This window comes from Rhizobium sp. CB3060 (assembly GCF_025200735.1).
In the GTDB taxonomy this organism is placed as follows: domain Bacteria; phylum Pseudomonadota; class Alphaproteobacteria; order Rhizobiales; family Rhizobiaceae; genus Rhizobium.
In genome coordinates this window covers 288,196-345,866 of sequence record NZ_CP104160.1, presented here as the reverse complement: position 1 = coordinate 345,866, position 57,671 = coordinate 288,196, and the positions used below count along the sequence as shown (strand labels likewise).

55 protein-coding genes and 3 pseudogenes (3 of these 58 cut by a window edge) are annotated in these 57,671 nt (G+C 57.2%); 36 read left to right on the top strand and 22 right to left on the bottom strand.

Going from position 1 to position 57,671, the window contains the following annotated elements; all coding sequences use genetic code 11:
* A protein-coding gene (locus N2601_RS31220) for a non-ribosomal peptide synthetase (protein ID WP_260305364.1) crosses the window boundary here: on the bottom strand, positions 1-2,602 show its 5' end (the start). The gene continues 3,863 nt to the left of window position 1, outside the view; 2,602 of the gene's 6,465 nt are visible here — the first part of the coding sequence; its start codon is at positions 2,600-2,602; its stop codon lies off the left edge, out of view.
* A gap of 212 nt (positions 2,603-2,814) precedes the next feature.
* Here N2601_RS31220 and N2601_RS31215 point away from each other — a divergent pair, with 212 nt between their 5' ends.
* From N2601_RS31215 to N2601_RS31195, 5 genes and pseudogenes are all read left to right on the top strand, one after another.
* Positions 2,815-3,237, top strand: a complete 423-nt coding sequence (locus N2601_RS31215) for a hypothetical protein (RefSeq protein ID WP_260305363.1) — start codon at positions 2,815-2,817, stop codon at positions 3,235-3,237.
* A 207-nt stretch (positions 3,238-3,444) separates the two neighbouring features.
* Positions 3,445-4,137, top strand: a complete 693-nt coding sequence (locus N2601_RS31210) for an NAD(P)-binding domain-containing protein (protein WP_260305362.1) — start codon at positions 3,445-3,447, stop codon at positions 4,135-4,137.
* Between the two features lie 486 nt (positions 4,138-4,623).
* Positions 4,624-5,659: pseudogene (locus N2601_RS31205) on the top strand (IS110 family transposase).
* An 849-nt stretch (positions 5,660-6,508) separates the two neighbouring features.
* Complete coding sequence (locus N2601_RS31200) at positions 6,509-6,856, top strand: helix-turn-helix domain-containing protein (RefSeq protein WP_260305361.1); 348 nt, start codon at positions 6,509-6,511, stop codon at positions 6,854-6,856.
* Complete coding sequence (locus tag N2601_RS31195; protein ID WP_260305360.1) at positions 6,856-8,145, top strand: type II toxin-antitoxin system HipA family toxin; 1,290 nt, start codon at positions 6,856-6,858, stop codon at positions 8,143-8,145. The genes N2601_RS31200 and N2601_RS31195 overlap by 1 nt, the downstream gene beginning before the upstream one ends.
* Positions 8,146-8,315: 170 nt before the next feature.
* On the opposite strand, the gene N2601_RS31190 is transcribed toward N2601_RS31195, so the two are convergent.
* The 3 genes from N2601_RS31190 to N2601_RS31180 all read right to left on the bottom strand — a co-directional run bounded on the left by N2601_RS31190 (position 8,316) and on the right by N2601_RS31180 (position 13,050).
* A complete protein-coding gene (locus N2601_RS31190; RefSeq protein WP_445945076.1) occupies positions 8,316-9,278 on the bottom strand; it encodes an IS30 family transposase in 963 nt (320 codons plus the stop codon).
* A 259-nt stretch (positions 9,279-9,537) separates the two neighbouring features.
* Positions 9,538-10,776: an MFS transporter gene (locus N2601_RS31185; RefSeq protein ID WP_260305359.1), complete on the bottom strand. Its 1,239-nt coding sequence runs from the start codon at positions 10,774-10,776 to the stop codon at positions 9,538-9,540.
* 936 nt (positions 10,777-11,712) lie between these two features.
* On the bottom strand, positions 11,713-13,050 hold the full coding sequence (locus N2601_RS31180) for an ISNCY-like element ISRtr6 family transposase (protein ID WP_260305358.1): 1,338 nt from the start codon (positions 13,048-13,050) through the stop codon (positions 11,713-11,715).
* A 176-nt stretch (positions 13,051-13,226) separates the two neighbouring features.
* Between N2601_RS31180 and N2601_RS31175 the strand changes: the two genes are divergently transcribed.
* Both N2601_RS31175 and N2601_RS31170 read left to right on the top strand, forming a co-directional pair.
* Positions 13,227-13,493: a hypothetical protein gene (locus N2601_RS31175; RefSeq protein WP_260305357.1), complete on the top strand. Its 267-nt coding sequence runs from the start codon at positions 13,227-13,229 to the stop codon at positions 13,491-13,493.
* A gap of 454 nt (positions 13,494-13,947) precedes the next feature.
* Complete coding sequence (locus N2601_RS31170) at positions 13,948-14,289, top strand: hypothetical protein (protein WP_260305356.1); 342 nt, start codon at positions 13,948-13,950, stop codon at positions 14,287-14,289.
* A 144-nt stretch (positions 14,290-14,433) separates the two neighbouring features.
* On the opposite strand, the gene N2601_RS31165 is transcribed toward N2601_RS31170, so the two are convergent.
* The 3 genes from N2601_RS31165 to N2601_RS31155 form a co-directional block, all read right to left on the bottom strand.
* On the bottom strand, positions 14,434-14,685 hold the full coding sequence (locus N2601_RS31165) for a hypothetical protein (protein ID WP_260305355.1): 252 nt from the start codon (positions 14,683-14,685) through the stop codon (positions 14,434-14,436).
* 89 nt (positions 14,686-14,774) lie between these two features.
* Entirely contained in the window at positions 14,775-15,209 is a 435-nt protein-coding gene (locus tag N2601_RS31160) for a hypothetical protein (RefSeq protein ID WP_260305354.1), read from the bottom strand.
* An 80-nt stretch (positions 15,210-15,289) separates the two neighbouring features.
* Positions 15,290-15,835, bottom strand: coding sequence for a hypothetical protein (locus N2601_RS31155; protein WP_260305353.1), 546 nt, complete (start codon positions 15,833-15,835; stop codon positions 15,290-15,292).
* A 718-nt stretch (positions 15,836-16,553) separates the two neighbouring features.
* Between N2601_RS31155 and N2601_RS31150 the strand changes: the two genes are divergently transcribed.
* From N2601_RS31150 to N2601_RS31120, 7 genes are all read left to right on the top strand, one after another.
* The gene (locus N2601_RS31150; protein WP_260305352.1) at positions 16,554-17,987 is read left to right on the top strand and encodes a hypothetical protein; all 1,434 of its coding nucleotides are present in this window, start codon (positions 16,554-16,556) and stop codon (positions 17,985-17,987) included.
* Between the two features lie 177 nt (positions 17,988-18,164).
* Positions 18,165-18,320 (top strand): hypothetical protein, encoded by a 156-nt coding sequence (locus N2601_RS31145; protein ID WP_260305351.1) that lies wholly within the window; start codon positions 18,165-18,167, stop codon positions 18,318-18,320.
* A 7-nt stretch (positions 18,321-18,327) separates the two neighbouring features.
* The gene (gene dgt, locus N2601_RS31140; RefSeq protein ID WP_260305350.1) at positions 18,328-19,695 is read left to right on the top strand and encodes a dGTP triphosphohydrolase; all 1,368 of its coding nucleotides are present in this window, start codon (positions 18,328-18,330) and stop codon (positions 19,693-19,695) included.
* 61 nt (positions 19,696-19,756) lie between these two features.
* Positions 19,757-20,482: an 8-oxoguanine DNA glycosylase gene (locus N2601_RS31135; protein ID WP_260305828.1), complete on the top strand. Its 726-nt coding sequence runs from the start codon at positions 19,757-19,759 to the stop codon at positions 20,480-20,482.
* Positions 20,483-20,536: 54 nt separating this feature from the next.
* On the top strand, positions 20,537-20,944 hold the full coding sequence (locus N2601_RS31130; RefSeq protein ID WP_260305348.1) for a hypothetical protein: 408 nt from the start codon (positions 20,537-20,539) through the stop codon (positions 20,942-20,944).
* Entirely contained in the window at positions 20,941-22,128 is a 1,188-nt protein-coding gene (locus N2601_RS31125) for a PfkB family carbohydrate kinase (protein WP_260305347.1), read from the top strand. Before N2601_RS31130 ends, N2601_RS31125 begins: the two co-directional genes overlap by 4 nt.
* Positions 22,125-22,712 (top strand): 7-cyano-7-deazaguanine synthase, encoded by a 588-nt coding sequence (locus N2601_RS31120; RefSeq protein ID WP_260305346.1) that lies wholly within the window; start codon positions 22,125-22,127, stop codon positions 22,710-22,712. Before N2601_RS31125 ends, N2601_RS31120 begins: the two co-directional genes overlap by 4 nt.
* Before the next feature lie 27 nt (positions 22,713-22,739).
* Here the strand turns inward: N2601_RS31120 and N2601_RS31115 are convergent, their stop codons facing one another.
* Positions 22,740-22,985, bottom strand: coding sequence for a hypothetical protein (locus N2601_RS31115; protein ID WP_260305345.1), 246 nt, complete (start codon positions 22,983-22,985; stop codon positions 22,740-22,742).
* Between the two features lie 292 nt (positions 22,986-23,277).
* Entirely contained in the window at positions 23,278-23,484 is a 207-nt protein-coding gene (locus tag N2601_RS31110) for a ribbon-helix-helix protein, CopG family (protein WP_260305344.1), read from the bottom strand.
* Between the two features lie 136 nt (positions 23,485-23,620).
* On the opposite strand from N2601_RS31110, the gene N2601_RS31105 reads away from it, so the two are divergent.
* From N2601_RS31105 to N2601_RS31095, 3 genes are read left to right on the top strand one after another with little or no spacing between them, the layout of a single operon-like run.
* Positions 23,621-24,283, top strand: coding sequence for a multiubiquitin domain-containing protein (locus tag N2601_RS31105; RefSeq protein WP_260305342.1), 663 nt, complete (start codon positions 23,621-23,623; stop codon positions 24,281-24,283).
* A complete protein-coding gene (locus tag N2601_RS31100; RefSeq protein WP_260305340.1) occupies positions 24,258-25,436 on the top strand; it encodes a ThiF family adenylyltransferase in 1,179 nt (392 codons plus the stop codon). Before N2601_RS31105 ends, N2601_RS31100 begins: the two co-directional genes overlap by 26 nt.
* Complete coding sequence (locus N2601_RS31095) at positions 25,433-25,918, top strand: DUF6527 family protein (RefSeq protein ID WP_260305339.1); 486 nt, start codon at positions 25,433-25,435, stop codon at positions 25,916-25,918. The genes N2601_RS31100 and N2601_RS31095 overlap by 4 nt, the downstream gene beginning before the upstream one ends.
* A 173-nt stretch (positions 25,919-26,091) precedes the next feature.
* Here N2601_RS31095 and N2601_RS31090 read toward each other — a convergent pair whose 3' ends face one another.
* The gene (locus tag N2601_RS31090; protein ID WP_260305338.1) at positions 26,092-26,379 is read right to left on the bottom strand and encodes a hypothetical protein; all 288 of its coding nucleotides are present in this window, start codon (positions 26,377-26,379) and stop codon (positions 26,092-26,094) included.
* Positions 26,380-26,429: 50 nt separating this feature from the next.
* On the opposite strand from N2601_RS31090, the gene N2601_RS31085 reads away from it, so the two are divergent.
* Genes N2601_RS31085 through N2601_RS31075 form a run of 3 tightly spaced genes read left to right on the top strand, consistent with a single transcriptional unit; the run spans position 26,430 to position 28,603 of the window.
* Entirely contained in the window at positions 26,430-27,200 is a 771-nt protein-coding gene (locus N2601_RS31085; RefSeq protein WP_260305337.1) for a TIGR04255 family protein, read from the top strand.
* Complete coding sequence (locus N2601_RS31080; RefSeq protein ID WP_260305335.1) at positions 27,097-27,963, top strand: hypothetical protein; 867 nt, start codon at positions 27,097-27,099, stop codon at positions 27,961-27,963. The genes N2601_RS31085 and N2601_RS31080 overlap by 104 nt, the downstream gene beginning before the upstream one ends.
* Positions 27,947-28,603, top strand: coding sequence for a hypothetical protein (locus tag N2601_RS31075; protein WP_260305334.1), 657 nt, complete (start codon positions 27,947-27,949; stop codon positions 28,601-28,603). Before N2601_RS31080 ends, N2601_RS31075 begins: the two co-directional genes overlap by 17 nt.
* 670 nt (positions 28,604-29,273) lie before the next feature.
* Here N2601_RS31075 and N2601_RS31070 read toward each other — a convergent pair.
* Both N2601_RS31070 and N2601_RS31065 read right to left on the bottom strand, forming a co-directional pair.
* On the bottom strand, positions 29,274-30,308 hold the full coding sequence (locus N2601_RS31070; RefSeq protein ID WP_260305333.1) for an IS110 family transposase: 1,035 nt from the start codon (positions 30,306-30,308) through the stop codon (positions 29,274-29,276).
* 87 nt (positions 30,309-30,395) lie between these two features.
* A pseudogene (locus N2601_RS31065) lies at positions 30,396-31,034 on the bottom strand (DDE-type integrase/transposase/recombinase); the annotation flags it as partial.
* 219 nt (positions 31,035-31,253) lie between these two features.
* On the opposite strand from N2601_RS31065, the gene N2601_RS31060 reads away from it, so the two are divergent.
* Positions 31,254-31,991, top strand: coding sequence for a hypothetical protein (locus tag N2601_RS31060; RefSeq protein WP_104823072.1), 738 nt, complete (start codon positions 31,254-31,256; stop codon positions 31,989-31,991).
* 6 nt (positions 31,992-31,997) lie between these two features.
* On the opposite strand, the gene N2601_RS31055 is transcribed toward N2601_RS31060, so the two are convergent.
* Positions 31,998-33,419: an ISNCY family transposase gene (locus tag N2601_RS31055; protein ID WP_260305330.1), complete on the bottom strand. Its 1,422-nt coding sequence runs from the start codon at positions 33,417-33,419 to the stop codon at positions 31,998-32,000.
* A 752-nt stretch (positions 33,420-34,171) separates the two neighbouring features.
* Between N2601_RS31055 and N2601_RS31050 the strand changes: the two genes are divergently transcribed.
* On the top strand, positions 34,172-34,360 hold the full coding sequence (locus N2601_RS31050) for a hypothetical protein (RefSeq protein WP_260305329.1): 189 nt from the start codon (positions 34,172-34,174) through the stop codon (positions 34,358-34,360).
* The gene (locus N2601_RS31045; RefSeq protein WP_260305327.1) at positions 34,357-34,569 is read left to right on the top strand and encodes a hypothetical protein; all 213 of its coding nucleotides are present in this window, start codon (positions 34,357-34,359) and stop codon (positions 34,567-34,569) included. Before N2601_RS31050 ends, N2601_RS31045 begins: the two co-directional genes overlap by 4 nt.
* 26 nt (positions 34,570-34,595) lie before the next feature.
* On the opposite strand, the gene N2601_RS31040 is transcribed toward N2601_RS31045, so the two are convergent.
* From N2601_RS31040 to N2601_RS31005, 8 genes are all read right to left on the bottom strand, one after another.
* Positions 34,596-36,335, bottom strand: coding sequence for an ATP-binding protein (locus N2601_RS31040; RefSeq protein WP_260305326.1), 1,740 nt, complete (start codon positions 36,333-36,335; stop codon positions 34,596-34,598).
* 7 nt (positions 36,336-36,342) lie between these two features.
* The gene (locus N2601_RS31035; RefSeq protein WP_260305324.1) at positions 36,343-37,599 is read right to left on the bottom strand and encodes a DUF4297 family anti-phage-associated protein; all 1,257 of its coding nucleotides are present in this window, start codon (positions 37,597-37,599) and stop codon (positions 36,343-36,345) included.
* A gap of 140 nt (positions 37,600-37,739) precedes the next feature.
* Positions 37,740-39,185, bottom strand: coding sequence for a Glu/Leu/Phe/Val family dehydrogenase (locus N2601_RS31030; RefSeq protein WP_445945054.1), 1,446 nt, complete (start codon positions 39,183-39,185; stop codon positions 37,740-37,742).
* 41 nt (positions 39,186-39,226) lie between these two features.
* On the bottom strand, positions 39,227-39,724 hold the full coding sequence (locus N2601_RS31025) for a UPF0262 family protein (protein ID WP_260305323.1): 498 nt from the start codon (positions 39,722-39,724) through the stop codon (positions 39,227-39,229).
* Between the two features lie 11 nt (positions 39,725-39,735).
* Positions 39,736-40,917: an acetyl-CoA C-acetyltransferase gene (locus N2601_RS31020; protein ID WP_260305321.1), complete on the bottom strand. Its 1,182-nt coding sequence runs from the start codon at positions 40,915-40,917 to the stop codon at positions 39,736-39,738.
* A 72-nt stretch (positions 40,918-40,989) separates the two neighbouring features.
* Entirely contained in the window at positions 40,990-41,619 is a 630-nt protein-coding gene (locus N2601_RS31015; RefSeq protein WP_260305319.1) for a 3-oxoacid CoA-transferase subunit B, read from the bottom strand.
* Between the two features lie 16 nt (positions 41,620-41,635).
* The gene (locus N2601_RS31010; RefSeq protein ID WP_445945075.1) at positions 41,636-42,307 is read right to left on the bottom strand and encodes a CoA transferase subunit A; all 672 of its coding nucleotides are present in this window, start codon (positions 42,305-42,307) and stop codon (positions 41,636-41,638) included.
* A gap of 215 nt (positions 42,308-42,522) precedes the next feature.
* Complete coding sequence (locus N2601_RS31005) at positions 42,523-43,851, bottom strand: aspartate aminotransferase family protein (protein ID WP_260305317.1); 1,329 nt, start codon at positions 43,849-43,851, stop codon at positions 42,523-42,525.
* 131 nt (positions 43,852-43,982) lie between these two features.
* Between N2601_RS31005 and N2601_RS31000 the strand changes: the two genes are divergently transcribed.
* On the top strand, positions 43,983-44,402 hold the full coding sequence (locus N2601_RS31000; protein WP_260305315.1) for an acyl-CoA thioesterase: 420 nt from the start codon (positions 43,983-43,985) through the stop codon (positions 44,400-44,402).
* Positions 44,403-44,752: 350 nt separating this feature from the next.
* Here the strand turns inward: N2601_RS31000 and N2601_RS30995 are convergent, their stop codons facing one another.
* A complete protein-coding gene (locus tag N2601_RS30995) occupies positions 44,753-45,658 on the bottom strand; it encodes a 3-keto-5-aminohexanoate cleavage protein (protein ID WP_260305313.1) in 906 nt (301 codons plus the stop codon).
* A 263-nt stretch (positions 45,659-45,921) separates the two neighbouring features.
* Between N2601_RS30995 and N2601_RS30990 the strand changes: the two genes are divergently transcribed.
* Complete coding sequence (locus N2601_RS30990) at positions 45,922-47,415, top strand: M81 family metallopeptidase (RefSeq protein ID WP_260305311.1); 1,494 nt, start codon at positions 45,922-45,924, stop codon at positions 47,413-47,415.
* 556 nt (positions 47,416-47,971) lie between these two features.
* Complete coding sequence (locus N2601_RS30985; protein ID WP_260305310.1) at positions 47,972-49,576, top strand: ABC transporter substrate-binding protein; 1,605 nt, start codon at positions 47,972-47,974, stop codon at positions 49,574-49,576.
* A 3-nt stretch (positions 49,577-49,579) separates the two neighbouring features.
* A complete protein-coding gene (locus N2601_RS30980; protein WP_260305309.1) occupies positions 49,580-50,521 on the top strand; it encodes an ABC transporter permease in 942 nt (313 codons plus the stop codon).
* Between the two features lie 4 nt (positions 50,522-50,525).
* A complete protein-coding gene (locus tag N2601_RS30975; protein WP_260305308.1) occupies positions 50,526-51,407 on the top strand; it encodes an ABC transporter permease in 882 nt (293 codons plus the stop codon).
* 1 nt (position 51,408) lies between these two features.
* Complete coding sequence (locus N2601_RS30970; protein WP_260305307.1) at positions 51,409-52,416, top strand: ABC transporter ATP-binding protein; 1,008 nt, start codon at positions 51,409-51,411, stop codon at positions 52,414-52,416.
* Positions 52,413-53,477, top strand: a complete 1,065-nt coding sequence (locus N2601_RS30965; protein ID WP_260305306.1) for an ABC transporter ATP-binding protein — start codon at positions 52,413-52,415, stop codon at positions 53,475-53,477. Before N2601_RS30970 ends, N2601_RS30965 begins: the two co-directional genes overlap by 4 nt.
* A 377-nt stretch (positions 53,478-53,854) precedes the next feature.
* Positions 53,855-54,037: pseudogene (locus N2601_RS34340) on the top strand (GntR family transcriptional regulator); the annotation flags it as partial.
* A 126-nt stretch (positions 54,038-54,163) separates the two neighbouring features.
* Complete coding sequence (locus N2601_RS34335; protein WP_445945074.1) at positions 54,164-54,640, top strand: GntR family transcriptional regulator; 477 nt, start codon at positions 54,164-54,166, stop codon at positions 54,638-54,640.
* 817 nt (positions 54,641-55,457) lie between these two features.
* On the top strand, positions 55,458-56,270 hold the full coding sequence (locus N2601_RS30955; RefSeq protein WP_260305823.1) for an ABC transporter substrate-binding protein: 813 nt from the start codon (positions 55,458-55,460) through the stop codon (positions 56,268-56,270).
* 75 nt (positions 56,271-56,345) lie between these two features.
* Positions 56,346-57,011, top strand: a complete 666-nt coding sequence (locus N2601_RS30950; RefSeq protein ID WP_260305305.1) for an amino acid ABC transporter permease — start codon at positions 56,346-56,348, stop codon at positions 57,009-57,011.
* Between the two features lie 10 nt (positions 57,012-57,021).
* Positions 57,022-57,671 carry the 5' portion of an amino acid ABC transporter permease gene (locus tag N2601_RS30945; protein ID WP_260305304.1) on the top strand. The gene runs 4 nt beyond the window's last position, so only the first 650 of its 654 coding nucleotides appear in the window; it begins with the start codon at positions 57,022-57,024; its stop codon lies off the right edge, out of view.
* Positions 57,668-57,671, top strand: the start of a protein-coding gene (locus N2601_RS30940; RefSeq protein ID WP_260305821.1) for an amino acid ABC transporter ATP-binding protein. The gene runs 719 nt beyond the window's last position; 4 of the gene's 723 nt are visible here — the first part of the coding sequence; it begins with the start codon at positions 57,668-57,670; the stop codon falls past the right edge of the window. Before N2601_RS30945 ends, N2601_RS30940 begins: the two co-directional genes overlap by 8 nt.

Genomic DNA, 57,671 nt, shown 5'->3' with positions numbered 1-57,671 from the left:
CAGACAGCTCGCCGCCAAGATGAACCGCATGCGAGTTCCCGCGGTAGGAGCCCACTTTCGGCCGCACTCGATCGCTCCCGAGCGAAAGTACGGGAGGATTGTCGCCTATTTGCCGGCGCCAATAGTGGCGCTGGCCCTCCAGCGACTCCGGCGTAACATTTTCACTTTCCCAGAGCGCATAGGTTGAGAGTGATGGGCGATCCGTCGGAGAGACGGCAGAGTCTTGGGAGTATCTCGTTTGCAAATCTCTGAGCAGGATCGAAACTGACCATGCATCTATGATAATTTCGTGCGCGGTTATCAGCATGAGATGATCGTCCGCGCCAAAACGGATCAGCCGTGGTCGAAACAAATGCCCTTGGCTGAGATCAAAAGGGCTGGCGAGCTCCTTCAGTCGCAGTTCCGTCACAAGTTCCTCGGCCTGCTGTTCACTTAGATCGGTGGCATCTATCAACTCCAGATCGGCGCTAGGCGGATCATCAAAAATCTGAACCGGCCAGTCTTCGTCGATGAAGCGCGCGCAAAGCGCGTCATGCGCCTGAACAACGTCGCGCCAGGCTTTATTGAACGCGATCAGATCGATAGGACCCCGGATACGCACGCCGCCCTGAATCATGTAGTTTTTCGCGGTCGGATCGAGCTGCCAGAGAAACCAAAGGTGTTCTTGCACCCGCGTCAGGGGTGATCGCCTGAGGTTCCCGCAGGCTGGCAGCACCGGCTGCATCGTGCCGGAGTGGCCCAATATCGACGCAGCGAGTGACCTGACGGTCCCATTCAGGACAATCCTGAAGTCCACCTTTGTCCCGAGCTGCCTCTGAACCTGAGCCAATATAAGCACCGCTCGGAGCGAGTCGCCACCGAGGTCGATAAATTGGTCGCTGACGCCGATATCCTTGATCCGAAGAACGCTTGACCAAATATCCCGTAGCGTCCGTTCGAGTTCGGTCTTTGGTTCTTCGAATGGATTCGGCAGCTCGGGTCGAATGGTCGTCGAATCCGGCAAGGCGGTAAGATCCACTTTTCCGTTTCGGGTAACCGGAAGCCGGTCGACGCGAATGATGCGTTCCGGCAGCATGTAGGCAGGAAGCGCTTCGGCAACGAAGCTTCTGAGTTCTCGTTCTGAAAGTTCGGCAGGAGCCGACACATAGGCGACAATTCGCCGTGGTCCTGTTTGCCGGTCGGTGTTGTTTATGTCCCGAGCCGTGAGCTTCACGCTCTCGGCGACGGGTGCAACCGCGGCGGCGGCATTTACCAGAGGGTGAGCGCAGAGGCGAGACTCGATCTCTCCAAGTTCGATCCGATGCCCGCGGATCTTGATCTGACGATCTCGTCGGCCAAGACATACCAGTAGGCCATCCGCCCCGAGGCGTCCGAGATCGCCCGTTTTGTAGAGCTGCCGATAAGATGAATGGTCCGAAAAGGGATTTGACGAAAAGGATTCCTCGGTCCGCGCCTTATCGTTGACGTAACCGTCAGCGACACCTGCTCCACTAACACAAATTTCCCCAACTTCTCCCGTCTTGCACAGACGCAATCCGTTAGCGACGTAAACCTTAAGGTTGGCAATCGGCTTACCGATGGGGACATAGGCGTCAGCTGTGCTGGGCGGGAGAGATATCAAATGATGCGTAACTCCATCCGCACATTCAGTCGGGCCGTAGTGATTGAGAATTGGTATTTGAGGATAGAGTGTCAGCCAGCTGCGCGCCAATGCGGGCGTCAGCGGCTCGCCGACCGTGGACACCATGCGTAGGGCGCCGAGAAGCCGCCCGTCGGCCGAAAGGGCCTGCAGATATTCGACGAATACCGCAAGCACCGATGGGACGAATTGGACGATTGTTGCGCGATGTGCGTGCAAGGCCTCAAGAAGGGCCATCGGAGATTTCACGGTCGCATCATCTATGAGCGCGACGCAACTGCCGACACCCAACCCTGCCAAAAGCTGCCACAGCGAGATGTCAAAGCCGTGCGAAGCAGTTTGTGCGACGCAATCCCTATCGCTGAGATCGAGTGCATCTATCTTGGCCGTCAAATGGTTGTTTAAGCCAGCGCGCTTGACCATCACTCCTTTAGGTTTGCCCGTCGAGCCGGACGTAAAAAGAATGTAGGCGAGGCGGCTTTCAATCGAACTAGGCACTACAGCGGAGGCACGGCCGCCGAGTAGCGCCGTCTGCACCGTCAAAAATTCTGGGCTGCAGTTGCCGCTTTCCTGAAACAGACCAAGCGCTTTCGGTCTTTCCGGCCCAATGATCAGGGTGCATTCACTCTGCTCAATCATGAAAGAAATGCGGGAGGCCGGCAAGGATGGATCAAGCGGCAAATAAGTTGAGCCGCTTTTCAGAATCGCGATTACAGTGGTTGCCCAATGAAGGTTTCGTTCACCACAATAGCCAACGACCATGCCCTGCGCCTTGCGCTCTCGCAGCGCTCTCGCAATTCGATCCGACTGCACTCGCAGGTCACCATATGTGAGTTCTTCCGCGCCATGCTTAATCGCTATCCTGTCCGGGAACGACACCGCGATTTCATCTATAGCGGCGACTAAATCGATAGGCTGACTTCCGACAAATTCGGACTTCGCAGTCTGGCCTTCATTGAGCATAAGTTGCCTCGTAGGTTGGGGCGGTTAGTAGGTCCCAGCTGCCAATTTTTCCCTGTCGGATCCAGTAAGCTCCAAAAGTCATGCCAGTTACGCGAAGAGCGCTACCGCAAATTATACCCTTACGTTTCAGTAGTTTAACGGCGCGCCAGCAGATTGCGCCGGACCGGCGCGTGTCGCGAAATCGACGAACCCGACAATAGAGCAGCCCACTTGTGTTTTCTTGGGATATGGCCCGTAGCGGCCTGCTGCTCTTTTTGCGCCGAGGCATGTGGGGATGGGCTCAGGTGCTGGCCGAACCAGCAATCACCCCGCGAGAGCAGAATTACCCATCATCAATTGCTTGGCCGCTGCACCGCGGACACAGCGCCGTCGTCATCCTCGACGATATTCGGGAGTTGGAACAATCCTGCCAGCTATTGGATGGCAAAGATAAACGGCAGTTCGCCGAAATCATTATCTGCCTGCATAAGATCCTGCACGGCTTGAGCAGCAACGGACCGCTCAGGGACTTCAACGATATTTTGTTCTTTCAATCGGCAAGGTTCTGGTTTTTGCTTCTTGAAAAGATGAACTTTCGTCAGCAGGTCGAAGACCTTCTGGATGAGCTGCGAATATCCGCCGAAGCCTCGAACTGAGAGATGTTCGCTTGGTGGCCACCGTTCACAAATCACACCTTGCGATGGTGTTGTCCCGTCTCGATGCGATGGAGGCAGACAGTCAGCTCGTTTGAAACGAGGTCCCTTCCGTTTGCGGCCAGTGTGCGATCACCCGCGGCTTGCTGTTTGTCAGAGGTGGTCGTCAGCGCCAGACCTGGCGTTTTAGAGCAAAGAAGGGGGTAGGACATGACGACTATAGGCGTTATCGGCACAGGGGATTTCTCCGCGTATCTGCTTGCCGCCTTAAGACGGGGTGCCCATACAGGGCGGATCATCCTCTCGCCGCACAATCGCATAAAGGCTGAGGACCTCTCGGCGCATTATGGTTGCATCGTTGCGGTGGATCAACTGAGTTTGATGGAGGAGGCCGACTGGATCCTGCTTGCAGTGCGACCAGAGCAGCTCGCTTCAGCGTTGCCTACGCTAGCGCTACGGCCGGGCCAGACGCTAATTTCAGCTGTCGCCGGCATCGCTGCTGCCGAACTACGTGTCGCAACAGGTGGCAGCATCCAGGTCGTGCGCATCATGCCGTCGAGTTACATCGAGGCGATTGGTGACGGCCTCATTCCGATGTTTCCCGCGTGCCCGGAAGTGGAAGCCGTTTTGGCTGCCGCGGGAAAAGTTCTGGTTCTGAACCATGAGGACCAACTCGACCTCGCGATGATCGGAGCCTGCCTGGCGGGCTGGACGTATCGCTTTATCGCTGAGCTCGAAAACTGGTTTGTCGAGCGTGGACTCGAGCCAAACCAGGCCCGGGCGCTGGTTGCGGGAAATATAGCCGGAGCAGCCGCCTATGCAACGGTACTGCAGGATGTCTCTCTCTCAATGCGATTTCTGACGCTATCGCAACACCGGGAACTTTCACGAAGACCGGCCTAGACCATCTCGCGCGGACAAACGCGGCTGTCCCTTGGGTCGAAGCTCTGGAAATCGTTCATCGCGACTTGCCCGCATCCCGCACTGGTCAATCGAATATGCAGATGCGCTCAAAGGAAACACGGTAGGAACCTTCACGCGTGTCAACGTGCGCCTCGTCACCGCGCGCATCGGATCGATGTCGGCCGCGGCGAAGCCTCCCTTCGGACTGCCGCTCGCTAGCCGCAGGCCGAAGGCAATGCCTCGGCTCAATGCCAAGGCGTGTACTCATAGACGATTTCAAGGTCGTCCTCGGCGTCGATTTCTTCGGAAGGGCGCATATTCTTGTGGCTGGGTGGTCGCCTCGTCAGTCAAACATGGAGTAATCGCGGCGCGATCTCCTCAGGCCATTCTCTCAGTTGATGCTGGTAGGGGTGGTTGCCCCCGATAAGATGGGAATACGGGCTCTCGATTGGCACCGGGCCCAAACACCATTCGTTGGAGGCAACCATGAACCAGTATATCGGGCTCGACATTTCCTTGAAAGACACTGCGATCTCAATCCGGCAAGACGGCAAGCGCATCTGGCGCGGCAAGTGCCCTTCGGACCCCAGGCTTCTGGCAGGTATGATCCGCAAGCATGCGCCGCACGCCAGACGCGTCGTCTTTGAGACCGGTCCGTTGTCGACGTGGTTCTATCACGCCCTGACGGCCGAGGGGATGCCGGCGATCTGCATCGAAGCTCGACATGCGCAAAAGGTTTTGAACGAGACGCTCAACAAGACCGATGCGAATGATGCGGACGGGTTGGCGCAACTGGCGGAAGCAGGCTTCTACAAGGTCGTCCGGGTCAAGGCACTCGACAGTATGCTGACGCGCACACTGGTCCGGGCACGCAATCAGCTCCTGAGCATCTCGGTCCAACTCAGCAACCAGATTCGCGGCCTGATGAAGACATTCGGTCTCATCGTCCCTAAGGGAACTGGCCGCGTGTTCGACGGCCACGTAAGGACATTGCTGGATGGTAATGACGACTTGGCGCGGATCATATTACCCCTGCTGGATGCCTGGCGCGACATACGCAGGCGCGCGGCCGAACTTGATCGCCAATTGCTCGTGATGGCGCGACAGAGCCAGGCTGTGAAGCGTCTGATGACGATTCCGGGTATAGGTGCCGTTACGGCCATCTCCTACATTGCGGCGATTGAAGACCCGGACCACTTCCGAACATCGCGTTCGGTGGGAGCCTGGCTCGGGCTGACGACGCGACGATATCAGTCCGGCGAAGTCGATTATGATGGCCATATCTCCCGTCGGGGCGACAACCGTTTGCGGGGTTTGCTCTACGAAGCGGCAACTGTGCTCTTGACGAGAACTGGCGCCAGCGCCGAATGCCGTCTCAAAATCTGGGGGCAGAAGCTGCGCGAGCGGCTGGGCTTTTAAGCGCGCCGCGGTGGCGGTCGCCCGTAAGCTTGCGGTTATCATGCACAGCATGCTCAAGACAGGAGAAGAATTCGATGCGTCGGCTGGCGCCGATCTCGCATAAGCGAAGCGCCAACTTTCCTCCCTCTGCGTCAAATCTCGATTTGACGAATTGAGCGTCCCTGCTGCGGACGTGGGTTCGATCATTCCGTTACTCAGGCGGCAGTTCATTTGAGACTGCGTCTCAAACATAGGAAGATCCTACCTGCGAAGACCCATTATGCGGCGGCATTTGCCGACCGCGGAAACAACCCTGCTCCCGGCACTGGCCCGCTCCGGAAAATATGACCGCTGATACTGGCGAACCACGAAGCCGCTCACTCGCTACAGCACGATTGGTCGCGCGCTCGCGAGCGGCTTCTCAACACCGGGCCAACTAGTCGGGCACGATCACAGGCACCAATCAATTGAACCGGTTTCCTATAAGCAAGCCGGAACGATGCTGAATGACAGGAATTCACTTGACGGAAAGTCAGCGATTAAACAACCTGAGTATTGAAGCGGAGGACAGCCGCACTCAGGCTTAAGACATTGGCGCGGCTGCGTTCCCGGGTGTTCGGGCTGCCGATTGGATGGATGGAGTTAGTCATGTCGATCGAAGTTCGCGCGCGATTGTCGAAAGGGCGTTTGGCCGGGCCCAAAAGATGGGGGGCTTCCCATCGAAAGGTCCGAAGAGTTTGAGCGCTGGGTCGATGAATGGACAAGAGGCGAGATCGAGATCGCCACGCTGCGCCAACGCTAGATCGAATTGCTGAAAAGGCGAGAGCAGGCTTGGCGCAACCGCTGAGGTCAGCGACAAACCAGATGCGCTATTCCGCTCCTTATGGATCAGTGTTGCAGAATTCCGCATTCTAGTTTATCTTCTGGCCGTACGATATTCCGTACGTCAACCTTTATATGAGCGATATTCCGCATGACTACCACGATTTTCAACGCTCTTGGCGAACAACTCTTGGCCGCCCGTAAACGGCGAGGTCTCAGTCAGCCCGCACTTGCGACAAGGCTCGGCCGGGACCGGGCGCGAATATCGGAACTCGAACGGGACCTTGCGACGGATCGGCGGGGTAGGGACCGACTGACCCTGTTTGCCGAAATCTGCGATGCACTCGACCTTATGCCGGTCCTGCTGCCGAAGTCCCGGGTCGGGGAAGTGAGGGCGCTGATTGGCGATAAGGGGGAACAGCAGAATAGAAGTGCGGCGGCCAGCGCATTCGAGGAACTTTTTGTCGATCTCGATGAAGACGACAAAGGGGAGCCGTGATGGCGAAATCTTCGGCGATCCTCGGCGTCCATCTTCTGGATCAGACACAAGGGAAGGTTAGGGTAGGCACCCTGACGCGCGACAGTGACGGCGCAGTCGCGTTTGTCGTTGCGGAAACATTCCTACGGGATCCAAAGCGGCCAATTCTGAGCCTGGGTTGGTTCGATCCTGACGATGACGAGGGCACACGCAATCGTCTGGCGCGGCGCGGTGACAAAATTGGGCTTCACGGCACATTGCCACCATGGTTTTCAGGGCTGCTTCCGGAGGGCGCCCTAAGGGATCTCGTGTTGAACGAAATGGGGCCGGGCGATCACGACGAATTCGACGTTCTGAGCCGCCTGGGTGGCGATCTCCCCGGCGCAATTCTCGTCGTACCGGAAACAGCGATCCCAGCGTCAGCCGGCCCGATCACCATCGAAAAGGTACATGGCGTGGATGTCGCGCTGCCTGACGGCGCGGTCAAATTCTCGCTCGCAGGTGTCCAGCTCAAGTTCACAGCCAACGTCGAGGGCGAGCGACTGACGGTTCCCGGTCGCGGTAACACCGGCCGTTGCATCATCAAGGTCGCAAGCGAGCGATTCCCGGATTTGCCCGAGGCTGAATACGCGGCCATGCATATGGCAAAAACGATTGGCGTGCGAACCGCAAATTGCCGGCTTGTCTCCAGCGATGTCGTCAGCGGCGTTCCAGCGGAACTCTTGGCCCACGGAAAACGCGTTCTCGCCGTCGATCGCTTCGACCGTGCCGACGATGATCGTCGCATTCACATCGAAGACGCAGCCCAAATTCTAGGAGCGATAGGCGATCGCAAATACACGATGGCGACGACTGAAACCATCATCAACATGGTGCGCCGCTTCAGTACCGATCATCGCGATGACATATTGGAATCCATCCGCAGGGTTGTTGCAGACGTGCTTTTGGGCAATGGCGACAACCATCTTAAGAACTGGTCTTTTCGCTTTCCGGCACCCGGCGAAATCCGATTGTCGCCTGCCTACGATATCGTCCCGACCGTACTTTACATTCCATCCGACACTATGGCGTTGAGGTTCGTCAAAACCCACAGCTTCGAAAACGTGAACCTTCATCGCTTTGAGAGGGTCGCAAGTTTTCTTCGCCTAGACGAGAAGCTGATCACCCGCGAGGTCGTGGCGACAGTCAGTCGTGCGCTGGAGCATTGGCCGACATTGGCGCCCGAATTGCTCGGAGAAAAGAAAGCAAAGCAGCTTCTCGATCGCCTCGAGACTCTGACCCTGGTGGACGAAGTATACCGTCAACCGTAGTCTTCGACCGTGCCGGATCGGCTTGAGCTCCGGGTCTTTGACGCTGGCGAACTTCATCTATGGCTTACGCAGTACGTCGCAAAACGAAGTGCGGGAACCACTTTTTTACCTTTTATTTTCAATTGGAGAAGCTCACCCAAGTGCATCATGCCGGCGTTTAGGGTAGGGGATCAGCCTTCTTCATGCAAATGCGTCATGAACACTTCGGTTGGTGTTTTGTAGCCGAGGCATTTTCGCGGTAGATCGTTGAGGTGGCGGGCAAGGTGAATGAGGTCTCGCTGGGAGATGGCTGTAAGATCCGTATCGCCAGGCATGAAGCGGCGAATGCGCTTGTTTGCATTCTCAACAGCACCTTTCTGCCAGGGTGCACTGGGATCGCAGAACCAACTGCGTGCACCGATCCCATCTTCCAAAGCCCTGAACCCGGCAAACTCGGTGCCTCGGTCAAAGGTGAAGTTCTGGCGCGCAAAGGCTGGCAGTGGAGAGAATGTTTCGATGATCTTGTCCATGATCGGGCGCGTGTGCCGGCTTTGGTTCTTGATCATCACGGTGTAGCGGCTTTTGCGCTCGACCAATGAGGTGAGGTTGGCATGGCCGAGCTCACGCTCGAAGATCAAAAGGTCACCCTCCCAATGGCCGAACTTGGAGCGATCACCAATAAAATCAGGGCGTTGCGATATTCGGTAACTGGCTGGGAACGCCCCATCTCGTGGCTTCCTCGATCCACGCGGGCGGCGTTTGCGGCGCGCCTCCGGCAGATAGCGATAAAGACCGAGCCCGTAATCCTCCTTGCCGTAGATGAAGCGGTAGATCGTCTCCTTGCAGATGCGAACAAGGCTGATGCTGTCGGCCAGAAGACGCCCGGCAATCTGTTCCGGTGACCAGTAAGCCTTCAGTTTCTCAATAACCATGCGACGCAGATTCGGATGGCGTCGCAGCTTTCTCAAGCGTCGCCGCCGTTCCTTGGCGATATCGTCGGCAACCGTCGAGAAGTAGCCGCTATATTCGGGAAGCTCGCGGTCATGGAAGGTATTGCGCCTGATCTCACGATAGATGGTCGAGCGGTGACGACCGAGCAAAATGCCATACGCGCGCTGTTTCCAGTCCTGCCCGACGATGCGTTGCGTGAAGATGCGGCCAGCGGATTGGTGCTCGTGCGCGGCCCGGGCGTGTTCGGAGCTTCGGCCTGCCGGGCTTGGCTTGATCACTTCATAAGCCCAGCACTCGCCGTCACATTGCGGAATGGACCGCGGCCAGTGATCGCAGTGGGCCCGTGAAGTGACGAGCCGCTCGAAGCTGGGCACCACGCGAAATTCCGCTTCTGAAGGCAATAAGGCTAAGCCGTTGCGGGCTGGCTCGCTGCTATTCGTGCAGGTTGGAATGGGCTCGGCCTTAAGCACTGTTCGCTTGAGGTCGACTGCTCCAAGCGATAAAACCTCCGACGAGCATGAGGAACGAGGTAAAAAAGAACACTGAATGTATACCGGCATGAGCAGCTAATACGCCGCCAATGGCCGGGCCTAGCACCTGACCCGCGTGCTGCGCCGATGTCGACCAGCCGAGTATCGCGCCGACGGCTTGCTCGGGGACGCTGTGGCGTATCACGCTGCCGATACAAGGTAGCAATCCCCCTAAAGCGAGCCCCATCAATATTCGGAGGCCCACCAACTCCAAAACGTTCGTAACGAAAGCTTGTGACAGAAGGAGTGCCGCAGCGGTGCCCATCGCGACAACGATAACTTTCCAGTGTCCGACGCTATCTGCCAGTCTTCCAAGGTGCGAGGCGGAGAGAACACTCCCAAACGCTGTACCCGAAATGACCAGACCGGCCCAAAGGGTAACATGACGATTAGGCTCGACGAGTTGCGAAATGTAAATCGCTGTTATTGGTTCAATCGACATATTGGCGATCATCAGAAGCAAGCCAGTCGCCAGCATTGCCAAGACAGGCCTCCTGCTTGGAATCGTGGACCAACTGTTGGAATATTCACGCTCTGTCGTTCGAGCATTGAAATCCTCTCTGATCAAAAATGCGCTGGCAAGAAAAGTGAGGAAGACTAGGGCCGCGGTCAGAAAGAACGTTTCTCGAATGCCGATCAATGCCGGTAGAAATCCGCCGATCAGCGGGCCGACGAGGTAGCCCCCCATGATCCCCGTGGCCAACAACCCCAACGCCCAGCCAATACGGTCTTTGGGAACCTGTGTCGCTACCAACGCATATGAACCAGACGAGTAGCCTCCGAGTACACCGGATAAAAATCTTATAGCCAGGAACTGCCATACGTCCTGAGCCACACCCATTAAGGCCATCGCTGCGACCACGCCCAAGCTTGCGCGAACCATCATCGCCTTCCGGCCGTAGCGGTCGGCAAGTCTTCCCCAAAGCGGGGCAACCAGTGCGGCCGCCAGGAAAGTCACGCCGTAAGCCACGCCCGAAAACTGCGCTATGGATGCTTGATCGATGACGCCTAGTTCCCGGATATACAGGGGCAAGAAGGGGAGTAACATTGTCATGGCGACGGTCGTCGTGAACGAACCGGCAGCACAAACGATAAGGTTCTTCTTCCAATAGGGCGCGGTGCCGTTCAGATACGAACTCGCATTCCCAAGACTATTTCCACTGTTGAGCACTGTAAATCGCCCTTCTTGCTGGGCATATGGATTTCGCGCACGAATTTGATATCAATGCCGACCTGGAGCCGACTGCTTCGCTTCCGAGTGCTTCGAGGGTTGCTAAAGACGTCATGGATCAGAAGTCTTCCTCAGTCGCGGGATAACCCGCTATTTGGCGGAAGGGATTGCCGCTGTGGCCAAGCCTTTCCGGTAGTGTGTACTCTGATAGAGATCTGACATGTTGCTCTCGTAGCCCTCGGTCTCTCCGCTGGATTTGGCCGCGGCAGGAATGCTCGTCGGGAGCTCGCGCCGTTTCGCTACAAGGGCTGCAAGGGCCGTGCCAAAAATCAGCAGCCGGCAACGAAAGGCTTTGCGTCAGCTTTTCAACTATTTAACTTGAGACAAAACGAGTTTGCTCAACAAAGCTGTGTCGCAAACCCGATAAGTGTCAGATGAACTGCTGTCCGGTCGTCTCAACTACGCATTTCAGCGGATATCTTTAGATCTCCGTTGCCAGCGGGCGGTCAACGAAGTCGATATTGAGTTCATAGAGCGCGCACCCGAACGCGTCTCTCGTACTGTGTTTTTCCAACCCATGGGTCGAACGAACGACACCGTGCTTGTAAAATGCCAAAGGCTTGCCGCCGCCCTGGGCTGATCCAGGACAGTGTCACAGACATCAGCGTCGTTAAGTGAAACACGCCCCATGGAAGATACCTCTGAGTTTCCACGGGCAAATCCTCTTAAATTGGTTTCGACTAGCTAGTTTCCGTCCACAAACAGGCGTATTTAAGCGCGTTTACAAGGGTTTGTCCTTGGCGGTGAGAGTGGTTTTGGGGCGACGGACAGGATCATGAACGCTTGTGATTGGGCAGTATACAGTTGGCGGCGCTGAGGCGTACGCCACGAGGCCGGCATTGTAGCGACGGCGCAATTCTAAAAGCTGGTCGGAGTTCAGGTCGGTTTGAGGCGGATGAAGAGGACGAGGTTGTAAGCCACGACGGAGGACCAGACGTAGGTCTTGAAGTGTTCAAGGCCCCGCCAGGTGCAGCGTGCCAGGCCGTAGGCACGCTTGAGGCATGATATTCCGGCTTCGATACCGGCGCGGAAGTTGCGCAACTTGCGATAGACCCAATTGCTTCTGACCATGTCCTCGACCTTGAGGCCAGCTTTCTTGTGGAATGCCATGTCGCGAACGCCCCAGGTCTTGGCTGTGGCCAGGTTGCCGCGACTGGCAAAGCCGCCGTCGGCCGCCGCCTGCCGCGGCGCGTTTCCATAGACGGCGATGTGGCGCTCCAGCATCGGCAGCAGCCGCTCGCTGTCGGGCGGATTACCTGCCTCGATCACCAGATCGAGGATCATGCCGCTTCTGCCGGTGGTCAGGTTGAGCTTGTGGCCGTATTCGGTCTCGCGGCTACCTTTGACGATGATATCGGCATGGGGTTCGAACAGGCTTACCAGCTTCTCGCCCGCCGGCAGCTTCTCGCCCGCCAGTACTCGCCGCTCGCTCTGTTTGATGATGCGTTCGATCAGCGGTCGATAGCGGCAAACCTGGGCCTGCCAGAGTTGGACGAGCGGATTGCTCGCCGCTGCCAGTCGCTCGGTTGCCTGCTTCAGGTATGCCAAGGTCGCGCAGGCGATCGCGATCAGCTCACGGTAGAGCCGGACCCGATTGGGCTGACCGCGTGTGAACTGGATCTCGCGGGCACGCTTCTTGGCCGCGCGGCAATGATCGCGCCATGCCAGGCCGGCGCCGACCAAGGTATCTGCCTTCTTCAGCAGGCGCACCATGACCCGCACGGCATCCCACAGCAGGCTGCTGTCGCTCGGTTCGTGCATGAGTGCCGAGGTCACTGTACTGTCCAGCCGCACGACCGTGCCGTCTTCCAGCTTCGCCTGCCGAGCGCTCGACAGCAGCGCCCGATTGATCACTTCCCAGGTCTCGGGTCGGATCGCGCTGATCGTCTTTTGCAGCACTGACTTTTGCGGGCTCCATGACCACGGCAGGCGCGCAAAGGCCCAAAACGACGCGGAGTCCTCGAGATGGAACGCCAGTTCCTGGTAGCTCAGCTGCCGGTATTGCTTGAGCAATGCGCAACGCAGCACTGCCTCGGCCGGCAGCCCTTGCCGTCCGGTGGCCTTGACGCCGTGCCGACCCAGATCCCGCCCCACCAAGCCAAACAGATCGTGGTGCTCGTCCAGCCACTGCGACATCGACTTCAGTTCGTGGCCGATCTCGTGCGTGGCGAAAAGATCGAATATACTGGCTTGGACGGTGCGTTCCTGGCGCATTGTCGGCTCCGGCGGTTGCAGATTGTGCTTCGGAATCAGTGGCATGAGCCCAAAGTATACCTGAAACCGCCGGCCTTGCTTGCGCAAAATTCAGATTCACTTAATAATATCAATAGGTTGATGTTCGTGGACGGAAACTAGCTAGATGATCTGACTCCGGCGCGCTGGAGCAGCGGATGAAACCTCGCGGCTCGCAAGAATCGATCATTGATGCGATAAGGGGTCATGGATTCGCAACTCGATATGTTTACGCCGGCAATTCAGAGGGCGACGTCTTGCAGGTGCGTCGTCGTCCGTCGCGGCGCCAGGCTGTACTTACCCTGATTGGCACCGATGCAGAGCTTGTGAAACCCAACTCTCCGAAGGTGGCCGAGCTCATCGCCTTTTGTCGACGGAATTCGGTTTTGATGCCGGAAACCCGACAGGCTGGCGATGTAGCCTGAGCATCGCATTGACGCCGCGTTGGTGTTGCGAGAACCACGCGGAACGTGTAGAAAGGATATGCGTTTAACCTACGCATTCAAACCCGATAGGAATACAATGACCGCCCTAAAATCCCGCATCCGCCCGGCTCGATCCCGTCGTCGTGATGCACTGCGCGGGAGGTATGTCGAGGTGCGCAAGGTTCAGAGAGCCCTCCGTCCCGCGGTCAAGGTCGTGGACGTCGATTACAACGGTATGCAGCTCGAGGAATGGAAGCAGGCGTTGAGAGCCGACGTCGAGGCGCGTTTCGGTCCCACACCGGAAAATCTCGTTCCTACTTGTGAGGCTGGCTGGTAATTGACCGGCCTAAGTCCTGATGACGTCTTCGATGTGAAGACGAACCCACTTCCTGTCGCTTTTGACATTGTTTGGTGCTTCTACCCGTACAAACAGCACGGCAAGGGTCCCGGTCCCGTGGCTCGTCCGTGCCTGGTTCGGCAGTCTTTCGTCAGCTCGACAAAGATTAAAGGCAAGGACTACGACGTCGGGTATGTTGATGTTTTCTTCGGAACGAAGCAGATCGACAAATACGATCCGCCGCAGGGCTTCCACATCGATGACAACGACGAAAAGAACGCCGGAGGACTGAAGTTCGACACGGTGTTCGACCTTCTCGATCACGAGATACTTCCCTGGTCGCCGGCCTACTTTTCCGATGGCAAGGGAAAGGCGATCGTCGCGGGACATTTCACCGATGCCATGATCGCGCGTTTGAAGGCCCAGGCACAGGTCCTCAAGGACAATCAGAAACGTTAACGTGATCAGCCAGCACGGAAGACGTCAGCAAAGCTCGCGCTCCGATCATCAATCATCGCTGGGAAATCTTTGGCGCAGCCAATCCGAGGCGTCCATCTAGGATTTTCCGGGGATCGGCCCCGCGTTCGTTCGCGTCGGAAGTCTTTACCCGAAGGAGCGGAGACGTGCCGCGAGCTGCGTTTCGAGCTTTCCGAGGCCTTCGCCGTTGTTCAGGTAACCCAAGTAACGATGGTGTCGCAAATCCGCGGGGACGTCGGCATCGCTCTGGGTGATTGGGACGACGTGCTTGCCAAGCGTGTGCGCGATCCCCGCTTCGTAGAAGACGTTGGGATTCTTGCCGGAAAAGTCGCAGACGACGATCCTGGAGCGCACGATGAGGTCGAAAATATCCTGCATGAGCACGGAGTTCTCCCACATGTCATCCGCACGTACGCATCTCATAAACGCACTCGATGCCGCGCGCTTGATTGCCTCGTAGACCGGAGTCAACTGCGAGAGAACGGCATCATCACGGAGACGAGGTCGTTTTGCTGGGGCGGGTTCTGAATCCTGAAGACGGAAGGCTGGATGTAGTAGCGCGGCTCTGTCGACGATGTTCCCGAAAGCGATACGCCGCCGCCCTCAAGTCCATCCACGTACTCGGAAATCTCTTGCAGGTTGGTCGGATCGCGCCCGACGATGGAATTCAGAACCGCGAGGATATGCCCTTCGTAATCGCTATCGCCAAAACTGAGACTGCGAAGCAACCGACCGTGTCCCGAAACGATGTCATAAGAGTCGGTGAGGGTCGCCAGTTCGAGCCAATTGCTTTCGGTAAACCGTTCAAGGATTTTTTGCTTGAGCGGAAGCAGCGCGCGGCGCGCCGACGGGTCAACGTGCATTCGATATCTTTCGTAGATGGTGGGGACGGGCCGGCGCACTCCGTTTCATTAGCTCGAAGTCAACGTTGTCAGTCTGGGGGCGAGCTTCTCCTGCAGCTGCGCAAGGCCTTCTCCGTTGTTCAGATAGGGTATGTACCGGTGAGGACGTAGATCAAAGGGAACATCGTCGTGGGATTGCGTAATGGGTACGACATGGCGGCCGAGCATATGGGCGATCCCAGCTTCGTAGAACACATTCGGATTCTTGCCACTGAAGTCGCAGACAACGATGTGCGATCGATAATGAGCCCGAAGATGTCCTGGATGAGTACCGTGTGATCCCAGATGTCGTCGGCCTTCTGAGTGTAAAGGCCGGCTTTCTGAGCAGATTGAGAAATGGCTTCGTAAACGCCTACGAACGCCGCGGCGAATGGCATCATCACCGCGACGAGACGCCGATCGACAGGCTTTGGAGGGATTTCGAATATCTGCGGTCTTACTTGGATGGCTTCGCGAGCGGCTTTGTTCGGAGCGTACGGGGCGTGGGGGCTGATCTGCTTGCGATCCACGATCTTTCTCTCCTGGAGAAGCTCGAGTAGATCAATATTCTTGACCGCCCAATGGGTGCGATATCCTTCGTACTCACGGTTGCCGACGCGGATGTCGAGGCTAGATGCCAATTCCATAACCAGCTGGAATGGGATTTCCTGTACGAACGGATCGAAGGCGAACTTGACTTGGAGCTATCTGTCGACCGAATCTGCTCTAACCAGCCGAGTTTTGTCCCTTTCTGGTTGTGGGTCTCGTACCAGAATAACGTTGGAAGCGACAGAAGCTCGTTGATCGCGTCGGTATCGAGCTTTTCAAACCGATGCAGGATGTCTTCGTCCGTGTATTGGCCGAAGCGGTCCTTTCCAAGGACCCAAGTCATTTCGTCGAACGCGGTATCAACTCCGCTCATCAACAGATTGTACATTTAGAGCCTGCGTCTTTGAGCTTTTGAAATGTTATGCGGGACAGGTAAAGGGTGATTTAAAGTTGCGTTTTTCAAACCTTTAGATCTGCCTCGAATTGCTGACAGCTTCGGCAGCGGTCATCGGCGCGGTGCCGCCTTTGCGAGATCCGGAACGACACTGATGGACGACGTTAGATGCCTGCAACCTGCGGAGATTTCACTATTTGAGGCTCGATCAGCGATGTGGACAAATTGTGCATAATCCCGACCAGCGGAAATCGGAGAGCAGCGCTAACTGCCACGCGTGAGTTTTCGGCAGCCAAAGGCGCGCGCACGCCACGTACCGACGGCATCGAAGTTGGGGAGGGGCAACCTCAACGGTGGTATTCCGGCACGCTTCTTGTAAAAGAGGGGGAGCGTATCTCCGAGGTAAGTATGGGCTTGAGTAGATGACAGAAGAGACGGGATCGCCGGACGACCGGGGCCGATCGGGTCAGCTCGTGCCCGAAACGGCATCCGGATTCCGCAAGGACATGAAACTGGACCGGCTTGCGGAGCGCTTCAACGTCGCGCAGTTCGTGAGTTTCGCTCCTTCGCACACCGAGCCGGAACCACAATTCAGCCGTCTCGCAGGCTATGCGCCCAATATCCGGTTTCCATCCCTCGATGCGGCGGTAAGGGCCCTTCTTGAGGGAAGCCCCGAGCGGTCCGTGAACATCAGGAGCTTCACCGAAGCGGAATCTCAAAGCCGCGAGTTCATCTACGGGATCAAGTCGGTCGAGGAAGCGGTAAGCGCAGTGCGCCGCATGGCTTCAGAAGGCGCATACACGATCGTCAACGAGACCGTCGATGTGTCCGATGGAGGAGTTTCGGGGGTGGCGATGGGAGGACTGGTCGAATTCCGCCCCGATGCGACGCCGCGCGGCGTGGAGCGGTCCGGCTTCGCGAGCTTGCCGACGGAGTGGGCGTCCAGGCTGTTGGCGATCGTCTACGGGTTTGATCCGGGCTTGGATGCAAGCCAGCATGCCCGCGTTGAGTTCAGTCTTCACCCCATTGCACGAGGTTGGAAGCGATCCCACATATTGTTCTGGGAATACGGAGAGATTGACGAATTTGATCGAACCGCGCACGTCGCCTGGCCCAACGACTTCAGCCGGCTCGTCGGCGACAAGGTATACGGGCTCCTCATTGCCCATATGGTTGGCGTGCCGGTTCCGAAGACAATCGTCGTTCCCCGTCGGATTGCGCCCTTCGTGTTCGGCGACGACACCGGCTCTGCCGAGCAATGGATACGCACGAGCCCCGTTGTTCAGGTGCCGGGGAAGTTCACCACCGAAAAGGGATGGCGCGATCCTTTCCTCCTCGTCCACAATGAGGACCCTGATGGCACCGCGCTTGCGTCCATACTCTCGCAGCAATCCGTGTCCGCGTTTTACTCGGGCGCTGCCATTGAGGGCGCGGACGGCGAATTCATCGTGGAAGGGACAAAGGGACAGGGTGACGCCTTCATGCTCGGCAGCGCCACTCCGGAACTGCTCCCGAATGAAGTTCTCTCCGCCGTCGCCTCCGTTCGCGCCAGGCTGCGCCAGTTGCTCGGAAGCGTTCGCTTCGAATGGGTCTATGACGGCGCTGCGGCTTGGGTCGTCCAGCTTCATGTCGGTGCCAGTCAGTCCGTCGGCCTAGCCATCGTTCCGGGCGAGGCCGGCCAATGGGTGGATTTCGACGTCCGGCAGGGGCTGGAAGCTCTTAGGCAGCTCCTGGCAAGCTTGCCTGCGGATACTGGCGTCAGACTCAACGGTAGCGTGGGACGGACTAGCCACATCGCGGACGTCGTGCGGAAGGCGAATGTTCCCACGCGTATCGTCGATGGCGACCGAACTTAAATCGCAACGCGTCGGAACGATCGCCGGCGAGTTGTGTTTCCCGGTTTCCTGGGGAATGATCGAATTCTCGTTCTGGCGGAATGGTAGCCAGAAACGTGAACGAAACGTAAACAAATTTGTGGTAGTCTATCAGCGCTCGAAAACCGAGTCTCGTGACGGAAATCAAGGAGGATACTCATGGCCAACACAGCTGTTCTTCAAGCCAGGGAAATAGCGTCCAAGAAAATGGACACGCTTCGCGCCGCCGTCAAAATCAGCGACGACCGCGCCAAGGCCGCAGCCGAACGCGTCAAGCAGCAGGATGCCCGACCGACGCCTTCCGCGAAGGGTTGAGGGTTGCATGTACGTCGAAAGCGATTTCGAGCGTCCTGCGAAGGAGCAGGACCATCAAGGGCCGGAGTGGCGTAATCCTGTTTCCCGTGACTACGGCAGGATCGTGCATAGCGCCAGTTTCCGGCGTCAACAGGGAAAGACCCAGGTTTTTCCGGGACATGAGTCCGACTTCTTCAGAAACAGGTTAACGCATTCGCTCGAGGTCGCCCAGATTGCCGAAGGCATCGCCGACCGTTTGAATACGGTGTACAAGGAGCAAGTGGGCGACCGTCAGATCAACGGTCGCCTTTGCGCCGCCGCCGGTCTGGTACACGATATCGGACATCCGCCCTTCGGTCACAACGGCGAGCGCGCTCTCGACGATCAGATGAAGCAGTATGGCGGTTTCGAAGGCAATGCTCAGACGCTGAGGATATTGAGCCGCCTGGAAAAGAAGTTCAAATACGACGATCCGGTCGGCAATGATGAGCGAGCCGGGCTGAACCTTTGCTTTCGGACGCTGGCCGCGGTCCTGAAGTACGATGAGGTGATCCTCGAGAAGCGAGACGCGAAGAGCGACCTGGCGAAGGGATACTACGAGTCCGAGGCTCCGATCGTCGCTCGCATCAAAGAAAAGGTGCTTCGGGGAAAAGCGCTTCCCGCAGGCGTAAAATTCAAGACGACCGAATGCGCGATCATGGATATCGCCGACGATATCGCGTATTCGGTCTACGATCTGGAAGACAGCCTCAAGGCCGGCTTTCTGACCCCCGCCTCAATTCTCTCGTCAGACGACAAATTGCTGAAGGCCGTGGCGGAAAAGGTCGTGGAGCAGCTCGGCATTCCTGTCACGGAAGCAGACGTCCTGAGTACGTTCGTTGACGTATTCAAGGACCTCATTCCCGACGTTGAAAAAGGCGACGAGCTGGTCTCCTTCATCGAAGCGACGCGTACGTCGAATGAGATCTGCAGCAATGGCTACGTGCGGACTGCCCTGTCGTCGCTGTTGGTGCACGAGTTCATCAACGGCGTCGAATTTGTCTTCGACGACGAGTACCCGGCACTCTCTAAGGTGTCCCTCGGAGCGGAGACGAGGAAAAAAGTAGAGGTCCTGAAGCAGTATACCTTCACGGCGATCATCTACTCCTCCCGCGTGAAGCTCGGAGAGTATCGTGGAACTGAGCTCGTCAAAGATATCTTCGAGGCTCTGAAAGCGAAAAAAGGACATCTCTTGATGCCTGACGATGTGCGGGAGAGGTATCTCAACGCCCAAGACGACGCCACCAAAGCTCGGACGATCTGCGATTTCGTGGCTGGAATGACGGACAGATATGCCGTCGAATTCTGGGCGCGCCTGCGGTCGGACGCGGCCGAGAGCATGTTCAAATCGATCTGAAAATCTGGCGCATTAGTCGGTCGCTTTTGCCGCCGTCGGTTGGCGACCGCGCGGCTTGACGGTGCGCGGCTGCCGCGAGGCGCGCTTGGGAGGGGAAATGCCAAATCCTAACGCCGAAATCTTGCCCGGCGTAAAATGGGGCAGACCCGACTGGGTTCCCAGTCCCGCTTATTGGCTGGCGATGACCGAGCAGGTCACCGAAGCAAGTCATGGCTTTGTGAGCCAGAAGGCCACGCTGCACGAAGAGGTGGGGTTCTGCCTTCTGGGAGGTTTCGGCGTGACTGCCGAGATGAACCACGCGTTTTTCGAGGTATTGCGCGACGCCGACGTCTTCGAGCCTGGGGCAGCGATCCCCGCCTCCGAGATCGAGGCCATGCTTCTGACGCCGACGGATGTCGCCGGAAGCATAAGGCGGTACCGCTTTCCCAAGCAGAAAGCCAAAAGAATCGAAGCTGCAATATGCAAGCTCGAACGCGATCCGCCACCACTTTCTGATCCGGTTCGTTTCCGCGACGCGATCCTGGAAATTCCCGGTATCGGACCTAAGACGGCGTCGTGGATCGCACGCAATCTCCTCGGAACGGATGACGTCGCGATACTCGATATACACGTTATCCGGGCAGGGAAGATCATCGGCCTTTTCGACGAAAAGGTGCGGCTTCCGCGCGATTATTTCAAGATGGAAAAGCGCTTCATCGAACTTTCTCGTGCGCTTGACGTGAAAGTGTCGTTGCTTGATGCAATTATCTGGGGAGAAATGCGCAAATTGAACCGCCATGACCTTTGACTTCAGCCACAGCTAACTCTCCAATGCCCGGAGTTGTTTTGGAGAGATGAGTCGATGTCAGGAAGCGGTCGTAGCAATCGTTCCCGAAGGCCCGCCGAGGCCCGATCGGTCTCGCCGGGAACGAACGCGGATGGCGGGGCAGGAGCCGTCGGCGGCGGGGGTGGGGGCGGCGGACAGGTCGACCCGTGCGCCTTGGAGTTCGACGTCAACCTTTCGGGCGTCAACGTGGTGTTGGCCGCAACTGGCGTGGTCGGTCAGGTGATGGTCGTCAGGCTTACCGTCATCAACGGCTTCGATGTTGTCGTCTGCGAGACAGCGCCGGGCTCTGTTCTGGGGTCTTTGGCGGCTTTTCAGGGGCTTGCCCAACTCATAGGCTGCTTGCGTAGCGGCCGCAGATACACAGCGCGGATCACCGCGATCAACGGCGCGACGATCAGCGTCCACGTGGACCCCGTTCCGTGATCGTCGTCGGCGGGGTCTACCGCGAGGTCTGCCAATATCCGTATTGGGATCGTCTGTTCGGCTCGGGGCTGAGGGCGGCGGCCGCAGTCAGCGAGCTTTCCCCGGGAACCAGCCTGTACGCCTACGCGCCACGGGCGTGGATGGATGACATCATCAGCTCCGCAGCGGCCTTCATGGTGAGGGCCGAAATCACCGAGTTCGGTCGCGGGATTGTGTTCGACTACTTCCATCCGCTTTCCGCCGCCGCGATCGACGGAGCCGGTGCTAAGGCTGCTCCGATCAAGGTGGACGGAGATGTGGTACTCCGTTTCGGTATGATCGAAGGAGACGCGGTGGTTCATGCCAAGCACGCCGTGTACGATCCGCAGACAGGTGTCTCGCCGGAACCGTTCCGCGAAAGCGGTTCCACGGCGGAGCATCTGGCGATCGTGTTGAACGGATGGGAGGCCGAACAGGCCACCGGCCTTCCTCCGCACGAAGCAGGCGAGTTGATCATGGCGCGCGAAAATGCGGAAGCGGTGATCGTAAAACTCGGCCCGCAGGGAGCCATCGTCCATGCTCCTGGACAGGCAGCCATTCTGGTGCCGCCCCATAATGCGGACAGCGTGTTCAAGATTGGCTCCGGGGATGTGTTCAGCGCTGCCTTCGCCCACTACTGGGCCGAAGCATTCGAAAGCCCCGCCAAGGCGGCGGAACTGGCGTCGAGGTCGGTAGCGCATTTCGTTGACGGTCACCGGCTGCCTTTGCCGCCGCCGGCACAACTGCAGCACGGGGATGCGTTGAAGCCTCGGGACCGCGCTCGACAAGTCTATCTCGCGGGGCCTTTCTTCACGATAGCGCAGCGTTGGCTCGTGGAGGAAACGCGCGATATCTTGAGCGCAATGCACATACCCGTTTTTTCGCCGTTGCATGACGTGGGCACGGCCAAACGACCCGATGAACTCGCTGGTCTCGACCTGGTCGGGCTAGAGGAAAGCTCGGTGGTGTTGGCGCTGATAGACGGTGCCGATCCGGGCACGCTTTTCGAGGTCGGTTACGCGCGAAAATCAGGGATACCCGTCGTTGTCCTAACGGAGCAGATGGCGAGCTCGAACCTCACGATGTTCGAGGGAACCGGCTGCGTTGTGGCGCACGACTATACGACGGCGATTTACAAGACGGCTTTCGAGGCGTGGTCCGCATGAAGCTCCTGTTGTATTCGGGCGGCCTCGATTCCACGGCGCTGGCATGGAAGTTCCGACCCGATATCGCCGTGACCATCGACTACGGACAGCGTCCTGCGGCCGGCGAAATCCGGGCGGCCTCGGCGCTCTGCGGCCTGATGAACCTGCGACACGACGTGTTGAAAGTGGACCTTGCCTTCCTGGGGATAGGTACTCTGGTGGGCACCGAGACCGCCGATATTGCCGCAGCCTCGGAATGGTGGCCGTATCGAAACCAGATGCTGATCACGCTTGCCGGGATGCGCTACGTTGCGCGCGGATTGTCCGAAATCATGATCGGTGCTGTTGCGTCCGACGTCCACGCCGACGGCAAGAAGCCGTTTCTGGCGGCGATCAGCAGCGCCATGATTGCACAGGAAGGCGGAGTGCAAGTATCCGCCCCAGCCATCGATATGGACCCGCTTGACTTGATACTGGGCAGTGGGGTCCCGAAAAATCTATTGGGCGCGGCTTTCTCTTGCCATGTCGCCGAATATCCCTGCGGACAATGCAGGGGATGCGAGAAGCACCTCACGACCATCGCCGCATTGTCCAACCGGAACTAAGCGCAATCGCGGGTATCCCGTCAGTCGTCAACCGCTGGCGACGGCCCTTGGCTCTGACATCACCGCTTCGATGCCCAGAGTTTCCTCTTCGAAAAACGATCTCGCCCCCTTTCCGAGCTTGTAGTCAAGCCAGCGGTGCTCAAAGCAGAACCACTGGGTTCCAGCGGGGTGAACGTCGTAGCCTAGACCACCCCATTTGGTGCATCCCGGGAATTCGCAGTAGTGGTTGACGTGGACGGGCGCTTCCGTCTGCTCGCGCGCTTCTTCGGTCATCGAAATTCCTTCTCCTGGAATCGCTCGCAACGGGAGAAAGCGTAGGGACGGCTGGTTAACAAAAAATTTCGGCGCGTTCCAACGGCCCTTGAGGGGAAGGCGCTGTCTTTCCTAAGTGATTGTCTTTTCGACCGTGCGGCGGTTCGGATTGCGCGTGGAGGCGTCAGACTTTCCGGACTGCTCGCCGACATGATCCGAAAAAGCCACAGACGATCCTGCTATCGAGGACCGTCACGAGGGCCGCATGTGCTGGCGAGCGCAGGCAAAAAGCGCCGTGCGGTCTACGCAGCGATTATAACACGATCAATTCCGCTCTCTCAGATTTGTCGGCGCTCTCGATGAAGACCTTCTGGCCCTGCGTCAGGCGCTCGTCGACCGATTTGTAGAGGCGGAGAGCCATCCTGATCAGCGCGGTCTTCGAAATTCCCTTCTCGTCGCAAAGGGTCTCGAGCGCGTCCATCTCAGTCTCGGTCAGATTGAGGGTCATCGTCTTCTTCATATTCACTCTCCGCAATTTTCCTCGCAGAAGGTTAGGCAAATTTCGGCCAGGCGTCAATCAGAAATAGTTTACTTGATGGCTTGTTATTAGCTAAAAACTAGCTATCTTTTGTTTATCGAACCTGAAAGGAGTCGTCATGCCGCATGAAAGCGAATTCAAGTTCACCGTTGATGGCGTAGCTTTTTCCTCCGGCGATCCAGAAATATCGGGCCGTGAAATCCGCACGGCGGCGGGGCTCAACCCTGCGAGCGACTTCGTTCTGATCGAGCTTGGCAACGCGACGTCGCGTTCCGTTGGCCTCGAAGAGCTGATCGCGGTTGGCCCTAACGCAACGCCGGCCTTTCTCGCATTCCGCTCGGATCGCGCGTACTCGTTGACGATCAACGAACGCGCGTTCGAATGGGGAGCGCCCGAGATTTCGGCGTCGGACATCCGGAAATACGCAGGTATCCCCGAGGATGCCGACCTCTTTCTGGACGGCGATCATGACGCGCCGATCGAGAACGGTGATGGCGTTCAACTTGGTCGGCCGGACGTGCAGCGCATCGTTTCCAAGCCGAAGCAAAAGGTGCGGATCATCGTCAATACCCGAGAGAAGCTCGTGAAGCCGGGACTCATCTCGTTCCACGAGCTTGTCGCGCTGGCATTCCCGGGCACGCCGGCCGGGCCGACCACGTCGTACACGGTCAGCTACCGCAAAGGTCCCGAGGATCGGCCGGAGGGAACGCTGATCGAAGGTGAATCCGTCAAGGTCAAAAACGGGATGGTGTTCAATGTCTCAGCAACTGATAAGTCTTAGTCCCGACCTCGCGCGCCTGCGCGACGAAGGGTACGAGGTTTCGATCGAATTCGGGCACCTCGTCATGCGGCACATTCCCTACGTGTCGGCCGACCGGACGGTCAAATTCGGAATCTTGGTCTCTTCCCTCGCGCTGTCGGGAGATCGGACCGTAGTTCCGAATACGCACGTGGTAATGTTCGCCGGCAGCTATCCCTGCGATCAAAATGGCTCGCCGCTTTTGAAGATAAGCCACTTCTCGCAACGCCAGGTGATCGGCGACGGCCTTGCCATCGACCATGGCTTCTCGAGCAAGCCCGCCGGGGGATACCCCGACTACCACGCCAAGATGTCCACCTACGCGGCAATCATCAGCAGCCCCGCGGAAGCAATCGATCCCAGCGTCACCGCGCGTACCCGTCGCGTGATTGAAACCAACGACGATTCCCCGTTCGTCTACATGGACAACGCGTCAGGAAGGGCCGGTATAACTGCGCTTACGAGAAAGCTGCGCGAGCAGTCCGTCGCGATCGTCGGGCTCGGGGGCACAGGTTCCTATCTGCTCGACCTGCTTGCCAAAACGCCCGTTAAACAGATCCATCTTTACGACGGGGACGAGTTCGAGCAACACAATGCCTTCCGCTCTCCGGGGGCGGCAAGTATCGAATGCCTGCGCGAGCGGCCTCGCAAGGTGGACTATCTCCAGGACATCTACACGAAGATGCATCGGCATATTGTGGTGCATCCGGAATACATCACGCCGGAAAACGTCGGGCAGCTCGCCCAGCACTCGATGGTCTTTCTGTGCATCGATGCCAACGAGATCAAGCGATCGATCGTCGCCGGGATGGAAGCCTCCGGTGTCCCGTTCATAGACGTGGGCATGGGTCTGCAACTGGTGGACGACAAGCTCGTGGGAACTCTGCGTACGACGACCAGCACTCCCGCGATGCGCGGGCACGTCCATTCCCGGTCGAGAATTCCGATGGAACAGATCGACGCCGACGACATCTACGCGGGCAATATCCAGGTCGCGGAGCTCAATTCGTTGAATGCTTGCCTGGCGGTCATCCGCTGGAAAAAGCTACGTGGCTTCTACGCCGATACCGAGGGCGAGCACTTCAGCCTGTACACCGTCGACGCCAACCATCTTCTCAACGAGGACCTCGCATGAAAGTCAGCCGGCTGAAACACCGCTTTGTCGAAGCCTTTCCGGAAAAGATGGAGGAGGGCATGCTGTACGTCGCCCTCGAATACGACACGATGTCCCATATGTGCGCATGCGGCTGTGGCAACGAGGTCGTAACGCCGCTGAGCCCAAAGGATTGGAAATTCTCGTATGACGGAAAGACCGTCAGCGTGGACCCCTCGGTGGGCAGTTGGTCTCTTGCGTGCCAATCTCATTACGTCATCCGGAACGGAAATATCCTTTGGGCTGACAAGTGGGACGAGAAGCGCATCAAGGCGGGGCGCGAACGAGACCTCGCGGTGAAGCGGGGTTCGGCAGTACCTCCAACCTCGGCGGTACCGGCCGACACCAAGCCAGTAACCCAGCGTACGGAACCGCCGGCGGTGAAGCGGGTCGATGCCAAGAGCGCGAAACCCACAAGTAGCTTCTGGTCAGCGGTGCTTGCGTTTTTCATGGGAAGGAAGTGAGATAGGCCGGATCGGTTGCCGCTCTGCGCGGTTGCGAGGAAAGCGAGGTCCAAATGGGCCTCGTAAGGAAACCTGATCGGCAACCATATGCCCGGGACGACACGCGCGAGCCGCGGGCCAAGACATTGCTGATCTGCCACCGCTTTCGACCGCAGGTGAGAGTTGGCGGACGATCAGTGCGGCGCGATCCCGAGTAGCTGTTCGACCGGGGTGCCCGTAGCGGCCCCGCATAAAAGAAGGCGTGCGATCACTATGCGCGGGTCGGAACTCCGGGCACGCTTGCCTTGTCGCTGGCGATCCGCCGTACCCTTGCTGGCATCAATCGATGCGCCGTCGGCAACCAAGGCGCTTTCGGCACCATGCATCCCGTCGGCGATGCAGATCAAACATGAGCTCTCAAGATCGAAAATCGCGATCTGGTTCGTTGCGCGGCCTCGGTCATTTAGTATATCGTCGCGCAATAGCGCCTCGGTTGCGGAGAGGCTGCGTCGCGATAAGGGAAGGGGCTGTCTTGGCTTTTGCGGACAATTACCAGCGGGTGGTCTACGAAACCAATCCACTCGTGGAGGTCATTTGCCAGCTTCGTTTCCCAAAGCTTCTCAAGATCGATGTTGAGCCGCCGGCTCAATTTCAGGCTCGTGTGATGGAAGACTATCCATCTCTCGAGGAGCTCAATGCCGTCCAGATCGCCGTGGGCATGGACCCGTCCACGGGTCCGATACAGCGGACGAAATCCTACAGGTTTTCGAGCGACGACGGCGAGTGGAACGTTGTTCTGTCGTCCGATTTTCTTGCGTTGACGTCTATCAAGTACAGTCGTTGGGAAGATTTTCGCGGCCGACTTCAGAAAGTCACGACCGCGTTACTGGACCAATATCAACTATCGCACTTCTCGCGGGTTGGTCTTCGATACAAGGATGTCATCCTGCGGAGTAAAGTCGGAGAGCCGCCGGCGAGCTGGCGCGAATTGATTAGGTCGGAAGTACTTGGTCTTGCAGGTGCGGAAGATCTACACGGCGGTGTTCATTCGACCTATATGTCTACTATGTCAGCAGTTGTCGATGGCGTTAATACCATCATCAATGCTGGATTTGTTGAAATAAATGAAACGAAAGAGGAAGGTTTTCTGATCGATACTGACTTCTCCATCGACCAAAAGACCAATGCGGACGCGAACCATGCAATCGAACGCGCTGACTCATTACACAGACTTACTGGACCTGTCTTCAGATGGTGTATTACAGAGCAACTACACAGTAGATTATCGCCACAGGTCGTTTGAGGAAGGCGCATCGCCAAGGCCGTCCCTCAAGGGCTTGTTCGATGATACCATCATCACGTCGTCCGAGACGGAGACCGATGCAAATAGGGCTCTGGCAAACTTCGCCATGTACATTATCAGCGCGACCGGCGGATTTAGCTTCGGCGGTCTCGCGGGTACCTACTCCTATGGAAAACGACACTCCTGGCCCTTCATGGCCGTCGACCAGAGGAACCTCGTTCCGTTTCTTTCCCAGTGGAAGGTTGCCCTCGCTGGCTGGCCGCAGGGCCAGCGGTTGGAAGCGGAAAATCTTCTGGACATTCTTGCTGGAGATTTTCGCTCCGACATCGGGGCGGACGGCGTATGCCTGATTTATAGCGCGCGAAGTCCCGTTGTCTTACAGGCAAAACATATCGCCAACTCACCCACGGTTCTTGAGGACATAAGCCTCGGATTGAGCGACGAGGCCCGTTCCATCAAGTCACAGATGGAGATCGACCGGGAAACAGTCGAGACATCGGAGATCGCCGACGTCATTGTCAGAATCGAGAATGTGCTGCGCGACCGTCAGTGGTCGACGATCGACGAGCTTTTCCGTTCGCTCGATCTTACACGTTGCCCACCCGCCTTTCTTGTCGTGGCCATCCGCGACACTTTCCCGGTGAGAGAAAAGCTACTTACATGGAAGTCGTTTCTGATCTCTATTCGCGGCGATCTCGAACGACGGAACATGAACGCGACCAAGATTTTGCGCGGCTTGGAGTCTGATGCTGAAAAGTTGTGAGGCCGAAGACCCCGGGCAGCATCTCGATCAGATCGGGGTGGCAATCAAGAAAGTCAGCGAGCATCAAAATCACGTCGGTGTCCTTTACAGGTACGGTGATACCGTGCGCATGTCGCATCTGTGGTGGCACCACCGCCTCTCCGACGAGGTGCTTGACGAGGGCTATCACTGGGGGAAATGCGGACTGTTCGAGGATGATCCGCTCAACGGGCAGGCCTTCGCGGCGAAACTCCGCGCAATAAGGCAGAACCGTGGAACGATCCCATACGGATTTTACTCCAAGGGCGACGCGTTCGACGAAGCGGGCGTCTTCCAACCATTCGAAGAACCCGGAATGGGACTTACGTGCGCCACCTACGTTACAAGCGTCTTCGAATGGTTTGGCCATTCGATAGTCGATCTTGACACCTGGCGGCCGCGCGACACCGACGTTGAATGGCAAAAGGGCATGCTCAGCGATATCGAGACACATGTCTCGAAGGAGCGCGCAGACGAGGTTGCCAAATTCGTCGGCCATATCCGAATTCGGCCAGAAGAAGCGGCGGCAGCAGTGATCCATGAACCGCCTCCGATTTCGTACGATGTCGCCGTCCGCATGGCATCCGAAATTCTCGAGGTCATTTCGGCTTCGGAGCAATAATGCTTCGGGGACGGGATGGATTGGGCCAATCATATCCATTTTTACCAGCACGTCTTCCATCCGCCGTCCGCGAGTGGCCAATGCCTGATGGAATTTGCGACGATTTCCAGTTTCGCTTCCCCGCAAGCGGCGGCAAATGCTTCCCTTGCAAGACCTAGCCGAGCATGCTGCGGTAATGCGACGTAACAAATCCGCAAGGCACGTTAGTATTTGTGGAGTTGCCCCCAAAAGACCGGACATGCTCAGGTTGTTTAATCGCTGACTTTCCGTCAAGTGAATTCCTGTCATTCAGCATCGTTCCGGCTTGCTTATAGGAAACCGGTTCAATTGATTGGTGCCTGTGATCGTGCCCGACTAGTTGGCCCGGTGTTGAGAAGCCGCTCGCGAGCGCGCGACCAATCGTGCTGTAGCGAGTGAGCGGCTTCGTGGTTCGCCAGTATCAGCGGTCATATTTTCCGGAGCGGGCCAGTGCCGGGAGCAGGGTTGTTTCCGCGGTCGGCAAATGCCGCCGCATAATGGGTCTTCGCAGGTAGGATCTTCCTATGTTTGAGACGCAGTCTCAAATGAACTGCCGCCTGAGTAACGGAATGATCGAACCCACGTCCGCAGCAGGGACGCTCAATTCGTCAAATCGAGATTTGACGCAGAGGGAGGAAAGTTGGCGCTTCGCTTATGCGAGATCGGCGCCAGCCGACGCATCGAATTCTTCTCCTGTCTTGAGCATGCTGTGCATGATAACCGCAAGCTTACGGGCGACCGCCACCGCGGCGCGCTTAAAGCCCAGCCGCTCGCGCAGCTTCTGCCCCCAGATTTTGAGACGGCATTCGGCGCTGGCGCCAGTTCTCGTCAAGAGCACAGTTGCCGCTTCGTAGAGCAAACCCCGCAAACGGTTGTCGCCCCGACGGGAGATATGGCCATCATAATCGACTTCGCCGGACTGATATCGTCGCGTCGTCAGCCCGAGCCAGGCTCCCACCGAACGCGATGTTCGGAAGTGGTCCGGGTCTTCAATCGCCGCAATGTAGGAGATGGCCGTAACGGCACCTATACCCGGAATCGTCATCAGACGCTTCACAGCCTGGCTCTGTCGCGCCATCACGAGCAATTGGCGATCAAGTTCGGCCGCGCGCCTGCGTATGTCGCGCCAGGCATCCAGCAGGGGTAATATGATCCGCGCCAAGTCGTCATTACCATCCAGCAATGTCCTTACGTGGCCGTCGAACACGCGGCCAGTTCCCTTAGGGACGATGAGACCGAATGTCTTCATCAGGCCGCGAATCTGGTTGCTGAGTTGGACCGAGATGCTCAGGAGCTGATTGCGTGCCCGGACCAGTGTGCGCGTCAGCATACTGTCGAGTGCCTTGACCCGGACGACCTTGTAGAAGCCTGCTTCCGCCAGTTGCGCCAACCCGTCCGCATCATTCGCATCGGTCTTGTTGAGCGTCTCGTTCAAAACCTTTTGCGCATGTCGAGCTTCGATGCAGATCGCCGGCATCCCCTCGGCCGTCAGGGCGTGATAGAACCACGTCGACAACGGACCGGTCTCAAAGACGACGCGTCTGGCGTGCGGCGCATGCTTGCGGATCATACCTGCCAGAAGCCTGGGGTCCGAAGGGCACTTGCCGCGCCAGATGCGCTTGCCGTCTTGCCGGATTGAGATCGCAGTGTCTTTCAAGGAAATGTCGAGCCCGATATACTGGTTCATGGTTGCCTCCAACGAATGGTGTTTGGGCCCGGTGCCAATCGAGAGCCCGTATTCCCATCTTATCGGGGGCAACCACCCCTACCAGCATCAACTGAGAGAATGGCCTGAGGAGATCGCGCCGCGATTACTCCATGTTTGAGATTGCGAGCTGATGAACTCGCGCGGCGATTGATATCCTAAAGCACTGTGCGGGTGAAGATTGTTGTAATGCTCGAACCAGAACGGCAGTTGAGCGATGACGGTTTCAGCGTCGGGGGTTGGATTCACCGAGACGTAGTCGCGCTTGAAGGTTTTGACGAACGCCTCGGCCATGCCGTTCGATTGCGGGCTTCGCACCGGTGTCGTGCAAGGTTCCATGCCGATGTCGCGGAGCAAGGATGCCGTGTCCCTGGCGATGAAGCAGGAGCCGTTGTCGGTGAGCCATTCGATGGGCTCGGATAGCATGTTGATGCGGCCGAAGCGGTTCTCGACAGCGGTGATCACGAGGTCCTGCACGTCTTCGCTCTTGATGCCCTCGGTGGTGGCGACATGGGCGATTGCCTCGCGGTCGCAGCAGTCGAGGGCGAAGGCGACGCGCACCTTCTCCTTGTTGTCGCAGCCGATCTCGAAGCCGTCGGAGCACCATCTGATGTTTGAACGCTCGACGGCGACCCGGCCGTCGTGAAGGCGATCATCGACCGCTCCGGTATGACGCACCAGCAGCAGATTGTGCAGCTTCATCACCTGTCAAAGCTGATTAGAGGAGCGACGTGTTCAGCCAGTTAGAAATGCGCCACTGGTTCTGCCGGTAGCCCCCGATCCGACCGGCTGGGCCGGGTTGAAAGGGCGGAGCGGGGGCGGGTGATAACGCTCCCCTTCGACTTTAGCTTTCTCAGTAGCAATTGTTCTGTCGTCGGCTGATACTCCTCTACACCGCATGGGGCGGATAGGGATCGAAGCCGCACGATGCTTCCGGAAATCAACCTGCAAGGTGACGTCGATGTCGCCGCGCTGTCACCTCTTCTTCGCGGCATGCTTCTGTCCGTTGCCTATGCTGACGGTGAGGGTGGCATAGGATTGACGGCGACCGGCGCCATGAACCGCAAATTCGTGCATTGGGCCGCTGTGAACTTCCTCTGGCCCGACTTCACGGCCGAAGACCTCTACAGCATGAACAAAGTGCTGAACGAAAACGACATGCCGCCGCTCTGGGTCGTGCGGGACATGACCCGCCATCTGAAGCTTCTTCGCCGGAAAAAGGATGTGCTGCTGCCAACCAGACGTGGCCGCGAGTTCCTGATGAACCCGCAGGCCTTCTTCGATCTCGTCGCCACGGATTATCTCTATTCCTATGTCCACGCCACCGAGCGCAAAGAAGAGGTCCAAGCTCGGTTAGGTTGGTGGCGCATGTTCCTCAATCTTCTCAATATCAAGGCGAGAGAGGGCTGCACGCCATTGGACGTTGTAAAAATCCTCTATCCAGACATGGCACCTCTGTCCGACACCGAAATGACCCTGGAAGCCTGGGAGCTCAAATCCGATCTCCAATATGGTGTCCTGCGGCGCCTGTGCTGGCTGGGCCTGCTTTATGAGGCACGAGAAGGGCTCACGCTTCTTCAAGACGGAGCCTTCCATAAGACGCCGCTTTGGTCCGCCTGCCTGCAGCTGGAATCAGATACGCAAAGCGACATCGGCGTGCACTGACGATCTTTATTCCGCCGCTGGTTGCCTCAATAACGCTTTCTCTCGCCGGGCAATCACCGCGGGATCGTTCATGTAATCTGTCCTCGGCTTGCGGCCACGCTTCTGATAGCCGTTCGCCGTGCTGCCGTCCCGAATGCCGAACATATGATCCGCCTGCCCGGTGCGGCGAGGGCCGCTCTTGCTCCGTTGCTGTTCTCGTCCAGCCTGCATCTCGGCGACGATCGACAGCATGTCGTCCAGACGCTTGTTCTCGACGACTTCCGGCCGATGGACCGACCGCAGCTTGTCAAAGGTTCTGTAGGGTAGGGCAAAACTCTCGTGCATGATCTCGAGACGACCGTCCGGATAATCGCAGACAATCACCTTTTGGCCGGCCAAGGGTCTGGAAACGTCGGTCGGATCGAGAATGAACAGCACCTTGTCGTAGCGCAGCGTCAAAGCCTGCGACAGCGTGCGAACTTCCTTGCGGCACATGGCGCCATCAAGGTTCTCGTGATCGGCCAACGGCCGGTGCATGTCCTTCGGATTGCGCGGCTGTTTGCCGAAACGCGCGTTGAAATCCGTAATGAACTCAGGTGCATAGGCGTTGGCTTCCTCGATCGTGTCAATGCCGCGAAGCCGCATCTCCTTGACCAGCCGATCCTGCAATGTCTGGTTGGCACGTTCCACCCGGCCCTTGGCCTGCGGGGTGTTGGCACAGATGATGTCGATGTTCAGCTCATAGAGCGCCCGGCCGAATTGTGTCAGGCCGCTCGTCCGGTCCTTCTCCGACGCATGGGTCGAACGAAAGACGCCGTGCTTGTCGCTGTAGAAGGCCAGCGGTTTGCCCCATTGCTGCAGATAGGCCTTGGTCGCGTGCAGATAGTCGAATGTGTTCTCCGATCCGGCAAACCGTAGATGTAGCAGCTTGCCGGTCGCGTCATCGATATAGACGAGCAGGGCGCATTTGGGCCCACGGTTCTCGAACCACCAGTGATGCGAGCCATCGATCTGCACCAGTTCGCCAAAGCAATCACGTCGACCGCGTGGCTGGAAAACCCGTTTCTTGCGTTCTCTGCGTGAGACCCAGATACCAGCCTCGGTCATCCATTGCCGCAGCGTCTCCTTGGCGACAGAGATCCGGTGCAGCTCGATCAGCTTCTCACGCGCCAGCGTCGGGCCGAAATCCAGATAGCGTTCGCGGATCAGATCCAGCGCCGCATTGCGAAATTCCTCGCTGTGACGCCGGTTGCTCGGTTGAGATCGCTTCTTCGAAACGAGCCCGGCTGGACCATCCAGGTCATAAGCCTGCAGCAGCCGATGCACCTGACTTCGACTGAGGTCGAGCAGTTCGGCAGCCTGGACAACGCTCAGGCGTTCGTCACGGATCTTCTGGATGACTTCGAGGCGATGCAACTCTTTCTGCGACATAGTGATCAAACAGGACATGACGACTCCGACCGCTCATGGTCTCGACCAGGCTGAAGGTCGTCATCCTTGCTCCCAACCTTGGCATTGACCAGAACGTCGAGAGGCGAGACTGTCGCATCTCTAACTGGCCCAACTGTCGCATTACTAAATAGCCGCTACAAGAAAACATCAGATAAGTTCTATTATGGAACCAGTTAGTGGGCACAGGGATTCCGCAAAGGAGGCTCTTCTGCATCATTGAGTTCCATGCGCTCTCATCTAGGGATCAATGATCTGATCTGGAACGAGCTGCCAGCAAATATCCATGCTATAGCGGATGTCTGCGCATGAGAACCAGTCGTTCAAAGTTGGCTCTTCCGAAGCGCGGGTCGCATGACGCGGATCGAACAGTCACACCGCCTTAAATCTCTAGTGCCGATCAGGCCGCTGGCAATGTGGGTAAGAGCTAAAATGGTTTATCCTGCGCGACAGGCCAGCCGCGATTCTGGCATTACGAAGAGTGCCCGATTATCAAGGTATCTGGGCAGCGCCGGGCGTCGACGCCGGTATGAGTTACACTGCCGGTGCCCCGAAAGAAAAAATCGATCCGTGGGTTCAGCAACATCTAATTGGCACGGCTACCCCAAGATGGCTTTCCTCGACGGCAACACGAACCGTGTGCAAATCGCGAAATCGACGATCTCGTTATCAGCGCGAATTTGAAGTGGTTCACTTTTAATTAAAAATTAAGGCTTTCTGTTTAGGTTACGGTCATTAACCGGAGCATGATCATGACGACTACGACGTTGATGCGAATTGCCGGGATTTTTATGGTGATTCTTTCACTTCTTAAAATCGCGCCTTTCGGGCTCGACCCGTATCTGCCGCTAGGGGGAAGCGAGGCTGTCCAGATGGCAATCATACTAGGCTTCGCATTTGTCACATCGGAAGTTCTCGATCTCCTAAGAGCAATAAAATGAGCGTAAAAAACCGCATTTCAGTGTCGTTTGATGACATGGAATTCCAGATTTTAGAGCGCCTGTCTTCGCACACACAGAGAAGCAAGGCGGAACTCATCAGGACAATAGTTGAAGAATTCCTGAAGGATAATCCTAACCGGTTTCGCCTTAAAACGGGTATCTCAAGAGATACAAATATTCTTCTGGACCCTGATGGTAGCGGCAGTTGATTATCTCCACTACCATCAGGGTGCACTTAGCCACGCCAGCGCGTTGCCCGTTTTTTGAAGTCTATTTTCCTCCATTCTTCCTTCCAGAGCGCTAGGTATTTCACGTCGCTGGAAGCAGGTGCAGGATTGCATGGCTCGACATAGACGACACATGGCATGATAACTGCGTCACCAATGAGCAGCGCCTCACCCTGTTCGAGAGCGGGCATACCTTCCGTCAGGTTGCCCAAAGTGTCAGGCAGGAGTCGCCGCACATAGCTTTGGTCGTCCGGATTGGTTAACCGCATCGCCAAGAAGTTGCTGCACTGAGAGAAGATCGTTTCAGAAATCTCCGACGGCCGCTGACTGGATATTAAAAGGCTGATGCCGTACTTGCGCCCCTCTTTAGCAATCCGTTCAATCGCAGCGAGCGACGCTTTGAAACGAGCTAGGCCACTCTTGGGCGCGTATTTATGTGCTTCTTCGTATACCATAAGGAAAGGCTGCTCGGTCGAATTCTCGGCCCGCCGGGCGTAGTAGCAGAAGTCGAACATCAGCCGCGAGATGAGTGAAACAGTGATACTCAACAGCTCGAATGGGATTCCGCTGAGATCGATAATCGTGACGTTTGTTTCGAGATTGTCTCTGTAGCCCGTGAACTGCTTAAGAACTTCTTCCAAGGTTGCCGCCTTGGCCTCTTCGCCGAAAATGAAACTGAGACGGGCGTTTGAGATTTTCGATCTCACGCGGCGCTCGAATTTGTCGATGCTGCCGTCGGCGTATGGGCCTTTGTTGATTTTGCTTCGCTCCGGTGCAGCAAACTCTCTCGGTTCCCTACAATAATAGTTCAATTGCGCTTCAACATCATCGAACTCAATTTCGCTGCCGTCCTTAAACTTAATCTGCAATGAGTTCTCGGCGTTCTTCGTCTCGCGCGTGAGGTTACGAAAAGCATTTGCGACGTGTTGAATGTCGTAGGGGAGCGGACTGTCAAAATTCACTTTGTCGATGTCCGGATTGCCAATCTTTTTAGCGATTGTGACAATCGACCGAAGCAACGCTTCCTGATTGTAATTGTTGTTGTCCCCGGACTCCAGGAACATGTCTTCCATCTCATCTTCATTAAGTAGCCAGTACGGGAGCACTAGGTCGTCGACGGTGATCACATTTGCTCTTGGAAAGGCAGTCGCGTACTCAGAGTGGAGATCGAAGATGAGAATATGAGAATTGTTCAAACCCTTATACTCACCATCCTTCGCCGACATAGCTTTCTGTAAAACTGTAGTGACGCTGGACGATTTACCCGATCCAGAGGCCCCAATCACGGCGATATGCTTATTGAAAAAGCGATCGCCGTGTACCGGAACGTCGATGTCTCGTTGCCTAGTGAGCGACGAAAAACGAAATCTATCTTGGGCCTGAAAGGCTTCAGCATAGATGGCCGCGATTTCTTCTTTTGTTGCTGGAACAACCTTCTTCGGTGGAATAGCCAGTTCGTCGCCGCCACGATTAAATTTTCCATTCTTCAGGGTGCCCAGCGGGTAGGCATCTATCATGTAGACACGTTTGGAATCGTGAGCGCCTTCAGTCTTCGTTTCCTTCATCTCGATGGAAAAGCTTTCGATGATGCAGATCAGGGAGACATTCTCATTGTCGGAGACCTTCAAGAAAGAGCCGACGCGTAGCGATTCGCCTGCCGCCTGGAAATTGATTAAGTCATCGACCGCTACGCGGACCTTATTTGGATAGACGGCAACGACTTCGGCGTTTGCGATCTCTTCTGTCATGTTGTCCTCATATGATTTTCTTGATGGTGGAGATGTCATCAACTGGGATCGAAAAAATGCGAGCCTTGAATCCAGTGGGTTCCAGCGCCAATGGACGTTCAAGGAAGAAGTCATAAACATGGCAAATCTTTCGCCCGATGCTGGCGAGCGCGTCTAGCAGTTGGTCCACATCGTCGGCGAACCGAATCGCGATTTGCCGCTCTCTGGTCTGAGCGGTGTGCAGATGTTCAGCCCGAAACGCCGAGCCGTAATAAGGATAGCCGTCTACGAAATCGATGCCGGTATCAAAAAGTGCATTCTTGACCTGCGAGATAAGGTCTGCGGATGAATTTCTCAGTACGACAAACGGAGCGTACCGGTCGCTATTCGGCATGCTTTTGTTCTTGGCCGAACTCCATTTACGAGCCATCTCTCTTAGCTGGTCGCAGATGACTGCGCTGTCGCCGTTTGGCGCGACTTCGACGATGAATGCCCTAACGACGCCAGCACTGTTGTTTGGCGAAAAATAGAGCCGACGCATGAAGCTGCCGTATTCGGAGCTTTCTTTTTCGCGCAACAGCCATCGATGGTAGATTGCCTGAGTGCCCTTTAAATGCTCCTGCAAGGCTCGGCGTGTCGTCGTTCGCTGAAGATGATTGGCCTTTGTTGCGATCGTCGCAACAAAGGCAAAGGCACGCGGATATTGGAAACCTTCCGCTTCCAAAAGCGTAACACCCTGCGCTTTCTTGACAGCTGCAATTACCGAAGCACGATGTTTAAAGAACTCAGTGGATAGCACAATGCTGAAACCTTTGCAGAACTCTTCGATGACACTATCGGAAGCTGCGGCTTGATCGATCAATGACTTCTTTTGAAGCCGCTTAACGCCGGCAACGTCCGTCACATATTCGCCGACCTCCATGATCCTTTTGAAGCCATCAACAGAGAGCTCCTCAGTCGAAATTCTTACTTCCGCATAGAAGCCATAAAGTACGTACTTCCGGTTTTTTCGCGCATTCTCCTCAAGGCCAAGGAAGTGCTGGAAAAGCTTGTAAAGGGGTTCGCGGAGAACTGAATTCGTCAGGTCCTTACCAGCATAGTATTTGACCTGACTATAGGTTATTTCCTCATCCGAATACCTGTCGAAATCTTCTATACCTTCAATGATGATCTGATCATCGAGGTCTGCGTCCAAGATTTGCAACAGGACAGCGTCGAGCTGGTAAAGATACCCGCGTATTGACGCGGTCGCTTCTCTCGTTTTGTCGACTTCTATGTCTGTCATCGTAACCCCCGGGAATCTTGGCCCGCCGATAATGATACGCGCTGATACCTGCACGCGAGAGTGGAGAGAAAATTGCGCCGATCTAGAGCCAACAACGGCCATACAGAGACCTGCGCTGGCAGGGTCGGCTCACAAACCAATCAGACACCTATCGCTTCATAGGCATCCGCAATCTGTCGGATAGATGCGACATAGGCGGCGGTTCGGTAGTCACCGAGTTCCGGTCGCTGCTCCATCAGGTCGGCGATGCGTCCCCAGGTGCTGCGCATGACGTCTTCCAGTCCGGAACGAACGAGATCGATTTCCCCCCCGCCTTCGAGAAACTCCTCGAGCATGTCCGCCGGAAAATCCTTGCCCGTCATGCGTTCGAGGGCCGTTGCGATGGTCTGGTTGCGCCGCTCGCGCCGGCGCCGCTCCATCAGGCCGAAGGGGATGTGAGTCAGGTTCTTCACCCACTCGAAGTAGCTGACGACCACGCCGCCGGCATTGACGTAAAGATCGGGAAGGATGGTGCCCCCCCGAGTGCGAAGAATCTTGTCGGCCTCGAAGGTCACCGGGCCGTTGGCCGCTTCGACAACCAAGTTCGCTTTGACGCGCTCCGCATTCCCCGCATGGATGGCATTTTCCATCGCCGCCGGAATGAGAATGTCGCACGGCTGCTCGATGCCCGTCATATCACCCGGATACGAGGTGGCGCCTTCAAAGCCAAGGATACTGCCGGTCTTGATCTGATGCTGCTTCAGCGCCTCAATCGCCAGACCATCGGCATTGGCGACATAGCCGTCGCGTTCGGCGACGACGGTAACCCGGGCGCCGTCTTCTTCGGAGACGAACTTTGCCGCATGATAGCCGACATTGCCGAAGCCCTGAACGTTGACCGCAGCACCCATCAGATCACGCTTGCCGTTCAACCCGGCGGTTCGCGGATCGCGGAGATAGCTCTGGATGGCGAACTGAACGCCTCGGCCGGTTGCTTCGGTGCGGCCGGCAATACCGCCCTTCGACAGCGGCTTGCCGGTCACGCAGGCCCGCGCATTGATGACATCAGTCGGGTTGGCGCGGCGGAACTCGTCCATCATCCAGGCCATTTCCCGCTCGCCGGTGCCGATGTCGGGCGCCGGCACGTTGACGCCCGGACCGATCAGGCCACGTTTGTTGAGCTCCTGGGTAAAGCGGCGGGTAATGCGCTCGAGCTCCTGTGGCGTCCATTCGCGCGGGTCGATCTTCAGGGCGCCCTTCGAGCCGCCGAATGGAACATCGACCAGCGAGCATTTGAGCGTCATCAGCGCTGCCAGCGCTTCAACCTCCTCAGCATCGGCATTCGATGCATAGCGTATGCCGCCCTTCACCGGTTCGCAGTGCTCGCTGTGGACCGATCGCCAGCCGATGAAACTGTACATGCGGCCGCGCAGGCGAACACCGAAACGAACAGTGTAGGTCGAGTTGCACTGCATGATCCGTTCCGACAGCCCTTGCGGCAAATCAAGGAACGTCATCGCATGGCGGAAGTTCTGGTCAACGCTATCCAGAAAGCCTGCGGAGCTCGTTTCTCCGAGGTGTATTTCGCGTTGAGGTATTGCATTCACTTGGGGTTCCTCCTTGGTCGGCAGTTGGGGCGGCAGCTATCTCAGCTCAGCAGAACTCGATGGTCGGTATTGCGCACGAGCTGGGCGTAAATCAGCGTGAACAGCCGGCGCGCGGTATTGTTGTCGATAGTCACTTTCGTTGACAACCGGCTTCTCAGCAGTTCGGCAGCCTCGTTATGGACGCCACGCCGGCCCATACCGATTGCCTCAAGCCGTTCAGGTCCAGGGTGGCGGATGGCGTCGTCGTAGCTCTCGCAGATGCGAGCGTAGTCTTTGAGCAGCCGGCGGAAGGGCGTGAGCGACAGATAGTGACTGACGACATGCTCGCCCTGATCATCAGCGATATGCAATGCCAGGCGCCCATCGACCGCCTCGATCCTGAGGCGATAGGGGCCGCCGTCGTGACCGACTGGAATGAATGTATTGCATTCCAAAAGGTCGATGACCGCGAGTGCCTGCTCCCGCTCAATTCTCGCATCCCGGTCACCGAAGGACCGGTCGAACGATACGTCGCAGAGACGATACTCGGCGGAGGTCATGACCTTGCCCCTCAAAGCGCCTCGAAGCACACGGCGACACCCATGCCGCCGCCGATGCAGAGCGTTGCGAGACCCTTCTTGGCGCCGCGGCGCTTCATTTCGAACAGCAGCGTGTTGAGGATGCGCGCGCCGGAGGCGCCGATTGGATGGCCGATGGCGATGGCACCGCCATTGACGTTGACGATCGACGTATCCCAGCCGAGATCCTTATTGACGGCGCAGGCTTGTGCAGCGAAGGCCTCATTGGCCTCGACGAGGTCGAGATCGCCCACGGACCAGCCCGCCTTTTCCAAAGCCTTGCGCGAGGCCGGGATCGGGCCGCTGCCCATGATCTGCGGATCGACGCCGGCGGTTGCCCAGGAGACGATGCGTGCAAGCGGCTGGATGCCGCGGCGCGAGGCTTCCGCCTCGGTCATCAGCACGGCAGCAGCCGCGCCGTCATTGAGGCCCGAGGCATTGCCGGCCGTCACCGTGCCTTCCTTGTCGAAGGCCGGACGCAGCTTGGTCATGCCGTCCAGCGTCGCACCGTGACGGATAAATTCGTCGGCGTCGACGCTGACGTCGCCCTTGCGACCCTTGACGATGAAGGGCACGATCTCATCCTTGAAGCGGCCGGCGAGCTGGGCGGCCTCAGCCTTGTTCTGCGAGGAAACGGCGAACTGATCCTGATCGTCGCGCGAGAGCTGCCACTGGCGGGCGATGTTTTCCGCCGTGATGCCCATGTGATAGCCGTAGAAGGCGTCCGTCAGGCCGTCCTTGATCATCGTGTCGATCATCTTCATGTCGCCCATCTTGGTGCCGCCGCGAAGATGGGCGGCATGGGGGGCCATCGACATGGATTCCTGGCCGCCGGCAACGATGATCTTGGCATCGCCCGAAGCGATCTGCTGCATGCCGAGCGCAACGGCGCGCAAACCGGAACCGCAGAGCTGGTTGACGCCCCAGGCGGTTGCCTCCTGCGGGATGCCGGCCTTCATGGCGGCCTGGCGGGCAGGGTTCTGCCCTTCGCCCGCCTGCAGCACCTGGCCGAGAATCACCTCGTCGACTTCCCTGCCCTCGACACCGGCGCGTTCCAACGCGCCCTTGATGGCTGCCGCGCCGAGCTCATGAGCCGGAATGGTCGCAAAGGCGCCGTTGAAGGAACCGACAGCAGTGCGAGCTGCACTGGCGACGACGATGGATGGATTGCTCATAGTGATCTCCTCTCTTGGTCCTTCCGTAGCTGGTAAAGACCGGCCCCGGCGCCTCTCCGAAAAATCGCAGGCCTAGTTGACGATAGTCGCCTCAGTGGCGCTGCGGATCTCGCCGTCGGTGACCCCCTCGGCAAGCTCGACCACCTTCAGTCCGCCATCGACGACGTCGAGCACACCGAGATTGGTGATGATCCGATCGACGACACTTTGTCCGGTCAGCGGCAGGGTGCAGGCCTTCAGCACTTTGGATTCGCCGGCCTTGTTGGTGTGATCCATGACGACGACCACTCGCTTGACGCCGGCGACCAGATCCATCGCGCCGCCCATGCCCTTGACGAGCTTGCCGGGGATCATCCAGTTGGCGAGGTCGCCGTTCTCTGACACCTCCATGGCGCCGAGGATCGCCATGGCGATCTTGCCGCCACGGATCATCGCAAAACTCTGCGCCGAGTCGAAGAAGGCCGAATGCGGCAATGCCGTCACCGTCTGCTTGCCGGCATTGATCAGATCGGCGTCAATCTGGTCTTCAGTCGGAAAGGGACCGATGCCGAGCAGGCCATTCTCCGACTGCAGCGTCACGTGGACGCCTTCGGGGATGTAGTTGGCAACCAGCGTCGGAATGCCTATGCCGAGATTGACGTAGGTGCCGTCTTCGAGTTCGCGGGCAGCACGTGCCGCCATCTGGTTTCTGTCCCAGGCCATGTCTCGTCCCCTTCCCTCAAGCCGCCACGCGCGTGGTGCGCTGTTCGATGCGTTTCTCGTGCTGGCCCTGGATGAGGCGATGCACGTAGATCCCCGGCACATGGATGTGATCGGGATCCAGGCTGCCGGCCGGGACGATTTCCTCGACTTCAGCGACACAGATCTTGCCGCATGTGGCGGCCGGCGGGTTGAAGTTGCGAGCCGTCTTGCGGAAGACGAGATTGCCCGAAGTATCCGCCTTCCACGCCTTGACGATCGACAGATCGGCGACGATGCCGGTCTCGAGAACGAACGTCTCGCCGTTGAAGGTCTTCGTCTCCTTGCCCTCGGCAACGACGGTGCCAACACCTGTCTTGGTATAGAAGCCGGCTATGCCGGCGCCCCCGGCCCGCATTCGCTCGGCAAGTGTCCCTTGCGGATTGAACTCGAGCTCCAGTTCGCCGCTCAGATATTGCCGCATGAATTCTGCGTTCTCGCCGACATAGGACGAGATCATCTTCCTGATCTGCTTGGTGTTCAGCAGCACGCCGAGACCGAAATCATCGACGCCGCAATTGTTCGAGGCGATCGTCAGGTCTTTGGTGCCTGCCTCGCGGATCGCATCGATCAGCAGTTCCGGAATGCCGCAAAGCCCGAAACCGCCCGCCGCAATGAACATGCCGTCAGACAGCAGGCCATCAAGGGCCATCGCTGCCTCGGAAAAGACTTTGATCACGTCACTCCTCCAATGTGAAAAACACTACCGGCCATGCCGCGCCTCGGCATGGAAAACCACTTCTTCTGTGCCAGAGCGTGCGACCAATCGGAGGGACCGAATTGGTGGCGTTTTCCCAATTACATGGGAGCTCGCGGCATGGCCTAAACCCGCCGCACAGGGCACAGCGTCGCACAACACATTTGGTTTCATCGCGCGTCGTCTGAAATCAACTCGATCCAGCGATCGAGGAAGGCTTCAAAAGTCGAGACGGCATAGGCTAGCTCATTCGTCCCCACGGGAAGCGACAACGCAATGTACCCACGTCGAGCGATGTAAATTCCATTCAGAAGAAAATCGAGATGAAGCAGGGATTTCAGGGCAGAGCTCGTTTTGGCCACATCAGCGGGCGTGGTAATTGGATGTCTCGCGAAATGGATGTTCATCAGTGAACCTATGCCAGTCACGGTCACCGGTAGGTTTCGCTTGCTGGCCGCATCGTTCATCATCCCCCGTAGCCGGTCACCTGACTCGTTCAGGGTAACGGCCGCCTCAGGCGTGTAAATCTCGGTCAAACCAAGCGTACCAGCTGCCATGGTGAGGACATTGTTGTTGAATGTGCCGGCGTGGATCCAGTGGTCTGGGCGTCGCGGGTCGAAACGCTCCATGAGCTCTCGGCGGCCACCGAAGGCCCCGAAGCTCATACCTCCGCCGATATACTTCCCAAGTGTTGTCAGGTCAGGTCGAATACCGAGCCTCCCCTGCATGCCACTAGGACCAAGGCGCGAGGTCATAACCTCGTCGAAAATCAGAACTATTCCTTCACGGTCGCACGAATCCCTCAGCATCCTCAGAAACTCGGCCGACGGCGGCAGGCAGCCCGCCGCCCCCATCATCGGCTCGATGATCACGGCAGCTAAATCATCGGCATTGCGCTCGAGCAGATCGTGGGTTTGGTTGACATCATTGAACGACGCAACAACCGTTGGGATTGGCGAATTCAGGGGACCAGGACCATTGGGGAATGTAAGGAGGCCCCCATGATATCCGCCGGAAAATGCCATGATTTTCGAACGTCCAGTAAAGGCACAGGCGGTTGAAAGGGCAAACATGTTTGCTTCTGTTCCAGAGTTACAGAACCGAACCTGTTCAATGAATGGAAAACGATCGCATACGGCTTCCGCCAGCTTGGCCTCATATTTATTAGGCCCCCCAAGGTTCAGGCCTTCCCGACCGATCTTCTGCAATAGGTCGAGGATTCTCGGATCTGAATGCCCATAAATTCCTGCACTTTGTTCACCCACCAAATCTAAGTACTCATGGCCATCGACATCCCAAAGTCGGCAGCCTTCGCCACGGGCAAATGCAATAGGAAAAGGGGGGTAGTAAAGTAAGGTTCTCGTATTTCCTCCCGGCATGTGCGCTTCCGCTTGTTCTTGCCTCCGAGAACTCTTGGGGTTTAACTCGGTTAATCGCGCGGACAGCTCATCGAGAGCGTTGTCGATGGTAAAATTGCGTTGCCCTGCTGACTCACTCATTGGATATTTACCTTCATTTTCACTCTAAGAAATTGCAGTCCGGTAAGGCTAACATGGCGAAGAGATTTGATCAATGATCTAAATTTTGGTAGGTTAGATTCTATCGGTTAACGTCGCAACGGAGTTGGTTTTTGGGCAAGCAAAGCATAGTTACTCACGTCGGCGTGGTTCATCCCTGGTTGTGCGATGCGATGGGTCATCTTAATGTTCGGCACTATGCTGCGATGTTCGACGATGCCAGCTTCCAAATCCTTGGCCGCATCGCGAATGCAACGAGCGCGGAAAGCGGCCTCGGCTGGGCGGCGGTGCGGATGGAAATAGACTTCAAACACGAAGTACCGGCGGATAAGCTTGTCACAATCCGTAGTAGCGTAGAGACGATCGGTACGTCGTCGCTCACCTGTAAGCATGAGATGCGCGGAACACTTGATGACATTCTTCATGCAATGGTGCGGACGGTCACTGTGCGATTCGATCTCTCCGCTCGAAGCAAACGTGCTCTCGACCCCGACGAGCGGATGCGAGCCGAGTCGCTCTATGTCGTCGATTAGTGACCCGTAACGAGTGCATCGGCCCTATAAGAACCTCTAGTGAAGAGGCGTTTTATTTTTCCATGCCGACAAATGGGTGAGGTCCCCAAAAAACACTTCCGAGCGTTCAATAGCACGGAAGCGGCTTCGCGGGTGCGCTTGCTAAGAAGAACGTTACCATCGCCGGTTCAACTCCCGAACCACCGCCCAAGTGAGCGATGATCCCATAATCAGCCCGCCTGCTTTGTAAGCGCTATCCTATTCCCGGATCCGGCGTAAAGGACGGCGCTCACAAAGCTATGTACGGCATTGCAAAAAAACGCGATCGGTTCCTCAGCTTCGGGCAGCGGAACCGCATGCCGAAAGCAACTTCACCAGCGCCTCTGCAAGTTCAACTTTTTGCGAACGTCTTTTGCACTCATGATGCGAGAACCCATAGCCTCGGCAATCACGACCGCGCGGGCCACCAGTGCTCCGTTGGTTGCAAGCACGCCCTTATCGAGCCAGAGATTGTCTTCAAGGCCGACGCGGATATGGCCGCCGGCAGCGAGAGCCAACGCGGTATAAGGCAACTGGTTTCGTCCGATTGAGAAGGCGGAAAACGTCCAATCCTCGGGGAGTCTGGAGATAAGAGCGTTCAGCGTCGTAAGATCGTCTGGTGCGCACCAGCGGATGCCCATGCAGAGTTGCACCATAACAGGATCGCTAAGCAAACCTTGCTCGTGAAGCCATTTGGCCAGCAACAGGTGTCCCGTGTCAAATATCTCGATCTCGGGTTTTACGCCGTACTCTAGGACTTGCGCGGCCATTTCCTTCAGCATGGCCGGCGTATTGGCCAGCACAAAATTTTCATCGCCAAAATTCATCGTACCACAGTCTAGCGTACAGATTTCAGGCAGAAGTGTTTTGACATGCACAAGGCGCTCGGTAGCGCCAGCTATATCGGTTCCGACAGCGGCAAGCGGCATGGGTTGTTCGGCAGGACCGAAGGTAAGCGCACCGCCCATCCCGGCGGTGAAGTTTATGACGACGTCGACGCCTGACCTTTTGATGAGGTTTAGAACCTCTTCGTAGAGGTGCGCATCGCGCGCGCCTTTGCCGGTTTCGGGGTTTCGTACGTGGATATGCACGATTGCTGCACCCGCATTGGCTGCTTCAATCGATGCGTCGGCGATTTGTCGCGGTGTTACTGGCACCTTTTCAGACCGGCCAGGGGTGTCTCCGGCACCTGTCACCGCACACGTAATGAATACATCCCTGCTTGGGTTAAGTCCCATGGTTCCCTGCTCCTATGTTGATCGGCTGAGTTGCTGCAAGCTTCTGTTATTTTTGATCGGCGAGATCTGACGCCCTTAAATCCAATGCTTCCAACGTGGACTTTAGATGCGCATAAGCATCACTAGCAGTCAATGGATTTTCAGAATTTTCATTGATCTTTGATCAAATAGAAGTTAGCTCTTTGTGGCAACAGAAAAATTGGCCATGTCGCGCCCGACGGCCACATACGAGGGGTATCAAGATGACAAAAGGAGTTGATCGCGTGTCTTTAACCGTTTTCGCCGCCTCGATCGTGCACGAGAGCCACACCTTCAGCATCACCCCAACCACGCTGGATGACTACAGACATTCCCAATATCTCGAGGGTGAGGCGATAGACGGCGCGATGCGGGGAACGCGCACCGAATGGGGTGCGGTGCTCGATCTTGCCGACGAGTTCGGCTGGCATCTCGTAGCTCCGCTAGCTGCAAGTGCAGTGCCCGCGGGCAAGGTCACGGACCAGGCTTTCGATCACATGATGGGGATCATCACCCGTGCGCTCGAACGGGCGATGCCGGTGCACGGCGTGCTCCTGCCGCTGCACGGCGCCATGGTCACCGAGAGCCACGACGATGCCGAGGGGGAGATCCTCCGGCAAGTACGGGCGATTGTCGGGCCTGCTGTGCCTATCGCCGTCAGTCTGGACCTGCACGCGAACGCGACCGAAGACATGGCGCGATTAGCCAACATCATCACCACCTACCGCACGACGCCTCATACCGATATGTACGAGACCGCCGAGCGTGCCGGCAGGTTGCTGCAGCGAGCCATGCAGGGCGAGATCAAGCCAAGCGTCACGCTGGCGAATCGCCCAGTCCTGAGCGGGCTCGACCACGGCCGCACTACCGCCCAGAATGGGGCCTTTGTCGAGATGCTGGCGCTGGTGCGAAAGGCCGAGGCGCAGACGCCGGGCGTGCTCGATATCGGCGTTAACGCTGGCTTCGACTTCGCCGACGTGCCGTTCACCGGGCCTACGGTGTTGGTCACCGGCGATGGAGCGCGGCCGGAATTCCGAGAGGTTGCCGAACGGCTGGCCGACTTCATCTGGGACAGCCGCGGCCGCGAAACAGTCCGGCTGCTGCCCATGGACGAGGTCATCAGCATCGCCAATAAGGCCGCTCCGTCCGACTCGGGGCCACTGCTGATTGGAGACTACACCGACAATCCCGATGGCGGCGCCTATGGCGATGGCACCAATCTGGTTCGCGCCCTGCTCGCAGCCGGGATCAAGGGCGTTGCGGTCGGCGCAATCGCCGATCCGGAAGCCGCGGCCGCCGGGCTAAAAGCGGGAGTCGGAGCGACGGTCACGGTGGACCTCGGTGGCAAGACCGACCCGCGCTTCGGCGGCACGCCGATCCGTCTGACAGGCACGGTGGGCGCCGTCTCCGATGGGATCTATGTCCACAAGGGTAAGATGGCGACTGGCACCAAGGCAAATATGGGCCCGAGCTTCCGCCTCGATCTCGAAGGCATGCAGATTATCGTCACCAGTTACCCGACGCCGATCGTCGACCGCGAGCAGTTCCGCATTTACGACATCGAGCCGGAGCGCATGAATATTCTGGCCTGCAAGGCGATGAACCACTTCCGCGCCGACTTCGAGCCAATTGCGCGCGGGCTCATCTATGTCGATGCCGGCGGCATCTGCTCGCTCGATTTCAAGAAGTTTCATTGGAGGAAGCTCAGGCGGCCGATTTGGCCGTTGGATTTGAGTTGAGGCGTCGCCAAGACACGCAGTGGTTACAACAGGGCGAAATCGGTTTGCAGCGCGGCCTTGAGGCCGCTCCCGACGCCTTAAAGAAAGGTGCTGCAAAACATCGATGACGACACGAGCCGGCGCAATTCCTCTTGATCTTTGATCAAATCGGGGTTAGCTTTATCAGGCAAAAAGGCAGACAAGCTTAATCGATCTGCCGCGCATAAGGGGATACAAATGACCAATTCACCGGCCGTTGCGACTTGCACAGCTATGAACGTCGCATGTGCGTCCTACACAGTCTTAGTCGCCCTTTACGGGCTAACTCTGTAGCGCCGCTCGCGAAGGGCGCTGCCTGGAATCGCCTTAAAGCAAGGTCCGCAACTTCAGTGCGCGAAGGAAATGTGAGGGTGATCTGCTCTCTCGAGATCTTCGTCGCCGGAAGGGCGAGGCTCTGATCAATTATCGCGGTTGGTGGGCCGGGCAAATAGGCGAATTCTGATCAGCTCGCAACGCTTTGACGGAGGAGCAATCCGCAAGGCAAATGGCAATGGACTGCTCAAACAGGGAGTGAAACATGGAAATTTCTCGACGCGATCTTATCAAGCTAAGCGTAGCTGCGGGAGCCGCATTGTCGGCTACGCCTATTGTGCGGGCTCAGGCCGTTTCAACCGACACACGCGTAATCCGTCTGGTGCTGGATTCTCTCCCCCCCGCTTTCGACCCCGTCTTTTCGACAAGCGCCGAGTCTCAAAACCATGGCTTAGCTATTTATGATACTCTCTTTGCGTTCGACTCCCAGCAGGCGTCACGCCCGCAGATGATCGGAAAATCGGTGGTATCCGATGATAGGCTGACCTATACGTTCGCCCTTAGAGACGGCCTGGGTTTCCACGACGGCACACCAGTTACTGCGGCAGACTGTGTGGCTTCGATTCGCCGTTGGGGCGCGGCGGCTCCGAGCGGAAAACTGCTCATGGAAAGGACAAAAGACATTTCGAAGAAGGACGACGGAACCTTCACGATCGTGCTGAGGGAGCCATTTGAACTTCTCATCGATGCCCTGGCCTCACCAACACAGTTTCTAGCGGTGATGCGGGAGAAGGACGCGAACCTTCCCCCCACGGAGCAGGTAACTGCGAATATTGGGTCGGGGCCGTTCAAGTTCAACAGCGCTCTCACCAAGCCTGGCGCGAACTTCACCTACGACCGCAATGAACGATACGTGCCCCGTAACGAGGCGCCCGACGGATTGACGGGAGGAAAGACCGTAAAGGTTGATCGAGCCATTTGGGAAAACATCTCGGATCAACAAACGGCGTTGGCCGCATTGCAGGCGGGCGAGATTGATCTGCTGTTGACTTGCCCCCCCGACTTCTATTCTGCAATCGAGAGCGATCGCGATCTTCAACTACAAGTCGTGCGTTCGGGAGGAGAAGTCAACTTCGCGCGGGTGAACTTCCTTCAGCCACCGTTTGACAACGTAAAGGCGCGTCAAGCGCTCCTGCACTTGGTCGACCAGGAGGCATTCCTCAGGGTCATCGCTCCCGATCCAAGGTACACCCAGCCCGTTACGTCAATGTTCGGCAATGGCTCTCCATATTCAAATGACGAAAACACGGGGTGGTATAAGAAGGGCGGCGACCCAGAAAAGGCCAAGCAGCTCTTCAAGGAGGCCGGATACGCCGGCGAGAAAGTCGTCATTCTCGACTCTACAGACTGGCCACAGGGCGACGTCTCCGCTCAGCTACTGGCGTCAGAGCTGAAGAAAATTGGCGTCAATGTCGAGCTCGCGCCGAGCGACTGGGCCGGTGTTGTCGCGCGCCGGTCTAGCAAGGGCCCTGTTGAGGGAGGCGGTTGGAGCATTCACATATCGAGTTGGCCCAACCTCGGCCTCTCCGATCCGATGGGGTGCGCCTTCCTCCAAGCGAATGGCCAAGATTCTTGGTACGGCTGGCCGAAGAATGACGAATATGAGGCGCTGCGCGCCAAATGGGCGGTAGTCGGAACGTTAGATGAGCGCAAGGCGCTCGCACGCAAGATGCAGCATCTTTGGTGGGACTTTGGCGGAGCAGTTTTCCTGGGGCATACGGTTTCGCCCTCTGCACGCCGCAAAACACTCACCGGCGTTATCAGCAACCAGTTGGGACCGTGCCCAATGTGGAACATGGAGAAAGCCTGAGCGATGGCTGGTTACGTCTTTCGCAGGATAGTTTCGGCCATCGCTGTCATGGCGATGGTTGGAATCTTCGTCTTCCTGCTTCTCCGGCTGGCGCCTGGCGACCCAGCGGCCATGATCGCCGGCCGATCGGCCTCCGAGGAAATGATCGCCGGAATCCGGGAAACGCTGGGTCTTAACGATCCTATGCCAGTTCAGTTCATACGGTGGGTACGTGACATGCTCAGCGGCGATTTCGGCACCTCAATCTTTGCCGGACGACCGGTTCTCGAACTCATATCGCAGCGGCTTGAGCCGACTGTTTCCCTGTCAATCCTGACCATGATTTTCGCCGTGACCGTGGGAGTGTCAGTCGGCGTCCTAGCCGCGTGGCGGCCTGGCGGCCTGGTCGACCGTCTCCTAACGGTCTTTTCCGCACTTGGTTATTCCATCCCGGTCTTCGTCACCGGCTTCTTCCTGATCTATTTCTTCGCCATACGAACACAATGGCTGCCAGTCCAGGGATATGTACCGATCAATGATGGCCTTGGTCCTTGGTTTGTCCATCTCATCCTACCGACAGTGGCGTTGGGCATCGCCTTCGTTGCATTCATCGCCCGGGTCACGCGGGCGAGCATGCTGGAAGTTCTATCGGAAGACTATATGCGAACCGCCGCCGCCAAGGGTGCTTCGTCCTACGCCATGCTGTTCCACCACGCCTTGAAGAATGCCGGCGTTCCAATCTTGACGGTTATCGGGATAAGCTTCGCCTATCTGATCGGCGGCGTAGTCGTCACAGAAACGGTATTCAATATACCGGGTATTGGTCGCCTGGTCGTTGATGCGATCAACAACCGCGACTATCCCATCATCCAGAGCGTGCTTATCCTGACGTCAGGTCTGTACGTCCTTATCAATCTCACGGTCGATCTTGCCTATACGCTGATCGATCCGCGCATTCGGTATTGATGATATGACACTCCCGTCCGCAACACTTGAGACCACACCGACGGCCCCGATAAGACTTTTCAGCCTGAGCCGGGTCGCAAGGCGGCATCCGCTGGTACTCATCGGCGGTGGCCTGCTGGCGCTACTGATCGTTCTGGCCCTCGCCGCTCCATTTTACGCCGGCGATCCGGGAAACATGGATCCGTTCAAGCGCCTCCAGCCGCCTTCGGTCGAGATGTGGTTCGGCAGCGACAATCTGGGCCGTGATGTGTTTGCCCGAACGATCTTCGGTGCCCGGATCTCACTCATGGTCGGGTTGCTGTCGGCAGCGTGCGCTGCTGGGGGTGGGCTCCTGATCGGTATTCTCGCCGGCTACAACCGCATGTTCGATAATATCGTCATGCGGGTCATGGACGGCCTGATGTCGATCCCGACGATCCTGCTGGCCATCGCCCTGATTTCCCTCACGGGCCCCGGTATTGGGATTCTCATCGTCGCTATTGCGATCCCTGAAACGCCGGCGGTTGCCCGCCTGGTTCGCTCGGTGGTCCTCAGCGTTCGAGAACGCCCTTATGTGGAAGCCGCGCTTTGCGGCGGTGCACGGCTGCCGAAGGTGCTCTGGCGTCATATCCTCCCGAGTACCATTCCAGCACTCATGGTGCAAAGCGCCACGGTTTGTGCCAGCGCAATTATGACGGAGGCCGCGCTTAGTTTCCTCGGCGCAGGTGTGCCGCCCGAAATCCCCAGTTGGGGCAATATGATTGCCAGCTCACGCTTGTATCTTGCAAGCGCACCATTGACTATCTTTGGCCCCGGCGTCTGCCTTGCGATTACGGTGCTGGCCGTCAACCTGCTCGGGGACGGTTTGCGCGATATGTTCGATCCCCGGACGAAGCGGAGGGCGTAACATGCAAATGCATAATATGATCAAGCGTGACGAGCTACTTGACGTTCGAAACCTTGAAACGCATTTTTTTGGCGAGGACGGTATTACCCAAGCGTTGGGCGGCGTCAGCTTCCAGATAATGAAGGGTGAAACTCTCGGTGTCGTCGGGGAGTCCGGGTGCGGCAAGAGCGTCACCGCACTTTCAATTCTACGATTGCTGCCGAAGCTGACAGCCAGAACTGTAGGCGGCGAGATCCGATTCCACGGACAAGACCTTTTGAAGCTGTCCGAGCAGGAGATGCGAAAGATCCGAGGTGGTAAGATCGCCATGATCTTCCAAGATCCAATGACTAGCCTCAACCCGGTCTACACGGTCGGCCGTCAAATTGCCGAAGCGGTCCAAATTCATACGGGCGTTTCCCGTTCAAACGCGATGGCCAAGGCCGAAGAGATGCTGGGTTTCGTCCGCATAGCGGACCCAGAGCGCCGTGTCAGCAACTACCCGTACGAGATGTCAGGCGGCATGCGTCAACGCGTCATGATCGCGATGGCCCTTGCTTGCTCGCCGGAACTTTTGATTGCCGACGAGCCGACAACCGCACTCGACGTAACGATCCAGGCGCAGATCCTACGGCTGATCGTTGATCTGAAGGAACGCACGGGAACGGCGGTGATGTTTATCACTCATGATCTTGGCGTTGTGGCCGAAACATGCCAGCGCGTCATCGTCATGTATGCGGGCCGGATTGTAGAACAATCTTCTGTGGCGGATCTATTTGCGCGGCCGATGCATCCGTACACTAAGGCTCTCATGCGCTCTGTACCTGATCGGCGACGAGGCCGACAGAGTAGGCTGCCCGAAATTCCAGGCATTGTACCCAACTTGCGTGAACCGATTGTCGGATGCAGCTTCGCACCTCGCTGCCCGTTCGCAATCGACATTTGTCGTGAAAAAACGCCCGTCCTGAGGGACATTGAAGCGGGCCATTCCGCAGCTTGTTGGCGCTCAGAGGAGATTATAGGAGCATGAGCAGTCCACTGCTGAAAGTCGAGAAGCTAACTAAGCATTATTCCGTTGGAGCGGGGTTCTTGAAGAAAGCCACTCCGGTGGTGCGGGCAGTGGAGGACGTATCCTTCTCCGTATCGGCAGGAGAGACGCTTTGTATCGTCGGTGAATCCGGCTGCGGCAAATCCACTATTGCTCGGCTGTTGATGCGGCTCGTGGATCCGACAGGGGGACGCGTCCTGATCGATGGCACTGATATTGCTGGTCTCAAGAAACATGAGTTGCGCGCATATCGCCGGCGAATGCAGATGGTTTTCCAGGACCCATACTCGTCGCTGAACCCGCGTCTTACTGCTGGCCAGATCATTACCGAGCCCGTGGAGAATTTTGAGCGACTAAGCCGCAAGCAGCGCGATGCACTAGCCGCTGATCTTCTAAAAAAGGTGGGAATGTCCCCTGAGATGATGCACAGACTGCCCTCCGAAATGTCAGGGGGCCAACGGCAGCGTCTCGGCATTGCGCGGGCGCTTTCTCTTCAGCCCTCCCTGATCATCGCAGACGAAGCTGTTTCGGCGCTCGACGTTTCCGTCCAAGCGCAAATCTTGAACTTGCTGCTGGACCTCCAGCAACAGATGGGTATCGCCTTCGTCTTCATCTCGCATGATCTTGGGGTCGTCGAGCATATCGGCCACCGTGTAGCGGTCATGTATTTGGGGCGGATCGTGGAACTCGCGCAGTGTGAATCCCTCTTTTCCAAACCGGTGCACCCTTATACCGAGGCCCTGATAGCTGCCGCGCCGGTAGCCGACCCAACCCGCGCTCGCTCAGAGGCACCCGTTGAGGGCGAGGTGCCGAGCCCAATCAATCCGCCGAGCGGTTGCCCGTTTCACCCACGCTGTCCGCTTGCTGTCGAGCGTTGTCGAATCGAAATGCCGCCTTTGATCCCAATGGCAGACGGCCGTAGTGTCGCCTGTCATGTGCGCGCTCCGGCAACAGCCACCTCCGGCCCGGAAACCGCTGACCCGGCCATGCATGCCGGTAACATGGAACAGGCTACGCTCGCCAAAAGAACAGCGGATCATTGAGATGCAGATGACGCGGCGTTGGCGCCACGATGGGCCACATCCTCTCTTTGGATCCTGCCGGATTGGCCGAGTTTTGCAAACGTTTATTGACTCATCGGGGCCATCCCCTCGCGGATAAAGTCGCGTGCTCGTTTGTGCATCGATTGGTTCCTGCGCGTCACACCTTGCGAAAAATGAGAGGTGCCCTTTTTTAGCAAGCGATAATTAGTTGTAGCGGAAAAGTAAATTTGGCTCCTATAGGCTCCTGCAAGCGTCCTGGGCGCGAAAGAGTGTGCAATAAACTGTCGTACCCCCTTCATGTCTTCGCCAACCTGACGTATGAGTCAACAAAACTCAATTAGTTGATCGTTGATCAAGCGAAAGAAGAGCGTGTATAAATGACCGGATCTCCAAAGGCCAAGCCAGATCGAATAATGCAGCCAATCGAACCAGCCCTGATGCACGATAGGGTCTACGCAGCTCTGTCGACTGCTGTAATGGCAGGACGCTTCATCCCAGGTCAAAGTGTCGTCATCAGGGAGATCGCTGAGCAGTTCGCGACTAGTCCGATGCCTGTTCGGGAAGCAGTTCGTCGCCTCGTCGCTCTAAGGGCATTTATCTCGTCACCGAACCGGGCTGTACAGGTACCGGAGTTTTCCCCCGAGACGGTCCGGGATCTTTGTCGCGTGCGACTGGGAATCGAAGGAATGGCCACATCTTGGGCAGCCGAAAAGGCAACGCCGAAACTTGTGAAGCTCCTCCGGAAATATCTGCGCCAGGAGATCGAATGTGCGGACAAGTCGGATTTCAGTGGAATGCTAGAAGCTAATCGAGCATTCCACTTTGCGATATATCAGGCGGCGGAGTCTGAGAAGCTGCTCCCCTGCATAGAAATGCTTTGGTTGCAGATAGGCCCCTATTTTGGGGTTCTCAATGGGCATCCCAGCCTTGGCCGTTACCACGATGAACATGAGCGTATAATTGAACGCCTTGAAAAACAGGATGGACCAGGCGCCCAGGGTGCTATTTCGCGACATATTACCATGGCTGCGGAAGATATACTTGCGTCGTGGCCTAAGGCCGCCATCTCAGGGCACAGCGACGGCCAACATGAACACGCGTCGTCCGAAATCGATTCGGTCCCACGAGCGAGGAAGGCTTCAAAAGTAGCGAGTGGCAGTTAGTGATCCAGCGAATAGACTGACTTCTGCAGCCAGGTCCAGTCACCGTCACCGGCGGGTTCCGTTCGTTCGCTGGATCGTTCAGTAGCGCGCGTAGCCTGACATTTCATTCGTGGTCACACTGTCCGGTATATTGTCAAAGCCAGGCATATATTGTCGACGCTGTTGCAACTAGGCTGATGTTGGACAACTGGCTCAATCGAGCTGCTCGTGACAGTACGGCCGTGGCCACCTCCGACCGCCCCTTCCCTTCTGCTGGAACATTGAGGTTGTGAGGTTGTGACCGATGGTGCATCCAACTAGCGGATATGGCTTGTCCATCTTGGCTGAGGCAGACCAAGCAACATCGGCATGATCGTTCCCTGATGATCGATGAGGTGAAGCAGAGAGCTAGCTGCTCTCATGATACGACGCGCGATCGCTCTCCTAGACGGATGGCGACGACATCAGGAGCTGCACACCGCGCTCTGCTTTCTCGGTTTCGGGATTCCGTTCGTGATTATAAGAAGATTGCCTGCAGCCGCATAGCCTGTTTGGATCGTTGCATCCGCTATCTGTCGCGGTGTCGTCGGCGCCTATCACGCATATAGGATAAATGCTGCACGGCTGGGGTTTAAATCAATTACTTTCTTACTCGCAATTTTGATCGCTCCGACTGGTGCACCACAATTTCATCTCCGGACAAAACGGCGCGCGGCACCTTGCCATCCAACGCGGGATTCAAAGCATCGCTCGCGCCATGAGTGTCAGAATCATGATTGATCTTTGATCAAAGACTCGCTAGCCTCCTGTTGCAACAATGAACTGGGGGAACCAAACAATGAGAATTAAGACCACCGTAGCGACGGCTCTTCTTCTGAGCACGCTCGCGGCGATGCCCGCCAAAGCAGACAAGCTCGACGATATCATCGCCTCCGGCACGCTGCGCTGCGCCGTGACGCTCGACTTCCCGCCTATGGGCTTGCGCGACGAGAATAATCAGCCGATCGGTTTCGACGTCGACACCTGCAACGACCTCGCGAAGGCGCTTGGCGTAGAGGCCGAGATTGTCGAAGCGCCATTTCCGGATCGCATCCCGGCGATTGTCTCGGATCGTGCGGATGTTGGCGTTGCCGTCACCTCTGACACACTGGAACGCGCCAAGACAATCGGCTTCTCGATTCCTTATTTCGCTTTCAAGATGAGTGTCCTCACGCGCGATGATACCGCTATTAGCGCCTATGAGAGTCTTAAGGGTAAAAAGACGGGGTCGACTTCCGGCACCTTCGAGGCCATTGCGCTGGAAAAGGATGTCAAAAAGTGGGGCGAAGGCTCGTTCCGCTCGTACCAGACCCAGGCTGATGTGTTCCTAGCGCTCGCCCAAGGTCAGATCGACGCGACTGTCCTAGGTGAAACTGCGGCCCAGATGATCGTCAAGTCCGGCAAATACAAAGGCTTCGTGGTGAAGGGCGATGCGCCCTACGTTCCCGACTATGTCTCCCTGATTGGCTTGCGTCAGGAACAGGGCCTCCTCAACTTTCTCGACCTGTTCATAAATCAACAGGTTCGCACAGGCCGCTATCAGGAGCTGTACGACAAGTGGATTGGCGGCGCCGAGGCCCCAGACCTCACGGTGAAGGGCGTTTATCGCTAAAACAGTCATTCAATGAGCGGAGGCTGGCTGAGCCTCCGCACTCCTCAAGGAACCCGAGCTGTTCGGATCACCCTCATGCTGAATTACACGTTTCAGTGGCGCCAGGCATTCAACGCACTTCCAGACATGCTGTGGGGCGCTCTGGTGTCTCTCCAGATCGCCGTGCTTTCAATGGTTATAGGTGTCATCTTTGCCTTGTTTTTAGCGCTTGGCCGCCAGTCGAATAACAAGGTCTTCCATAGCTTCTCGACGGGATGGGTTGAGCTTGCGCGTAATACACCTGGCTTGTTCCAGATCTACATGATGTACTTCGGCCTAGGCTCCCTGGGAATTCTTCTTAACTCCTACGTGGCGCTTCTCGCAGGCATCGCGTTCAACAATGCAGGCTACCTCGCGGAAACCTTCCGCGGCGGCCTCCGCGCTATTCCATTTACTCAAACGCGTGCCGCCCGCTCTCTCGGCATGAGCGCGCCGCAGGCTTTCTGCCTTATTGTGTTGCCGCAAATGTTCCGTATCGTGTTCTATCCTTTAACAAACCAGATGGTCTGGTCACTCTTGATGACCTCGCTCGGCGTGACGGTTGGCCTCAACACCGATCTTACCGGCGTCACGCAGGACCTGAACGCGCGAACTTTCCGGACATTTGAGTTTTTCGCCATAGCGGGGGTTATCTTTTACGCAATGGCCAAGATCATCACCCTTTCCTCGCGCCTGTTCGCCTCGCGCTTGTTCCGGTACTGAGGAGGCGGTAGTGTTCGAGACAAGCATCAGTTGGAATGACGTTCACTTCCTCCTTCAAGGTGCGGCAACCACGCTGACCATAACCTTTGTTGCAGTGCTAGGCGGCACGATATTGGGGATGCTCTTCGGTCTCGCCCGTGCCACAGCACGGTGGTGGCTCAACGCACTTATTGGCTTCGTACTGGATATCCTGCGGTCGGTGCCGCTACTGATACAATTCGTCCTGGCGAACTCGTTCAAGTCGATCCTCAAGCTCAACGTGACGGGTTTTACGGTCGGTTGTGTGGTTCTGGCGCTCTATACGGCGGCCTATTGCGCGGAGATTGTGCGCAGCGGCATACTGGCCGTGCCCCCTACGACACGGCGAGCCTCACGTTCGCTCGGCATGACATACACACAGGACCTGACCAATATCGTCTTCCCGATTGCCTTGCGTGTTGCGCTCCCGAGCTGGATCGGCCTCACGCTCGGCGTAATGAAGGATACGGCGCTCGTTCTCTGGATCGGCATCATCGAGCTTCTGCGCGCTTCGCAGATTATCGTAACCCGCATACAGGAGCCACTCTTTGTCCTCTCGATTGCAGGCATGATCTATTTCCTAATGAGCTTCCCGATTGCACGGCTCGGGGCATGGCTAGAAAAGCGGTGGCATGAAAATGA

Excerpts from the sequence above, each read along its gene's own strand:
- N2601_RS31210 (WP_260305362.1), top strand. The coding sequence starts at position 3,445 with ATGACGACTATAGGCGTTATCGGCACAGGGGATTTCTCCGCGTATCTG.
- N2601_RS31200 (WP_260305361.1), top strand. The coding sequence starts at position 6,509 with ATGACTACCACGATTTTCAACGCTCTTGGCGAACAACTCTTGGCCGCC.
- N2601_RS31195 (WP_260305360.1), top strand. The coding sequence starts at position 6,856 with ATGGCGAAATCTTCGGCGATCCTCGGCGTCCATCTTCTGGATCAGACA.
- N2601_RS31180 (WP_260305358.1), bottom strand. The coding sequence starts at position 13,050 with ATGCGCCAGGAACGCACCGTCCAAGCCAGTATATTCGATCTTTTCGCC.
- N2601_RS31175 (WP_260305357.1), top strand. The coding sequence starts at position 13,227 with ATGAAACCTCGCGGCTCGCAAGAATCGATCATTGATGCGATAAGGGGT.
- N2601_RS31165 (WP_260305355.1), bottom strand. The coding sequence starts at position 14,685 with ATGCAGGATATTTTCGACCTCATCGTGCGCTCCAGGATCGTCGTCTGC.
- N2601_RS31155 (WP_260305353.1), bottom strand. The coding sequence starts at position 15,835 with ATGGAATTGGCATCTAGCCTCGACATCCGCGTCGGCAACCGTGAGTAC.
- N2601_RS31150 (WP_260305352.1), top strand. The coding sequence starts at position 16,554 with ATGACAGAAGAGACGGGATCGCCGGACGACCGGGGCCGATCGGGTCAG.
- N2601_RS31145 (WP_260305351.1), top strand. The coding sequence starts at position 18,165 with ATGGCCAACACAGCTGTTCTTCAAGCCAGGGAAATAGCGTCCAAGAAA.
- dgt (WP_260305350.1), top strand. The coding sequence starts at position 18,328 with ATGTACGTCGAAAGCGATTTCGAGCGTCCTGCGAAGGAGCAGGACCAT.
- N2601_RS31130 (WP_260305348.1), top strand. The coding sequence starts at position 20,537 with ATGTCAGGAAGCGGTCGTAGCAATCGTTCCCGAAGGCCCGCCGAGGCC.
- N2601_RS31120 (WP_260305346.1), top strand. The coding sequence starts at position 22,125 with ATGAAGCTCCTGTTGTATTCGGGCGGCCTCGATTCCACGGCGCTGGCA.
- N2601_RS31115 (WP_260305345.1), bottom strand. The coding sequence starts at position 22,985 with ATGACCGAAGAAGCGCGCGAGCAGACGGAAGCGCCCGTCCACGTCAAC.
- N2601_RS31110 (WP_260305344.1), bottom strand. The coding sequence starts at position 23,484 with ATGAAGAAGACGATGACCCTCAATCTGACCGAGACTGAGATGGACGCG.
- N2601_RS31105 (WP_260305342.1), top strand. The coding sequence starts at position 23,621 with ATGCCGCATGAAAGCGAATTCAAGTTCACCGTTGATGGCGTAGCTTTT.
- N2601_RS31100 (WP_260305340.1), top strand. The coding sequence starts at position 24,258 with ATGTCTCAGCAACTGATAAGTCTTAGTCCCGACCTCGCGCGCCTGCGC.
- N2601_RS31095 (WP_260305339.1), top strand. The coding sequence starts at position 25,433 with ATGAAAGTCAGCCGGCTGAAACACCGCTTTGTCGAAGCCTTTCCGGAA.
- N2601_RS31080 (WP_260305335.1), top strand. The coding sequence starts at position 27,097 with ATGCAATCGAACGCGCTGACTCATTACACAGACTTACTGGACCTGTCT.
- N2601_RS31075 (WP_260305334.1), top strand. The coding sequence starts at position 27,947 with ATGCTGAAAAGTTGTGAGGCCGAAGACCCCGGGCAGCATCTCGATCAG.
- N2601_RS31070 (WP_260305333.1), bottom strand. The coding sequence starts at position 30,308 with ATGAACCAGTATATCGGGCTCGACATTTCCTTGAAAGACACTGCGATC.
- N2601_RS31060 (WP_104823072.1), top strand. The coding sequence starts at position 31,254 with ATGCTTCCGGAAATCAACCTGCAAGGTGACGTCGATGTCGCCGCGCTG.
- N2601_RS31055 (WP_260305330.1), bottom strand. The coding sequence starts at position 33,419 with ATGTCCTGTTTGATCACTATGTCGCAGAAAGAGTTGCATCGCCTCGAA.
- N2601_RS31050 (WP_260305329.1), top strand. The coding sequence starts at position 34,172 with ATGACGACTACGACGTTGATGCGAATTGCCGGGATTTTTATGGTGATT.
- N2601_RS31045 (WP_260305327.1), top strand. The coding sequence starts at position 34,357 with ATGAGCGTAAAAAACCGCATTTCAGTGTCGTTTGATGACATGGAATTC.
- N2601_RS31040 (WP_260305326.1), bottom strand. The coding sequence starts at position 36,335 with ATGACAGAAGAGATCGCAAACGCCGAAGTCGTTGCCGTCTATCCAAAT.
- N2601_RS31035 (WP_260305324.1), bottom strand. The coding sequence starts at position 37,599 with ATGACAGACATAGAAGTCGACAAAACGAGAGAAGCGACCGCGTCAATA.
- N2601_RS31025 (WP_260305323.1), bottom strand. The coding sequence starts at position 39,724 with ATGACCTCCGCCGAGTATCGTCTCTGCGACGTATCGTTCGACCGGTCC.
- N2601_RS31020 (WP_260305321.1), bottom strand. The coding sequence starts at position 40,917 with ATGAGCAATCCATCCATCGTCGTCGCCAGTGCAGCTCGCACTGCTGTC.
- N2601_RS31015 (WP_260305319.1), bottom strand. The coding sequence starts at position 41,619 with ATGGCCTGGGACAGAAACCAGATGGCGGCACGTGCTGCCCGCGAACTC.
- N2601_RS31010 (WP_445945075.1), bottom strand. The coding sequence starts at position 42,307 with ATGGCCCTTGATGGCCTGCTGTCTGACGGCATGTTCATTGCGGCGGGC.
- N2601_RS31005 (WP_260305317.1), bottom strand. The coding sequence starts at position 43,851 with ATGAGTGAGTCAGCAGGGCAACGCAATTTTACCATCGACAACGCTCTC.
- N2601_RS30995 (WP_260305313.1), bottom strand. The coding sequence starts at position 45,658 with ATGGGACTTAACCCAAGCAGGGATGTATTCATTACGTGTGCGGTGACA.
- N2601_RS30985 (WP_260305310.1), top strand. The coding sequence starts at position 47,972 with ATGGAAATTTCTCGACGCGATCTTATCAAGCTAAGCGTAGCTGCGGGA.
- N2601_RS30980 (WP_260305309.1), top strand. The coding sequence starts at position 49,580 with ATGGCTGGTTACGTCTTTCGCAGGATAGTTTCGGCCATCGCTGTCATG.
- N2601_RS30975 (WP_260305308.1), top strand. The coding sequence starts at position 50,526 with ATGACACTCCCGTCCGCAACACTTGAGACCACACCGACGGCCCCGATA.
- N2601_RS30970 (WP_260305307.1), top strand. The coding sequence starts at position 51,409 with ATGCAAATGCATAATATGATCAAGCGTGACGAGCTACTTGACGTTCGA.
- N2601_RS30965 (WP_260305306.1), top strand. The coding sequence starts at position 52,413 with ATGAGCAGTCCACTGCTGAAAGTCGAGAAGCTAACTAAGCATTATTCC.
- N2601_RS34335 (WP_445945074.1), top strand. The coding sequence starts at position 54,164 with ATGGCCACATCTTGGGCAGCCGAAAAGGCAACGCCGAAACTTGTGAAG.
- N2601_RS30955 (WP_260305823.1), top strand. The coding sequence starts at position 55,458 with ATGAGAATTAAGACCACCGTAGCGACGGCTCTTCTTCTGAGCACGCTC.
- N2601_RS30950 (WP_260305305.1), top strand. The coding sequence starts at position 56,346 with ATGCTGAATTACACGTTTCAGTGGCGCCAGGCATTCAACGCACTTCCA.